At 42.0% G+C, this 57,671-nt stretch carries 47 protein-coding genes, 2 tRNA genes and 1 rRNA gene (1 of these 50 running past the window's edge); 20 read left to right on the top strand and 30 right to left on the bottom strand.

Going from position 1 to position 57,671, the window contains the following annotated elements:
- The 3 genes from G6R09_RS05710 to trmJ form a co-directional block, all read right to left on the bottom strand.
- Positions 1-922, bottom strand: partial view of an IscS subfamily cysteine desulfurase gene (locus G6R09_RS05710; protein WP_163921157.1) — the 5' portion only. The gene continues 293 nt to the left of window position 1, outside the view; only the first 922 of its 1,215 coding nucleotides appear in the window; it begins with the start codon at positions 920-922; the stop codon falls past the left edge of the window.
- Between the two features lie 31 nt (positions 923-953).
- Positions 954-1,469 carry a Fe-S cluster assembly transcriptional regulator IscR gene (gene iscR / locus G6R09_RS05705; protein WP_065167407.1) on the bottom strand — a complete coding sequence of 172 codons (516 nt, stop codon included), beginning with the start codon at positions 1,467-1,469 and terminating at the stop codon, positions 954-956.
- A gap of 109 nt (positions 1,470-1,578) precedes the next feature.
- Complete coding sequence (gene trmJ / locus G6R09_RS05700; RefSeq protein WP_163921154.1) at positions 1,579-2,319, bottom strand: tRNA (cytosine(32)/uridine(32)-2'-O)-methyltransferase TrmJ; 741 nt, start codon at positions 2,317-2,319, stop codon at positions 1,579-1,581.
- Positions 2,320-2,563: 244 nt separating this feature from the next.
- Between trmJ and suhB the strand changes: the two genes are divergently transcribed.
- Positions 2,564-3,364 (top strand): inositol-1-monophosphatase, encoded by an 801-nt coding sequence (suhB, locus tag G6R09_RS05695; protein WP_060998992.1) that lies wholly within the window; start codon positions 2,564-2,566, stop codon positions 3,362-3,364.
- A 137-nt stretch (positions 3,365-3,501) separates the two neighbouring features.
- Here suhB and secF read toward each other — a convergent pair whose 3' ends face one another.
- The 5 genes from secF to queA form a co-directional block, all read right to left on the bottom strand.
- The gene (gene secF, locus G6R09_RS05690; protein ID WP_163921151.1) at positions 3,502-4,449 is read right to left on the bottom strand and encodes a protein translocase subunit SecF; all 948 of its coding nucleotides are present in this window, start codon (positions 4,447-4,449) and stop codon (positions 3,502-3,504) included.
- A 12-nt stretch (positions 4,450-4,461) separates the two neighbouring features.
- The gene (gene secD, locus G6R09_RS05685; RefSeq protein ID WP_065167403.1) at positions 4,462-6,315 is read right to left on the bottom strand and encodes a protein translocase subunit SecD; all 1,854 of its coding nucleotides are present in this window, start codon (positions 6,313-6,315) and stop codon (positions 4,462-4,464) included.
- A 36-nt stretch (positions 6,316-6,351) separates the two neighbouring features.
- Entirely contained in the window at positions 6,352-6,690 is a 339-nt protein-coding gene (gene yajC / locus G6R09_RS05680; RefSeq protein WP_065167402.1) for a preprotein translocase subunit YajC, read from the bottom strand.
- Positions 6,691-6,716: 26 nt separating this feature from the next.
- Positions 6,717-7,886, bottom strand: a complete 1,170-nt coding sequence (gene tgt, locus G6R09_RS05675) for a tRNA guanosine(34) transglycosylase Tgt (protein ID WP_082955685.1) — start codon at positions 7,884-7,886, stop codon at positions 6,717-6,719.
- A gap of 251 nt (positions 7,887-8,137) precedes the next feature.
- Positions 8,138-9,190, bottom strand: coding sequence for a tRNA preQ1(34) S-adenosylmethionine ribosyltransferase-isomerase QueA (gene queA, locus G6R09_RS05670; protein ID WP_065167400.1), 1,053 nt, complete (start codon positions 9,188-9,190; stop codon positions 8,138-8,140).
- Positions 9,191-9,461: 271 nt separating this feature from the next.
- Here queA and G6R09_RS05665 point away from each other — a divergent pair, with 271 nt between their 5' ends.
- Complete coding sequence (locus tag G6R09_RS05665) at positions 9,462-9,959, top strand: CBS domain-containing protein (RefSeq protein ID WP_065176920.1); 498 nt, start codon at positions 9,462-9,464, stop codon at positions 9,957-9,959.
- Positions 9,960-10,022: 63 nt separating this feature from the next.
- Here G6R09_RS05665 and aceA read toward each other — a convergent pair whose 3' ends face one another.
- The 3 genes from aceA to G6R09_RS05650 form a co-directional block, all read right to left on the bottom strand.
- Positions 10,023-11,330, bottom strand: coding sequence for an isocitrate lyase (aceA, locus tag G6R09_RS05660; protein WP_060998979.1), 1,308 nt, complete (start codon positions 11,328-11,330; stop codon positions 10,023-10,025).
- Between the two features lie 38 nt (positions 11,331-11,368).
- Entirely contained in the window at positions 11,369-12,982 is a 1,614-nt protein-coding gene (aceB, locus tag G6R09_RS05655; RefSeq protein ID WP_163921148.1) for a malate synthase A, read from the bottom strand.
- Between the two features lie 678 nt (positions 12,983-13,660).
- On the bottom strand, positions 13,661-14,563 hold the full coding sequence (locus tag G6R09_RS05650) for a hydrogen peroxide-inducible genes activator (protein WP_163921145.1): 903 nt from the start codon (positions 14,561-14,563) through the stop codon (positions 13,661-13,663).
- Between the two features lie 132 nt (positions 14,564-14,695).
- Here G6R09_RS05650 and G6R09_RS05645 point away from each other — a divergent pair, with 132 nt between their 5' ends.
- Together G6R09_RS05645 and G6R09_RS05640 are read left to right on the top strand one after the other, a co-directional pair.
- Positions 14,696-15,307: a peroxiredoxin C gene (locus tag G6R09_RS05645; RefSeq protein ID WP_065167396.1), complete on the top strand. Its 612-nt coding sequence runs from the start codon at positions 14,696-14,698 to the stop codon at positions 15,305-15,307.
- A gap of 233 nt (positions 15,308-15,540) precedes the next feature.
- The gene (locus tag G6R09_RS05640) at positions 15,541-16,281 is read left to right on the top strand and encodes a copper homeostasis protein CutC (protein WP_163921143.1); all 741 of its coding nucleotides are present in this window, start codon (positions 15,541-15,543) and stop codon (positions 16,279-16,281) included.
- A gap of 121 nt (positions 16,282-16,402) precedes the next feature.
- Here the strand turns inward: G6R09_RS05640 and phoU are convergent, their stop codons facing one another.
- From phoU to G6R09_RS05620, 4 genes are read right to left on the bottom strand one after another with little or no spacing between them, the layout of a single operon-like run.
- Positions 16,403-17,110 (bottom strand): phosphate signaling complex protein PhoU, encoded by a 708-nt coding sequence (gene phoU, locus G6R09_RS05635; RefSeq protein ID WP_065167394.1) that lies wholly within the window; start codon positions 17,108-17,110, stop codon positions 16,403-16,405.
- Positions 17,111-17,121: 11 nt separating this feature from the next.
- Positions 17,122-17,958, bottom strand: a complete 837-nt coding sequence (gene pstB / locus G6R09_RS05630; protein ID WP_065167393.1) for a phosphate ABC transporter ATP-binding protein PstB — start codon at positions 17,956-17,958, stop codon at positions 17,122-17,124.
- A 30-nt stretch (positions 17,959-17,988) separates the two neighbouring features.
- Positions 17,989-19,626 (bottom strand): phosphate ABC transporter permease PstA, encoded by a 1,638-nt coding sequence (pstA, locus tag G6R09_RS05625; protein WP_163921141.1) that lies wholly within the window; start codon positions 19,624-19,626, stop codon positions 17,989-17,991.
- A 14-nt stretch (positions 19,627-19,640) separates the two neighbouring features.
- A complete protein-coding gene (locus G6R09_RS05620) occupies positions 19,641-21,869 on the bottom strand; it encodes an ABC transporter permease subunit (RefSeq protein WP_065167391.1) in 2,229 nt (742 codons plus the stop codon).
- Positions 21,870-22,046: 177 nt separating this feature from the next.
- Here G6R09_RS05620 and G6R09_RS05615 point away from each other — a divergent pair, with 177 nt between their 5' ends.
- The 6 genes from G6R09_RS05615 to G6R09_RS05590 all read left to right on the top strand — a co-directional run bounded on the left by G6R09_RS05615 (position 22,047) and on the right by G6R09_RS05590 (position 28,036).
- Positions 22,047-22,553, top strand: a complete 507-nt coding sequence (locus G6R09_RS05615; RefSeq protein ID WP_163921139.1) for a glycine cleavage system protein R — start codon at positions 22,047-22,049, stop codon at positions 22,551-22,553.
- Between the two features lie 115 nt (positions 22,554-22,668).
- Positions 22,669-24,762, top strand: a complete 2,094-nt coding sequence (ppk1, locus tag G6R09_RS05610) for a polyphosphate kinase 1 (protein WP_163921137.1) — start codon at positions 22,669-22,671, stop codon at positions 24,760-24,762.
- Positions 24,752-26,278, top strand: a complete 1,527-nt coding sequence (gene ppx / locus G6R09_RS05605) for an exopolyphosphatase (protein ID WP_163921135.1) — start codon at positions 24,752-24,754, stop codon at positions 26,276-26,278. Before ppk1 ends, ppx begins: the two co-directional genes overlap by 11 nt.
- Before the next feature lie 384 nt (positions 26,279-26,662).
- Positions 26,663-27,172, top strand: coding sequence for a GNAT family N-acetyltransferase (locus tag G6R09_RS05600; RefSeq protein WP_065167387.1), 510 nt, complete (start codon positions 26,663-26,665; stop codon positions 27,170-27,172).
- A 211-nt stretch (positions 27,173-27,383) separates the two neighbouring features.
- The gene (locus G6R09_RS05595; protein WP_065167386.1) at positions 27,384-27,731 is read left to right on the top strand and encodes a type II toxin-antitoxin system RelE/ParE family toxin; all 348 of its coding nucleotides are present in this window, start codon (positions 27,384-27,386) and stop codon (positions 27,729-27,731) included.
- A gap of 2 nt (positions 27,732-27,733) precedes the next feature.
- The gene (locus G6R09_RS05590) at positions 27,734-28,036 is read left to right on the top strand and encodes a helix-turn-helix domain-containing protein (protein WP_163921134.1); all 303 of its coding nucleotides are present in this window, start codon (positions 27,734-27,736) and stop codon (positions 28,034-28,036) included.
- A 187-nt stretch (positions 28,037-28,223) separates the two neighbouring features.
- On the opposite strand, the gene G6R09_RS05585 is transcribed toward G6R09_RS05590, so the two are convergent.
- The 9 genes from G6R09_RS05585 to G6R09_RS05545 all read right to left on the bottom strand — a co-directional run bounded on the left by G6R09_RS05585 (position 28,224) and on the right by G6R09_RS05545 (position 39,401).
- Positions 28,224-28,487, bottom strand: a complete 264-nt coding sequence (locus tag G6R09_RS05585) for a hypothetical protein (protein WP_163921131.1) — start codon at positions 28,485-28,487, stop codon at positions 28,224-28,226.
- Between the two features lie 84 nt (positions 28,488-28,571).
- Positions 28,572-28,964, bottom strand: coding sequence for a hypothetical protein (locus G6R09_RS05580; RefSeq protein ID WP_008987789.1), 393 nt, complete (start codon positions 28,962-28,964; stop codon positions 28,572-28,574).
- 68 nt (positions 28,965-29,032) lie between these two features.
- A complete protein-coding gene (locus G6R09_RS05575) occupies positions 29,033-30,184 on the bottom strand; it encodes an iron-containing alcohol dehydrogenase (protein WP_163921129.1) in 1,152 nt (383 codons plus the stop codon).
- A 247-nt stretch (positions 30,185-30,431) separates the two neighbouring features.
- Positions 30,432-30,674, bottom strand: coding sequence for a hypothetical protein (locus G6R09_RS05570; protein ID WP_087845491.1), 243 nt, complete (start codon positions 30,672-30,674; stop codon positions 30,432-30,434).
- Positions 30,675-30,962: 288 nt separating this feature from the next.
- The gene (locus tag G6R09_RS05565) at positions 30,963-31,979 is read right to left on the bottom strand and encodes a PstS family phosphate ABC transporter substrate-binding protein (protein ID WP_163921127.1); all 1,017 of its coding nucleotides are present in this window, start codon (positions 31,977-31,979) and stop codon (positions 30,963-30,965) included.
- A 21-nt stretch (positions 31,980-32,000) separates the two neighbouring features.
- The gene (gene phoR, locus G6R09_RS05560; RefSeq protein ID WP_065167382.1) at positions 32,001-33,332 is read right to left on the bottom strand and encodes a phosphate regulon sensor histidine kinase PhoR; all 1,332 of its coding nucleotides are present in this window, start codon (positions 33,330-33,332) and stop codon (positions 32,001-32,003) included.
- Positions 33,333-33,485: 153 nt separating this feature from the next.
- Positions 33,486-34,175, bottom strand: a complete 690-nt coding sequence (gene phoB, locus G6R09_RS05555) for a phosphate regulon transcriptional regulator PhoB (protein WP_065167381.1) — start codon at positions 34,173-34,175, stop codon at positions 33,486-33,488.
- A 178-nt stretch (positions 34,176-34,353) separates the two neighbouring features.
- Entirely contained in the window at positions 34,354-38,151 is a 3,798-nt protein-coding gene (locus G6R09_RS05550) for an AAA family ATPase (RefSeq protein WP_163921125.1), read from the bottom strand.
- Between the two features lie 17 nt (positions 38,152-38,168).
- Positions 38,169-39,401: an exonuclease SbcCD subunit D C-terminal domain-containing protein gene (locus G6R09_RS05545; RefSeq protein ID WP_163921122.1), complete on the bottom strand. Its 1,233-nt coding sequence runs from the start codon at positions 39,399-39,401 to the stop codon at positions 38,169-38,171.
- Positions 39,402-39,610: 209 nt separating this feature from the next.
- Here G6R09_RS05545 and G6R09_RS05540 point away from each other — a divergent pair, with 209 nt between their 5' ends.
- From G6R09_RS05540 to rdgC, 3 genes are all read left to right on the top strand, one after another.
- Positions 39,611-40,096: a VOC family protein gene (locus G6R09_RS05540; RefSeq protein WP_163921119.1), complete on the top strand. Its 486-nt coding sequence runs from the start codon at positions 39,611-39,613 to the stop codon at positions 40,094-40,096.
- A gap of 252 nt (positions 40,097-40,348) precedes the next feature.
- Entirely contained in the window at positions 40,349-41,575 is a 1,227-nt protein-coding gene (locus G6R09_RS05535) for an NAD(P)/FAD-dependent oxidoreductase (RefSeq protein WP_163921116.1), read from the top strand.
- 106 nt (positions 41,576-41,681) lie between these two features.
- Positions 41,682-42,593, top strand: a complete 912-nt coding sequence (gene rdgC / locus G6R09_RS05530) for a recombination-associated protein RdgC (RefSeq protein WP_205522992.1) — start codon at positions 41,682-41,684, stop codon at positions 42,591-42,593.
- A 104-nt stretch (positions 42,594-42,697) separates the two neighbouring features.
- On the opposite strand, the gene G6R09_RS05525 is transcribed toward rdgC, so the two are convergent.
- Positions 42,698-43,909 carry a permease gene (locus G6R09_RS05525; protein WP_163921110.1) on the bottom strand — a complete coding sequence of 404 codons (1,212 nt, stop codon included), beginning with the start codon at positions 43,907-43,909 and terminating at the stop codon, positions 42,698-42,700.
- Between the two features lie 310 nt (positions 43,910-44,219).
- Here G6R09_RS05525 and yegQ point away from each other — a divergent pair, with 310 nt between their 5' ends.
- Positions 44,220-45,611, top strand: a complete 1,392-nt coding sequence (gene yegQ / locus G6R09_RS05520; protein ID WP_163921107.1) for a tRNA 5-hydroxyuridine modification protein YegQ — start codon at positions 44,220-44,222, stop codon at positions 45,609-45,611.
- Between the two features lie 5 nt (positions 45,612-45,616).
- Positions 45,617-45,871 carry a YfhL family 4Fe-4S dicluster ferredoxin gene (locus tag G6R09_RS05515; RefSeq protein WP_065167374.1) on the top strand — a complete coding sequence of 85 codons (255 nt, stop codon included), beginning with the start codon at positions 45,617-45,619 and terminating at the stop codon, positions 45,869-45,871.
- A gap of 115 nt (positions 45,872-45,986) precedes the next feature.
- On the opposite strand, the gene mepA is transcribed toward G6R09_RS05515, so the two are convergent.
- The gene (gene mepA / locus G6R09_RS05510; protein ID WP_082955683.1) at positions 45,987-46,823 is read right to left on the bottom strand and encodes a penicillin-insensitive murein endopeptidase; all 837 of its coding nucleotides are present in this window, start codon (positions 46,821-46,823) and stop codon (positions 45,987-45,989) included.
- 928 nt (positions 46,824-47,751) lie between these two features.
- On the opposite strand from mepA, the gene fdnG reads away from it, so the two are divergent.
- The 5 genes from fdnG to selB all read left to right on the top strand — a co-directional run bounded on the left by fdnG (position 47,752) and on the right by selB (position 55,207).
- Complete coding sequence (gene fdnG / locus G6R09_RS05505) at positions 47,752-50,766, top strand: formate dehydrogenase-N subunit alpha (RefSeq protein WP_163921106.1); 3,015 nt, start codon at positions 47,752-47,754, stop codon at positions 50,764-50,766.
- Positions 50,767-50,769: 3 nt separating this feature from the next.
- Positions 50,770-51,645: a formate dehydrogenase subunit beta gene (fdxH, locus tag G6R09_RS05500; RefSeq protein WP_065167370.1), complete on the top strand. Its 876-nt coding sequence runs from the start codon at positions 50,770-50,772 to the stop codon at positions 51,643-51,645.
- Positions 51,642-52,277 carry a formate dehydrogenase subunit gamma gene (locus G6R09_RS05495; RefSeq protein ID WP_163921104.1) on the top strand — a complete coding sequence of 212 codons (636 nt, stop codon included), beginning with the start codon at positions 51,642-51,644 and terminating at the stop codon, positions 52,275-52,277. Before fdxH ends, G6R09_RS05495 begins: the two co-directional genes overlap by 4 nt.
- 102 nt (positions 52,278-52,379) lie before the next feature.
- On the top strand, positions 52,380-53,270 hold the full coding sequence (locus tag G6R09_RS05490) for a formate dehydrogenase accessory protein FdhE (protein WP_163921102.1): 891 nt from the start codon (positions 52,380-52,382) through the stop codon (positions 53,268-53,270).
- 17 nt (positions 53,271-53,287) lie between these two features.
- A complete protein-coding gene (gene selB, locus G6R09_RS05485) occupies positions 53,288-55,207 on the top strand; it encodes a selenocysteine-specific translation elongation factor (RefSeq protein ID WP_163921099.1) in 1,920 nt (639 codons plus the stop codon).
- Between the two features lie 14 nt (positions 55,208-55,221).
- Here the strand turns inward: selB and G6R09_RS05480 are convergent.
- The 4 genes from G6R09_RS05480 to rrf all read right to left on the bottom strand — a co-directional run bounded on the left by G6R09_RS05480 (position 55,222) and on the right by rrf (position 57,498).
- Positions 55,222-55,316, bottom strand: a tRNA-Sec gene (locus G6R09_RS05480).
- 107 nt (positions 55,317-55,423) lie between these two features.
- The gene (locus tag G6R09_RS05475; RefSeq protein WP_065167366.1) at positions 55,424-56,404 is read right to left on the bottom strand and encodes a sugar-binding transcriptional regulator; all 981 of its coding nucleotides are present in this window, start codon (positions 56,402-56,404) and stop codon (positions 55,424-55,426) included.
- 797 nt (positions 56,405-57,201) lie between these two features.
- Positions 57,202-57,278 (bottom strand) — tRNA-Asp (locus G6R09_RS05470).
- Positions 57,279-57,382: 104 nt separating this feature from the next.
- Positions 57,383-57,498, bottom strand: a 5S ribosomal RNA gene (gene rrf, locus G6R09_RS05465).
- Positions 57,499-57,671: the final 173 nt, after the last annotated feature.

Raw genomic sequence — 57,671 nt, 5'->3', positions numbered from 1 at the left:
CAAACGCAAAACTGATGTTAAGGTTGTTGGGAATGCGGTGCTCAATATCACCATTGATAGACATCTCTTCGATACCTTCAAGGCCTTTAAGTAAACGCTCACGCATATCAACTGCATGTTGGTAATCTTGTGCCATTTCTAGCTTAGCAATGCGGAATGCTTCGCCCATACCAACAATTTGATGTGTTGGTAGAGTACCAGAACGGAAACCACGCTCATGGCCGCCACCGTGCATTTGTGCTTCAAGACGAATACGCGGCTTACGGCGTACATATAATGCACCAATACCTTTAGGGCCGTAAATTTTGTGCGCAGAAAATGAGATTAAGTCCACTTTCATTGTTTGAACATCGATCGGCAGTTTACCTGCAGATTGTGCCGCATCAACATGGAAAATTGTCTTGTTTTCACGACAAATTTCACCAATTGCTGCGATATCTTGCACAACACCAATTTCGTTGTTCACATGCATAATAGAAACCAGCACAGTATCTTCACGCATTGCGTCGCGTAGTTTTGCCAAATCAACAAGACCATTTGATTCAGGCTCAAGGTAAGTCACCTCATAACCTTCACGCTCTAATTGACGACATGGGTCAAGAACCGCTTTGTGCTCAGTTTTGCATGTAATAACGTGCTTACCTTTCTTGTTATAGAAGTGGGCAGCACCTTTAATTGCAAGGTTATCAGACTCAGTAGCACCCGAGGTAAACACAATCTCACGGGGATCGGCGTTGATTAGCTCAGCAATATACTCACGAGCAGTATCAACCGCTTCTTCCGCTTGCCAGCCATAACGGTGTGAACGTGACGCTGGGTTACCAAACGTACCATCCATAGTTAAGCACTGAACCATTTTCTCAGCAACACGAGGATCTACCGGGCAAGTTGCAGAGTAATCAAAATATATTGGCAGTTTCATTTTCTTCTCCGAAAACACGAACGTCTGGTCTCTAGGAGCGGACATCGACACCGATAGGGGCGCTGTCGTGTGATTTTTTATTTGCAAATGATGTTTTGTTATTGCTTTGTAGGATTATATCCTGACGATCAGCAATCGTTTGTACATCATTATCCTTCATCAGCTCACCAAGAGTGATGTTATTTAAAAATCCGCTGATACGATCACTAAGATCATGCCATAAGGTATGAGTTAAACAACGCACACCACCTTGGCAGCCACCTTTACCTTGACACTTAGTGGCATCAACTGATTCATCAACTGCTGCGATAACCATACCAACAGCAATATTGGCGGCATCTTCACCGAGGCGGTAACCACCACCAGGACCACGGACACTGGTTACTAAGCCCGCTTTACGAAGACGCGAAAAGAGTTGTTCTAGGTAGGACAGCGAGATCCCTTGACGTTCTGAAATATCAGCCAACGGTACTGGTCCATTATGTGAATGCAATGCTACATCTAACATTGCCGTCACAGCGTATCTTCCTTTTGAAGTCAACTTCATAACATGGCTACCTACTTGAATTTATAGAGGCAGTCTCTCATACCCGACTAATTTGGTCAAGTATTTAACCCACTAAAACAGTAGGTCTTTCGCTGGCTTGCGAAAGCGGTTATTTAGTGTTCTTCTCTAAGGTTTCAATGGTCTTTTCTACTGACGATAGAATACCGCGTAAAATATTTAACTCTTGCTGCTCAGGACGAGCACGGGTAAACATACGACGTAATTTTACCATTACCATGCCAGGATGATTTTTATTAATAAATCGCGTTTGGCTGGTCACTTTTTCAAGATGCTCATAAAACCGTTCAAGTTCATTAGCACGTGGGTATTCATCAACAACCGCTGTCGATTGATGCTTAGTCGCATCAAGGTATGCCATACGAACTTCGTAGGTTACCGTTTGAACTGCCATTGCAAGGTTCAATGAACTATATTCAGGGTTAGCTGGAATATAAACATGGCAATGACATTTTTGTAATTCTTCATTAGTCAGGCCAGTACGCTCACGACCAAATAAAATCGCCACCGGATGCTGTTCAGACTCTGCAATAACTTTAATGCCATTTTCACGTGGGTCTAATTGTGGCCACTCTAACGTGCGAGAACGTGCACTTGAGCCAACAACTAACCCGCAATCAGCAACGGCTTCATCTAATGTTTTTACAATTTTAGCGTTCTGAACCACATCAGCGGCACCGGCTGCTAAAGCAATTGTATGACTATCAATTTCACAGGCAGGATCAACAAGAACAAGGTTAGTTAACCCCATTACTTTCATTGCGCGAGCTGCAGAACCGATATTTCCAGGATGTGACGTGCCAATGAGGACAACGCGAATTTTATCTAACATGATGTCGCTATATTCCAGTCTAATTTAACGCTCAGAGATAGTAGCACAGCCATAACAAAAATGAAGAAAACATGTCTATTTGATGATTGTTATTAGCCATTACCGTCATCAATAAATAAAATACCGTCATTATTTATTTTTTCAGCACTGACTAACGTCGAAAAAATAACCACTTCCTTTTTTTTATAGCTCTGTTATACTCGCCGCCGCTTTTTAGTTCTTTAACATCCGTTGGGAAAATCCTATGCATCCGATGCTTAATATTGCCATTCGCGCTGTGCGAAAGGCTGGTGACCATGTCATTAAATCTCTAGAAAAACCTCAATCTATTGAGGTTGCTAATAAAGGTAATGATGTTGTTACCAATATCGATCATGAAGCAGAAGCTATCATCATCGAGACAATCCTAAAATCTTACCCTGATCACTGCATCATTGCAGCTGAGTCTGGTACGAAAGAAGGACGTGACAAAGAGTGTCAGTGGATTATTGACCCAGTGGATGGCACCAAGAACTTCGTTCGCGGTTACCCTCACTATGCAGTTTCTATTGCACTACGCATGCGTGGTCGTACAGAAGTTGCTGCAGTTTACGACCCAGCTCGTAACGAACTATTCACGGCTACTCGTGGCGCAGGCGCGCAACTTAACAGCCTACGTCTACGTGCATCTCAGCCACGTGATCTAACTGGTACTGTGTTAGCAACAGGTCTTCCTTTTGCTGCTAAACAACACGCTGAAAGTTACCTAAAAATCCAAAATGCTTTATTTGTAGAATGTGATGACATGCGTCAATCAGGTTGTACTGCATTGGATCTTTGTTACCTAGCTGCTGGCCGTGTTGACGGTGTATTCAAGTTAGGCCAAAAGCCTTGGGAACTTGCTGCTGGTGAATTAATCGCGCGTGAAGCTGGTGCTATCTGTGCTGACTTTACGGGTAATACTAACTACCTAACAACTGGCAACATTGTTGCTGGTAACGCACGTGTAGTTAAGCCAATGCTTGCTAAAATCCGTGAATTCGGTAGCGACGCTCTGGCTAAGTAATCATTGATTACAACCCGCTAAATAAAAACGCCCTGCTGATATTAACAGCAGGGCGTTTTTTGTTACCCATAAAAAACGGAGCCCGAAGACTCCGTATAATTAATGATGACTTTACCGATAGTAGCAACTACTTACGGCTATGGCATCGCATCAATTTCTTCACCTTCTTTATCTAATGGTGTCGGCATTAAGTGCTCACGGGTGATACCCAATTTAAGCGCTAACGCTGATGCCACATAGATTGAAGAGTAAGTACCGACAGTAATACCAATCAATAATGCTAATGCAAACCCTTGAATCATTGCGCCGCCTTTTAAGAACAACGCAATAACAACAAACAAGGTGGTACTAGAAGTAATTAATGTTCGGCTCAATGTTTGAGAAAGTGAGCAGTTCATAATTTCTTCAGCAGTTTGCTTACGCATCTTACGGAAATTTTCTCGAATACGGTCAAATACCACGATAGTATCGTTAAGTGAATAACCCACTACTGTTAACAATGCTGCCACAATCGTTAAATCAACTTCGATTTGTAAAATCGAGAAAATACCAACAGTAATAATAATATCGTGCGCCAATGACAACACCGCACCTGCGGCTAAACGCCATTCAAAACGCACAGAGACATAAAGCAGAATACACAGCAATGCAATAAGAATTGCCAAGCCACCCGCTTCGGCGAGTTCATCACCGACATTGGGACCAACAAATTCCACTCGGCGCATTTCAACTTGCTGGCCAGTTCCGGTCTTTAGAGCATCAATGATCTGGTTACCCAGAATTTCGCCTTTAATTCCATCACGAGGTTGCAATCGCACCATCACATCACGCGCAGTACCAAAGTTCTGCACGATGGCATCGCCAAAACCTGATTTTGCTAATGACTCTCGAATTAACGGTAAATCGGCTGGCTCTTTAAAGCTGACTTCAATCAGCGTACCGCCAGTAAAGTCTAAGCCCCAATTCAAGCCTTTGGTTGATATTGTCGCAATAGAAGCTGTAATCATCATTAGCGAGAAAATAAACGCTAATTTTGACCAACGCATAAAATCGGTAACTTTATCGCTATTCAATAACTGTTTCATTTATGCGTCCTCCTAGATTGACAACTTATCTATGCGTTTACCGCCATAGATTAAGTTAACCACAGCACGAGTACCGACTATTGCGGTAAACATCGAGGTTAAAATACCGATCGATAATGTCACTGCAAAACCTTTAATTGCACCTGTACCGACTGCAAACAAAATAATTGCTGTCATTAAGGTGGTGATATTGGCATCGGCAATGGTACTAAACGCATTGGCATAACCTTGTTGTATCGCTTGCTGAGGGCTTCGGCCTTCACGTAATTCTTCACGAATACGCTCAAAGATAAGCACGTTAGCATCAACAGCCATACCGACGGTTAATACAATACCGGCAATACCAGGCAAGGTCATGGTTGCACCTGGGATCATCGACATTACACCAATAATCAATACCAGATTCATCATCAGTGCTAAGTTGGCAATTAAACCAAAGCCACGGTAGTACAATAAGGTAAATAGCATTACAGCTACCATACCCCAGATACATGCCTGAATACCCATATCGATATTTTGTTGACCCATAGATGGACCAATTGTACGTTCTTCAACGATCGAAATAGGCGCAATCAGAGCACCAGCACGTAACAATAGCGCAAGGTTATGTGCTTCCGGCTGAGAATCAATACCTGTAATGCGGAAGTTACGTCCAAGTGCCGTTTGAATGGTCGCTTGGTTGATTACTTCTTCGTGCTTTTCAAGTATGACCTTACCTTCAGGTGTACGATCACCGCTGTCTTTGTACTCAGTAAAGACTGTCGCCATTAATTTGCCGACATTATTACGTGAGAACGCCGTCATTTTACTACCGCCTTCAGTATCTAGCGAAATATTCACCTGTGGACGACCATATTCATCTGCACTTGAAGTCGCATCTGTAATATGAGAACCCGCTAGAATAACGCGTTTTTTCAATACTGCTGGACGACCATCACGGGTCATCTTCACTTCACTGCCCGCAGGTACTCGCCCTGCGGCTGCAGCACCAAGATCAGCATTACTGTCCACTTCACGGAACTCAAGCGTAGCAGTTGCACCTAAAATTTCTTTAGCGCGCGCAGTATCTTGAACACCCGGTAGCTCAACCACAATTCGGTTAGCGCCCTGACGTTGTACTAATGGCTCGGCAACACCTAATTCATTAACACGGTTACGTAAAATAGTAATGTTTTGCTCAACAGCATAGTTACGAATTTCTTGAAGACGTGCTTCAGAAAAACCAGCGGTTAAAACAAAACGTCCTTTGGTATCTGTTTCAGTAAATACCATATCAGGATGAAGTGGCTCTAATACCGCTTTTGCTTGCTCTAATTGAGCAGCATCACGTAAACGTACAGAGACCGTTTGTTTAGTTTTATCGATGGCACGATAGCGAATTTTCTGTTGGCGTAGTTCAGCTCTGAAAGTTTCTTCTTGCTGGCCTAATAGTTTTTCCATCGCCGCATCCATATCCACTTCCATAAGGAAATGAACCCCACCACGCAAATCAAGACCAAGCTTCATTGGTGTAGCACCAATAGCTTCTAGCCAAGACGGTGTTGAAGGTGCGAGATTTAGAGCAACAATATAATTATCACCTAATTCACTATTTAGAATATCGCGAGCGCTGATTTGAGTATCAGTATCGTTGAAGCGGACCAGTATTGAGCCTTTTTCAAACACAACTGACTTATAAGGGATATTGTTCTTTTTTAAATCTTCGGTGACAGTATCCAAAGCGCTCATAGTAACTGAGGCGCCACGCGCCCCAGTTACTTGAATCGCTGGATCTTCACCGTATACGTTGGGAAGTGCATAAAGCAAACCTATAATTAGTGCGAACAACACTAACAAGTTCTTCCACAGAGGGTATCGGTTAAGCACTGCTATGATCCTTCAAAGCGAATATTTTTTAGCGTCTTATAGAGACTTCATGGTGCCTTTTGGCAAAACTGCAGTAATGAAGTCTTTTTTGATAGTTACTTCAGTACTGTCGTTTAGCGCAAGAACGATGTAATCACTTTCAGATGATGACTTAGTAATGCGGCCTAAAAGACCACCGTTAGTCATTACTTCATCGCCTTTACTCATCGAGCTCATTAGCGTTTTGTGTTCTTTAACACGCTTAGCTTGTGGACGGTAAATCATGAAGTAGAAGATAACAGCAAACAGACCCAGCATAATGAATAACTGGTACGGTGAACCACCTTGAGCAGCGCCTTCAGATGCTGCATGTGCTTGAGAGATAAAAAAGCTCATTTATAACGTCCTCGATTTATTATGATTTATACAATTTGTAATGGTGGAACTTCACGGTCACGACGCGCGTAGAATTCTTCTACAAATGCATCGAAACGATCTTCTTCAATCGACTTACGAATACTTGCCATTAAACGTTGGTAGTAACGTAAGTTGTGAATAGTATTTAAGCGTGCACCTAGAATCTCATTACATTTATCTAGGTGATATAAATACGCTTTTGAATAATGACGACAAGTGTAACAGTCACAATCAGGATCTAGTGGTGTTGTATCTGTTTTATGTTTCGCATTACGGATCTTGATCACACCGCCAGTCACAAACAAGTGTGCATTTCGCGCATTTCGCGTTGGCATTACACAGTCAAACATATCGATACCGCGACGCACACCTTCAACTAGGTCTTCAGGCTTACCTACACCCATCAGGTAGCGAGGCTTATCTTCTGGTAGTTGTGGACATGTATGCTCAAGAACACGGTGCATGTCTTCTTTTGGCTCACCCACCGCCAAACCGCCAACTGCATAACCATCAAAACCAATCTTGGTTAGGCCTGCAACTGATACATCACGTAGATCTTCGTATACACCACCTTGAACAATACCAAATAGAGCATTTGGATTTTCAAGCTTATCAAAGTGGTTGCGGCTACGTTGAGCCCAACGAAGAGACATCTCCATCGACTTTTTAGCTTCATCGTGAGTCGCAGGATATGGCGTACATTCGTCAAAGATCATTACGATATCTGAACCAAGGTCTTTTTGAATTTCCATCGACTTTTCAGCATCCATGAAAATCTTGTCACCGTTAACAGGGTTACGGAAATGAACACCTTCTTCAGTGATTTTGCGTAATGCACCAAGGCTAAATACTTGGAAGCCGCCTGAATCGGTTAAGATTGGGCCTTTCCATTGCATAAAGTCATGCAAGTCGCCGTGCATCTTCATCACTTCTTGTCCAGGACGTAACCATAAATGGAACGTATTACCTAGAATAATTTGAGCACCAGTATCTTCCACTTCTTCAGGTGTCATGCCTTTTACAGTACCGTAAGTACCTACAGGCATAAATGCTGGTGTTTCTACTGTTCCACGTTCAAACTGCAAACGACCGCGACGTGCGCGACCTTGAGTTTTATCTAATTCAAATTTCACAAGACCTCCAAAAGCCAGAGAAACAATCTGACAGGTTCCCATTACAGGATTAAGCCCCACAGGCGATTGCCTGATCAGCCACAAAAATAATGGCCGTTAATAACGACCATTGCTACTGACAGCCTCGAATTACTAGCAATGATAGTAACGCTCAACCGCAGCCAAAAGCATTTATTATGTTGTAAATTCTACAGAAATAAATTTATCTCATGTAGCAGAGGCAACAAAGGCTGCAATTGTAACAAAAAGCAGCCTAAATACTTAATTTTTAATAAGTGTTAACGTAATCAATATCACATATTTTTACGGGTAATAAACATCGAATCGCCGTAACTAAAGAAACGATATTGATTAGCAACCGCTTGATGATAAGCATTCATCGTATGCTCATAACCTGCAAATGCACTTACCAACATAATCAGAGTTGATTCTGGTAAGTGGAAATTAGTGATTAATACATCCACTAACTGGAATTGGTAGCCTGGGTAAATAAAGATTTCCGTATCACCAAAAAATGGCTTGAGCTCAGTGCCATTCTTCAGCGCATCTTGCGCCGCACTTTCTAATGAGCGTACAGATGTGGTACCCACAGCAATAATTCGACCGCCATTAGCACGAGTTTGATTAACCGCCGTCACCACTTCTGGTGGCACTTCAACATATTCAGAGTGCATATGATGATCATTAATGTCATCAACACGTACCGGCTGAAAAGTACCCGCGCCAACATGCAGAGTAACAAAAGCAAAATTAACCCCTTTGGCTTTTAAATCCGCCATCAGTTTATCGTCAAAATGCAAACCCGCCGTTGGTGCAGCTACCGCACCTGGTTTAGCGTTATATACCGTTTGGTAACGCTCTTTATCGGCATCTTCATCGGGGCGATCAATATAAGGAGGTAACGGCATATGCCCTACCTGTTCTAAAATTTCCAGCACCGTTTTATCACTGTTAAAACGAATCTCAAACAGCGTATCGTGGCGAGCAACCATTTCGGCAGAAAACTCACCATGCTCACCTAATAATAATTCATTACCAGGCTTTGGCGGTTTAGATGCGCGTACGTGAGCCAAAATAGATTTATCATCTAACATCCGCTCAACCAACACTTCAATTTTACCACCAGACGCTTTATGACCATACATACGCGCAGGAATAACACGGGTATTATTAAAAACTAATAAATCTCCAGCCTCAACCAGATCTAACACATCTTTAAAACCTTTATGTGCTAATTCACCGCTATTGCCCGTCATATGTAGCAAACGACTCGCAGTACGCTCAGGTTGTGGGTAGCGAGCAATCAGCTCGTCTGGTAACTCAAAATCAAAATCAGAAACTTGCATCGTAATACGCCTTAAATAACAGCAGGCGGGCATTATACTTAACTCCACCAAAGATGCGAAACCCCGTGGCAATTAAAGCGGATTTTCGATAATAAAACCGCTGTCAAATAATCGCTGCTGTCTTGATTTACACATAATAGCGAACAGTTAATCATTGGTGACATTTGAAATTTATGACCATGATCATGGGATAGCCACCAATAATTCGCTACATTCAAACCAGTAAATCAGCAAAAAACAATTAGCAATCGTATAAAAACAGGAGGTTTCTATGTTTACTGTTGCCGATATGATGACGCCCAAACCACATACATTATCTCGCAATGATACTTTGCTTGATGCTAAAGAGATGATGCAAACCCTGTCTATTCGCCATATACCGATCACCGATCATAATCACCATCTATTAGGGTTAATTTCTCAACGCGATGTGCTTGCCGCTCAAGACTCTAATTTAAAATCCGTGATTGCCCCCCATAGCCACTCACCACTAGAGGTATTACTGGAACATTGCATGAATCGTGATGTTTTTAGTGTTGATAGCCATGCCGGCCTTAAAGAAGCGGCACTGTATATGCAAAAACATCAGATTGGTTGTTTACCAGTGGTTGATAATCAGCAACTGGTTGGCATTATTACCAACAGTGATTTTGTCGCTATCGCTGTGACATTGCTTGAAATGCAAGATGAAATCGATCCGCTAGAGCAAGAACAAGATCGGCTTGATGATCTGAGTGATATTGGTGATATCGACATCGAACGTGACTAATAACCACGATCAAAAAGGGAGCATAATGCTCCCCTCGATAGATGAATCATTTATTAACTATGATTACTTAAACTGTTCTTCTTCGGTTGATCCTGTCAGTGCGGTTACTGACGAGTTGCCACCTTGAATAGTATTGGTCATGGTATCAAAATAGCCCGTTCCCACTTCCTGCTGATGAGCAACAAAAGTATAGCCTTTATTCGCCGCTTCAAACTCAGGACGCTGTACTTTTTCAACATAATGGCGCATACCTTCGCCTTGCGCGTAAGCATGTGCTAACTCAAACATGTTGAACCACATATTATGAATACCCGCTAGCGTAATAAACTGGTACTTATAACCCATGTCGGCTAATTCTTGTTGGAATTTAGCGATAGTTTCAGCGTCTAAATTCTTTTCCCAGTTAAACGAAGGTGAACAGTTATACGCTAATAACTGATCTGGGTATTGCTCATGAATCGCTTCTGCGAATTTACGCGCTTCTTCTAAACAGGGCTTTGCCGTTTCACACCAAATTAAATCAGCATACGGTGCATAAGCTAAACCACGCGCAATGGCTTGATCAATGCCTGCACGCACACGATAAAAACCTTCGGCAGAGCGATCGCCGATAATAAAGTCTTTATCATACGGATCGCAATCAGATGTTAGCAAATCAGCTGCATTGGCATCGGTTCGTGCAATCACTAAGGTTGTGGTGCCAGCCACATCCGCCGCTAAACGTGCGGCAACTAATTTTTGTACTGCTTCTTGAGTCGGCACTAAAACCTTGCCGCCCATATGACCACATTTTTTCACCGATGCTAATTGATCTTCAAAGTGCACTCCAGCCGCACCTGCTTCAATCATATTACGCATCAATTCATACGCATTGAGTACGCCACCAAAACCCGCCTCGGCATCAGCAACAATCGGCAAGAAATAATCGACACCGTCTGCTGGCGAGCCACCGTTAGACCATTGGATCTGATCGGCACGACGGAAAGAGTTATTAATACGCTTCACCACCGCAGGTACTGAGTCAACCGGATATAACGATTGATCAGGGTACATGGCAGAAGCGGTATTATTATCAGCAGCAACTTGCCAGCCTGATAAATAAATCGCTTCAATGCCAGCTTTAGCTTGTTGAACAGCTTGGCCGCCAGTTAGCGCGCCTAAACAGTTCACATAACCTTTTTTCGCACTGCCATTGACCAATTCCCATAATTTATCAGCACCACGTTGAGCGATAGTATTTTCAGGAATAAATGAACCACGAAGATTAACAACCTCTTCAGCAGTGTAAGTACGCTTTACGTGTTTCCAGCGTGGATTTTCAGCCCAATCTTGTTCTAGGGCAGCAATTTGTTGTTGGCGAGTTAATGTCATAATAATATCCCTCTAGTCAATATGGCGCTAATCCGTTATTACACTAAATAGTCATAACCTTTTAAGGTTAAGAAGTTATCTAACTCATCACTGGTCGCTAAGTGCGACATCAAATACGTCGCCTCTTCAAAACGACCATTCTCAATACGTTCTTGGCCTAACTCTTGCTGTAATACTTGCATTTCTTCAGTCAACATTTGTGCAAATAATGCCTTAGTCACCACTTGACCATTAGATAGCGTTTTACCGTGTTTAATCCACTGCCAAATTGACGCTCGTGCTATTTCAGCGGTAGCAGCATCTTCCATTAAGCCGTAAATAGGCACACAACCATTACCCGAGATCCATGCTTCAATATATTGCACAGCCACACGAATATTGTGCCGCATACCCGCTTCTGTACGTTCCCCATCACAAGGGGCTAATAATTCTGCCGCAGTAATAGGCGCATCTTGCTCACGGCTGACATCCAATTGGTTAATACGTTGATCGAGTACATCATCAAAAATGGCGCGAGCGGTATCAGCTAACCCAGGATGCGCGACCCAAGTACCATCGTGACCATTATTGGCTTCAAGGGCTTTGTCGGTTTGAATCTTATTTAATACCCATGCTTGTTGCTGAGGCTCTTTCGCTGGAATAAAAGCCGCCATGCCTCCCATTGCTAATGCACCACGACGATGACAAGTACGAACAAGTAACCGTGAATAGGCATTTAGAAAAGGTTTCTCCATGGTTACCACTTGGCGATCAGGCAAAATACGTTCAGGGAAATTACGTAAGGTTTTTATATAACTGAAAATGTAATCCCAACGACCACAGTTTAATCCGACGATATGTTCTTTGAGATTAAATAATATTTCATCCATCTCAAATGCAGCTGGTAAGGTTTCAATCAATACCGTTGCCTTGATGGTGCCACGGGTTAATCCAAATTCATCTTCGGTATAACTAAAGACATCACTCCACCAAGCAGCCTCTCGATATGCTTGTAGCTTTGGTAAATAAAAATAAGGACCGCTGCCTTTAGCTAATAGTGCTTGATGATTGAGATAAAAATACAACGCGAAATCAACTAATGCGCCAGGAATCGGCTGGCCATTCCAAAGGATATTTTTTTCAACTAAATGCAGACCACGCACACGGCAAATCAATACCGCGGGATCACCCTCAAGCTGATAGTGTTTACCAGTTTGAGGATGGGTATAGCTAATGGTGCCATTGACCGCATCGCGTAAATTTTGATGGCCATCAATAATGGCATTCCACGATGGTGAAAAGGAATCTTCAAAGTCAGCCATAAATACTTTTACGTTAGCATTTAGAGCATTTATCACCATTTTACGATCAACAGGGCCAGTAATTTCTACACGGCGATCTTGTAAATCATGAGGAATATTTTGTATTTTCCACTCAGACTCTCTGATAGCACGCGTGTCTGGTAAGAAATCAGGTAGTTGGCCGCGATCAATCGCTAATTGCTGCTGTTCACGCGCCTCTAACAATAATGGAATTCGATCAGCGAAGCGCTCAACTAACCGCTCAATAAATGCTAATGCATCAGCGGTGATAATCTGTTGTTGCTGCTCCGTCAGAGGTTGCTGCAGTAATAACTGAGTATGATCATTTGCTTGAATGGCTGTTTCTATCATATGCGCCTCCAGCATGTAACTTAATCACCACTTTTATCAATAACAAAAGCAATGACTCCCTGTTAAACAATTTAAAGCATATATTTACGTTGCCGTAACAATAGTCGGAATGCAAATAAATAACTGCTTTTTAAAACCAGACACAAAACACAAACAGATAAATATCAATAAGTTAAAAATAAAACCCAAATATGTAAAATACCAAATTCACAAAAATCTTAGCTATTTACTCGGAATTTAAATTTATATTGAAATAATGGTTTTTTGTATGTGGTTACGTAATTTAATTACATTAACAGCGATAATAATATTTATTCAAAATCGCGTTTAAAACAGGAAGTAATTTTTAAAATACACATAAGCACATGATAGATAATACAATTACTTATAAAAAAACAATGAAATGAAACAGGTTGCATCTAGGGTTTAACGAGAGGAATAGGATTAGTTTGCAAGATGAAACAGATTTATTCAACAAAACAGCAACTTATAGATAGAACGCTCGATAATACAATCTTTTAGTCATTCGTAAAAAAACAGTTTATTGCTCTAAAAACTACCAATAATAACCATAGCCAATATACTGCCGACAAAAAAGCCCAAATAATCATAATAACTACCGCTGTGATTATTATAATTAGTTCAGGCTATTGTCATACTACTTACAATTAAACCGCTTTACAGGAGGTCTTTAACTATCTCACCCAGCTTTTCAAATACAGCAGTGCGGCTTGATGTTGGTCGCCAAACTAAACCAATATCACGGTATGCATCTTGACCTGGTGGCTCAATAACGACTAAGTTTTGATTTTCTAAAATGCCATGTTTAATTGCCATTTCAGGAATGAATGTGGTTCCCAAACCATTGGCAACCATTTGTACTAATGTATGTAAACTTGTTGCTGTAAAAGGGTTTATTTTTTCTTTTGAAGTCAATTTACACGCAGAAACGGCATGCTCAGTTAAACAATGTTCTTTCTCTAATAAGAAAACCGATTTATCCGGTAAATCAGCATAATGTAATGGCATGGTTACTGAAGATGCTTGGTTTTTACTGATCACCATCTTAAATGCATCACGGCCAACGACCTTGCTCGACATGCCATGAATATCAACCGGTAGCGCTAAAATTAGCACATCCATTTCACCATGCTGAAGTGCTTCCAATAAATTAACTGTCGTATCTTCCCGCAAGAGTAAATTAAGCTTGGGGTATAAAATATTGACTTGCTGCACTAAACCACACAATAAAAAGGGCGCAATAGTGGGAATACAACCTACTCGCAATGGGCCTTCCATCACATCACCGCTGCAACGAGAAAGCTCGACTAAATCACGACTACACGCTAATAGCTCACGTGCCCTATCGACAACTTGTTCACCCATAGAAGTAAAGACTAAGGTTTTTGCCTTGGTGTCACGTTCTACTAAATGACAATCAAGTAACTCCTCAAGATTCTGAATACCAGAACTTAATGTCGACTGGCTCACAAAACACCGTTTAGCTGCTTCGCCAAAATGATGGGTTTCCGATAGAGTGACTAAATAATGGAGTTGTTTTAGTGATGGGAATTTATTCATCGTATTTTTCGATTACTTCAATCTATTTATTCTGCTTTTTTCAATTTAACAGTTTAGCTATAGTTTGTCTCGTCCAAGTATGGCGTCAGCCCCAAAAGGTTGACAATAACCAAATATTTAAGGAGCACCAAAATGGTACTAGTAGGTCGTCAAGCACCAGATTTTACTGCTGCAGCTGTTCTAGGTAATGGCGAAATCGTTGATTCATTCAACTTTGCAGAATTTACTAAAGGTAAGAAAGCTGTTGTTTTCTTCTACCCACTAGACTTCACTTTCGTATGCCCATCAGAGTTAATTGCTTTTGATAAGCGCTTTGAAGATTTCCAAGCGAAAGGTGTTGAAGTGATTGGTGTTTCAATTGATTCACAGTTCTCGCACAACGCATGGCGTAACACTGCTGTTGAAGACGGCGGTATCGGTCAAGTTAAATACCCTCTAGTTGCTGATATTAAGCACGAAATCTGCAAGGCTTACGATGTTGAGCATCCAGAAGCGGGTGTTGCTTTCCGTGGTTCTTTCCTTATCGATGAAGACGGCTTAGTTCGTCACCAAGTAGTTAACGATCTACCACTAGGTCGTAACATCGATGAAATGCTACGCATGGTTGATGCATTGAACTTCCACCAGAAGCACGGCGAAGTATGTCCTGCACAGTGGGAAGAAGGTAAAGCAGGTATGGATGCATCACCAAAAGGTGTAGCAGACTACCTATCTGAGCACACTGCAGACCTAGGTAAGAAATAATTACCTCTAACACCATGCTCACGGTGTTATAAATCGCAGTAATGCTACATAGAGCCAAAGTCAGCTCAAATAAAAATAGAATGAGGCTCGGAATATACCGAGCCCTTTTTTTATCTATTTTTAACCAACCTTTTCGTTTTCAACCTAGCGCACATTATTCACTGCCACCATTCGCCCCTACTGCATTTATCTTCTACACTGAAACCCCTTTTTTACAATACCGTTAATTATCAATGACTATTCAAGTTGAAGTTTGTATCGATAATCTTGAATCACTCCATTATGCCGAGCAAGGTGGAGCGACTCGAATTGAATTGTGCTCATCGTTAGCACTGGGCGGACTCACTCCTAGCGCTGGGTTTATGCAGGCCGCAGCTAAATATGCCACTATTCCAGTTTATGCAATGATTCGCCCTCGCCAAGGTGACTTTCTGTTTAGCAGTGACGATGTTGAAATCATGCTCGCGGATATTTACGCGGCTAAGCAGGCTCGACTGCAAGGGGTGGTGGTGGGCGTATTAACCCCACAGAGCTTGGTTGATAGCGATATTTTAAATAGCCTTGTTAAACAAGCTCAAGGAATGGGAGTTACTTTTCACCGCGCGATTGATCAATGTGTTGAGCCAATGGCGGCACTGGATGCGATTATGGCAGCGGGCTGTGAACGAATTCTCACCTCGGGTTTACAAGCTAATGCCTATGACGGTATTAGTATGATTAACCAAATGCATCAATATTGCGGTGAGCGGTTAAAGATTATGGCAGGTGCTGGGGTTAATAGTCATAATGTACGTGAAATTATTGCTCGCACAGGTATCAATGAAGTCCACCTATCAGGCAAAACCACCCGTCCAACGCATATGATGACAGTTGCGAAACAAGCGCATATGGGGAGCGCTGATATTGATGATTTTGAAATTCCAATTACAGGCGTAGAAAATATTGCCGCAGTGGTTGCTCAACTTAAATTGTGATAACAATAACCACCAGCGGTTAACTCGGGACGTATTATCTAGTAATAGATCATCACGTCCCTTTTTATTTTTATGATGTAGCTTCATTTTAGCACTGCCACAGCATAAGCAATATTTGTTGCTAAAGCATATTTTTAATATCTTCTGGATTAGTGTGGCGAATATCTTTGCCTTGCACAAAATAGATAATATATTCGCAGATATTTTGACAGCGATCGCCAACTCGCTCAATGGAACGTGCCGCCCACATCACCTTCATCACATTGGGAATCGAATTAGGCTCTTCCATCATATAAGTCATTAATTGGCGTATGATCGCTTCATATTCACGATCAATACGATCATCTTCTTGATAGACTTCAATCGCAGCTTTAACATCCATTCTCGCAAAAGCATCAAGTGTTTCATGCAGCATTCGTACTGCATGTTGGCCTAACGATTCCAATGACACTAATAAGTTATATTGTTTATTAGTGAAACTCTCCGATGCTACTTTGGCAATACTTTCAGCGACATCACCAATTCGCTCTAAATCAGTAATGGTTTTAATGATCGCAATTACCAGTCGTAAATCACTGGCCGTTGGCTGGCGCTTAGCAATAATACGCGTGCAAGCTTCATCAATCGCAACTTCCATTGCATTAACTTTATGATCATCTCTAATCACGCGCTTGGCTAATTCTTCATCTTGCTTATGCAGCGCTTTTAAACTATCAGCCAATTGTTGCTCAACCAAGCCTCCCATGGCCAATACATGGGTACGAATACTTTCTAATTCATGGTTAAACTGGCCTGAAATATGACGGCCAAGGCTAATTGTATTTAACATCATGTCGTTCCTTAACCATAACGCCCAGTAATATAATCTTCAGTGCGTTTTTCTTTGGGAGTCGTAAATATATCATTGGTACTGGTATATTCCACCAGCTCCCCCATATGCATAAAAGCCGTTTGATCTGAAACTCGCGCCGCTTGTTGCATGTTATGTGTCACGATAATAACGGTATATTTAGCCTTAAGATCATTAATCAATTCTTCAATGGTTAAGGTTGAAATTGGATCCAATGCTGATGTGGGCTCATCTAATAACAGAATTTCAGGTTCAATCGCAATCGCACGCGCGATCACTAATCGTTGTTGCTGACCGCCAGAAAGACCAAATGCATTTTCATGCAAACGTCCTTTTACTTCGTCCCATAATGCTGCTGAGCGCAGTGAATTTTCCACCGCATCATCAAGTACGCGTCGATCGCTAACCCCTTGTAAGCGCAATCCATAAACCACATTTTCATAGATTGACTTTGGGAACGGATTAGGGCGTTGAAATACCATTCCGACTTGACGCCTAAGTGCTGCTACATCGACATTTTTATCATACACATTCTGGCCATGAAGCATGACCTTACCGTCAATATGGCAACCATCAATCAGGTCATTCATACGGTTAATGCAGCTTAACAACGTCGACTTACCACAGCCTGAAGGGCCGATAAAGGCTGTCACCTGTCCTTTTGCTATGCGCATATTAATATCAAACAAGGCTTGAGTCTGACCATAATGGAGATTTAAACCTTCAATCGATAGTGCTGTTTTTTCATCAGGCAATAACGATAAATCCAACGGCGCAAAAAGCCCTGATGGCGACGTATCGGTAAAGAGTGAATGATCGTTATACATAGTTAAATCTCGTGTTATAAATACTCACCATTACTGCTCTAAGGCGCGAAATTTTTCTCGTAGATGATTTCGAATAGCAATAGCGGTTAAGTTTAAACTGATAATAACCGTCACCAATAAAAATGAGGTAGCGTAGACTAATGGCCGCGCCGCTTCAACATTTGGGCTTTGAAATGCAACATCATAGACATGGTAGCCTAAGTGCATGAATTTTCTATCTAAGTGAACATAAGGAAAATGCATATCAAGCGGTAATGTTGGCGCCATTTTTACCACCCCCACCAGCATCAATGGCGCAACTTCACCTGCCGCACGCGCCACCGCTAAAATAAGTCCCGTCATGATGGCAGGACTTGCCATCGGCAATACAATCCGCCATAAGGTTTCAGCTTGGGTTGCGCCAAGTGCTAATGAGCCATTACGGACTGAACTTGGAATGCGCGCTAAGCCTTCTTCTGTTGACACAATCACTACCGGTAAGGTCATAATCGCGAGGGTTAATGCTGACCATAAAATGCCCGGCGTACCAAACGTAGGGGTTGGCAATTGAGCCGAGAAAAATACATCATCAATGGTGCCACCCACCATATACACAAAGAAACCTAATCCAAAAACGCCATACACTATCGATGGCACACCGGCGAGGTTAATCACTGCAATCCGAATCAGTTTAGTTAACCGATTATTGCTTGCGTACTCATGTAAATAAACCGCAGCCAACACCCCTAATGGCGTTACCATCACGCTCATTAATAACACCATAAATACCGTACCAAAAATGGCAGGAAACACCCCGCCTTCAGTATTAGCTTCACGTGGTGCGTCGGTTAAAAACTTATAAACCTGATGACCCCAGTGCTGTACTTTTTCAAACCACGATAAATTATTAGGCCGCCACATATCCAACACTTGCATCATTGGAATAGTCACATCGGTGCCATTTTGATCGCGTAATACCAAAGCATCGTTATCGAGTTGCCGTTGCAGCGTAAATAACCGATTCTCAATGTTCTTATAAATCGTATTGTAATTGGCTTGCTCACGATCAATGCGTAAGCCATCTGCAGCGGTGAGTTTACCGCTTAATTCTAGCCGCCGTTTTTCAATTCTTAAGCGTTCTAAATGCCAGTTAATGTTGGCAATCTCATTACTTTGCAATGAGCGTAATTCAGATCGCACTTTATCTGCTTGTGCTAATGCATCAGGTAACTGTGATAACGGCTGCGGCTCACCCGCTTCAATCACATGAAGCGGATAACCATAAAACTTACCATTACTTTCACGATCGACCACGGCAATATTATTGGCAATTTTTTGATCAACAATTTGAGTGCTTAATACGGTTAAGAAATCTAATGCGCCCTGACCTCGATTACCGGTTTTAATCAAATAACGCGGCACGCTATCTTGAGTAAACTGACTGACATCGATTCCAGCATCAGCGAGTTGATCGACTGGTACCATAGTTCGCTGATAAAGCTCACCAATCACCACCTGATGCTTACCATTAAGGTTAACATCAAACTGATACACTGGCGCTGGCCAAAAATAACTTAAGCCTTTGTAGCCAATCAATAATAATAAGCCAAGCACCGCCACCAAGCTTAAACTGACTGCGCCTGCTGTTAACCAAATCCATGGTGAACCGGATTTAAACCATTTAATCATTGCTGTATCACTTATTATAACGAACTGTATTTTTCGCGTAATCGTTGGCGAACGACTTCAGCAATCGTATTAAATACAAAGGTAAACACAAACAGCACAAATGCCGCTAAGAACAGCACGCGATAATGTGAACTTCCCACTTCTGATTCGGGCATTTCAATCGCGATGGTTGCCGCTAAAGTACGCAGCCCTTCAAGTAAATTCCAATCCATCACTGGCGTATTACCCGTGGCCATTAACACGATCATGGTCTCACCCACTGCTCGTCCTAAGCCCATCATAATGGCTGAGAATATACCGGGGCTGGCGGTCAAGAGTACCACCTTAGTTAAGGTTTGCCATTGGGTTGCACCTAAGGCTAACGAGCCTTTAGTAAGATGTACCGGCACCGAGAAAATAGCATCTTCAGCAATGGTAAAAATAGTTGGAATAACAGCAAACCCCATCGCAATACCGACAATCAACGCATTGCGCTGATCATAACCGACTCCGAGATGATGATTAAGATACCCTTGTAAATCACCATTAAAAAACTGAGTCTCAAGCCACGGACTTAAACCAAAGCAGCCATAAGTAACAGCAACAATCACCGGAATCAGTAGCGCAATATGAAAACCATTAGGGATCCGTGACCGCCACTGCCCCGGTAGCATCGACCAGCTCCAACCGACCACAATAATACTGAGCGGTAAAAAAACCATTCCAAGCGCAATCCCTGCGAGATATTGTTCAACAATCGGCGCCAGCCATACACCTGCAAGAAAACCCAAAATAACCGTCGGCAGCGCTTCCATAAGCTCAACCGTAGGTTTAATCACTTTTCTGACCTTATTTGACATAAAGTAAGCGGTATAAATCGCGCCAGCAAGGGCTAATGGAATCGCAAAAAACATCGAATAAAGGGCAGCTTTGAGTGTACCAAATACAATCGGTACTAAGCTTAATTTAGGCTCAAATTCATCACTGGCAGAGGTTGATTGCCACACATAATCAGGCTCGGCATAGCCTTCGTACCATACTTTTTGTAACAGTGATGATAGCCCAATATCAGGATGAGCATTTTTAACTTGGTAGCTCTGCCAGTGGTCATCATTTAACGTCACCAGCAAGTTTGCCTTGGGTGATATAGCGATGTCAGTCGGTACCTTATTAAAGACTTTTTCTTTATAGATCACCTTGCGCTCAGCCGTGTAATAAGCCGACGTGGTGCCATCTTTTTGAATCGCAAAAAAACCTTTACGGTAATATTCGGGCACGATCTTAACTAACGGGCTGGCAGAAAAGTGAAATGTTCTGACGTTAATTAACTGGCGTTGGCCTTGCTTAACTGCCTCAAACCACTGCGAAATAGTATTATTAGAGTTGGTAATGAGTAATGAGTTGGCACCTGATAACAACGTAATCGCCACAGGTTTGCTGCTGCCAGTAGCAATATTTTCAATTTTACGCAAAAAAGCCGTTTCAGCCGTCAGTTTATATAAATATAAATTTGAGCCACTCAATACATACAGCGTTTTGCCATCAGGGGTTAACTGTAAATCATCGATTTTAGCTGGCGCATTATTAATCTTAAACTGATGCTGCTGCCAGCCTTGCGCGCGTTGAACCACATTTTCAGGCAATAACAAACTCAAACCATAAAGCTGATTATTGGCCGTTTTAGCCACGACTATCGCTCGATCATCACGGCCAGAAATCGCCAATTGAGTGATAGCCTTCGCGGTAGGTACAACGGCTAATGGCTTGTTACCAAAAGGAAACTCAATTTTTGGTTGTAACTGTTTATGTGCCGCGGCAAAGGTAGGGGCAAAATCTGCTTTAACCACCACCACTTTGCCCGCTGAAGAGCCATAAGCAACCATGCCATCACGAGGCAAACTCACGCCATAAGCGCTTGGATTCGCCATAATAGTCTGCTGCTTAACGACCTCTGCAGGTTGGGATTGAGTCGGTAAATTAACGAACGTTACCTTACCATCATCACTGAATCGGTAAGCAATACTATTACTGTCATCTACCCCTAATAATACGGTGTTATTCGTCGTAGCTAATGAGAACTGTTGTTGTGGCGTTACAGAAACAGAAGAAAAAATAGGCACAATCACATACAGCAAATAAAAGAAAATCAGCATCAAGGTGATCAATACAAAAATGCCACCAGCAGTTACCCCTACGCGTGCTAATTTATCTTTAGCGCGGCGAAAGCGATTTTGTTTGCTTAATAATGTGCTGGCGTTTGCCATTATGACCTCTAACCTATTTATACGCTTAAAAGTGTATTGCTATTTTATGACAGATTTATGACAACGATATTGGTGATGATTATTTGAGTTGGCTAAATCACGTTTTGCAGCCATGCTTAAAAAACAACCATTTTATTTACGTGCCATCATAGTGTTACAACGACAAGGATTGATGCGATGAAACAACTGATTATAACAATCATAGGTAAAGATAAACCTGGACTTGTAGAACAGTTATCTGACACCGTCTACCTTAATCATGCTAATTGGGTCAGCAGCTCACTGAGTCAGCTTGGTGGTCAGTTTGCTGGCATCATACAAATCGAGGTGGTAGCACAACACGTAGCAACACTGCGTCAAGCCTTAACAGCAATTGAAGATCTACACATTCATATCGTCGATGATCATACTCAAGCTGCCGTGCCTTATATTGCTCAGCAACTGACGGTTACTGGTAATGATCGCCGTGGTATCGTTAAAGAAGTTACTCAGCATTTAACCCTACTTGGGGTCAATATTGCCAAACTAAAAACCGATACTCGCAGCGCACCTAATTGGGGTTACCCGATTTTTGTGGCTGAGTTTCAATTGCACACTCCACCAGAAATAAATACCGATATGATTCAGCAACAACTGGAACAGTTAGCAGATGATTTAACTATAGATATTGAAACGGTTAGCTAAATCAATCAGATGGCATACACTAAGGCAATGTAACGCGAATCATCATGCTTTACCATGCCATTTATTTCAAGATTCGGTGTTGATGGCTGTGAAGTAATAGGGATATTGACATCAAATGACTATCAACCATCGTTATCTTGATAAAGAACTCAGCTGGCTTTCATTTAATCAACGAGTATTACAACAAGCAGCAGACAAATCAGTGCCGCTGCTTGAGCGCGTACGTTTTATTGGTATCTATGCCAATAATATTGATGAGTTCTACAAAGTGCGGGTAGCAAAAATTAAGCGCCAACTATTACACCACAACGGCAACCATCAACCAGCACAACAATTATTAGATCGCATTCAACATCAAAGCTTACAAGCCCAACAACATTTTGATGCGACTTATAACGCCCTACTAAGTGAGATGGCGCAACGTCATATTTATCTGGTTAATGATCTTCAACCACTGGCTGATGCTCAACAGCAGTGGCTACAACACTATTTCCACCATTCCATTTTGCCGCAGTTAACGCTTATTCCTTTAACCGACACTGTCGACTTAATTAAGCGCTTACATCATCATTGTTCCTACTTAGCCGTTATGATCACTCGTGCAGCAAGCATTGATTATGTGCTGGTTGAAATCCCCACCGACACTTTACCGCGGTGGCTACAGCTGCCATCAACTCATCATCAATATTCACTGATGTTGGTTGAGAATATTATTCGTGCCTATATTGATGACGTTATTGATACCGATGCTCAAACCACTTATGAGCAGCTAAGCGTGTATGGCATCAAAATCACGCGCGATGCCGATTATGCGCTCAAACCCAACAACCATGATGTATTACACCAATTATCACATCACTTACAGCAACGGTTAACGGCCAAGCCATTGCGGTTAGTGTATCAACACACCATGCCAGCGCCACTGCTGCAATTATTAACCAATAGGCTCAGACTGTCTGATTTCGATACGTTGATCGCGAGCGAGCATTGCCAACACCTTAATGATTTAAGCGCGTTTCCTACTAGCGCTAATAAATACCTTCATTATGCGCCCTTACCACCCATTAACAGTACCGCCTTTAATCTGGCGAGTAATGTGTTTGCCGCCATAACCGCGCAAGATATTTTATTGTATTACCCCTATCACAGCTTTGAGCATATGCTAGATTTTGTTGCTCAAGCAGCACGCGATCCAGCAGTGCGCCACATTAGTATCAATATTTATCGCGTCGCGAAACAATCACGAATAATTGATAGCCTAATAATAGCAGCCAATAATGGTAAGCAAGTCACGGTGGTGGTCGAGTTACAGGCGCGGTTTGATGAACAGGCAAATATTGATTGGGCACAGCAATTAACCGCAGCAGGGATCACGGTGTTATTTGGCGTTACTGAAGTAAAAATTCATGCCAAATTATGTTTAATTACTCGTCAAGAACAGCAACAGCTGATCGACTATGTTCATATTGGCACAGGTAACTTTAACGAACAAACTGCGCGCATCTATACTGATTTTTCACTGTTTACCCGTCAACGTGCCATCACCCAAGAAGTACGACAATTATTTGCTTACCTCGCTAATCCAAAGGCCAAAGTCAGTTTTAACCACTTAATCGTATCGCCAATGAATGCGCGCACGCGTCTATATGCCTTGATTGACACTGAAATTTATCACGCTCAACACCAGCGTGCGGCTGGCATTACACTCAAGCTCAATAACTTAATTGATAACGGCTTAATCGATAAACTTTATCAAGCCAGTCAGCATGGGGTTAAAATCCAATTGATCATTCGCGGCATGTGCAGCCTGATTGCTGGTATACCCCATCGCAGTGAAAATATCACCATCGTGAGTATTGTTGATCGCTTTCTTGAACATTCGCGAGTGTATATTTTTACTAACAATGGCAACCCTAAAGTGTTTATCTCCTCCGCCGATTGGATGCAGCGTAATATTGATCGCCGTATTGAAGTCGGTTGCCCTATTTTATCGCCAGCGCTTAAACAACGTATTATCGCTATCACCAAACTCCAATTAGCCGATAACGTGCAAGCACGGGTGCTAGATCCTGCCATGAGCAACCGTTATGTCAGCCGTGGTAAACGGCCTAAGATCCGTTCTCAAACTGCCATATATAACTATTTAAGTCATGTAGAAGTACAATCGCAACGGCTCGCGCATAAGGAGCATCAGCACCATGCAAAATGATAATCATCCCACTCAGGCTTTCGATGCGCCACAGCCACGACACATTGCAGCGCTTGATCTTGGCTCAAACAGTTTTCATTTAGTAATTGCGCGAGTTATCGGCCAGCGACTGCAAATTATTGGCCGCTATAAACAACGATTACAGCTAGCATCAGGGCTTGATAGCCAACACAACCTTAGCCAAGCTGCGATTGAACGAGGTTTAGCCTGTTTAACCATGTTCGCTGAACGGCTGCATGGTTTTGCCCCTGAAAATGTTCGTATCGCCGCGACTTATACTCTGCGTCAAGCACGTAATGCCGATATCTTTATTCGTCGAGCAGAGGCGATTATGCCCTACCCAATTGAAATCATTGCCGGAACCGAAGAAGCGCGGTTAATTTATTTAGGTGTGGCCCATACTGAGCCTGAACACGACAAAAGGCTGGTAATTGATGTCGGTGGCGGTAGCACCGAGTTAGTGATTGGTTCAGGGTTTGAAACTGATATCGTTGCCAGCAAACACATCGGCTGTGTGAGCTACCATCAAACCTTTTTCAGTGATGGCAAACTCAATCATGCTAATTTTGCCGCAGCACAATTAGCCGCGCGCCAAAAACTTGAAACCATTGCTAATCAATACAAACAACTTGGTTGGCAACAAGTATTAGGCACATCAGGCACCATTAAAGCCATTCGCGCTGTATTCATTGCTCAAGGTCATCACGATGGCGTGATCACGCAACCACGATTACAACAATTAATCACCACGATGATTGGTTATAAGCATCAACAACAATTAGTGTTAGCCGGATTGCCCCCAGAGCGCCAGCCTGTTTTTGCTGCTGGAGTCGCGATTGTGAGTGCGATTTTTTCAGCGCTGGATATTACCGCGATCCATTTTTCCAATGCGGCCTTACGGGAGGGATTACTGTATGACATGGAACAACGTTTTCGTCATTGTGATATTCGCAGCCAAACAGCCACAGCCATGGCGCAGCAATATAATATCGATATGCTCCAAGCCCAACGGGTAAAAAACACCGCCTTAGCACTGTATGCACAACTGCCACAGCCAGCAACAGATAAAGACCCAAACCTAACCACGCTATTGGCATGGGGAGCATTATTGCATGAGGTTGGGCTCAGCATCAGTTACCCTGGTTTTCATCGTCACTCAGCCTATATATTGCGTTATAGTGCCATGCCGGGGTTCAGTGTTGATCAACAAACACTGCTCGCAACCTTAGCCCGTTTTCAACGCAAGCGCTTAAAGCTAGATGAAATGCCCCCCTTAACGATTTATAAACGTAAGCAAGTCTATCCTTTAATTCGCGCATTACGGTTGGCGGCGACACTCAATGGCCAACGCAGTACTGCTCCTCAACCAACCATCGGTGTCAGTGTCAATAATGAACACTGGCAGTTAGTTTTTCCGGCTAACTGGTTAGCCGCCAATACTCTCCTTGCCGCCGATCTCGCCACCGAGCAGCAATATTGGCATAAGGCTGGCTGGAAATTGACGATTGAGGAGTGAGTGGCGAGTGGCGAGTGGCGAGTGGCGAGTGGCGAGTGGCGAGTGGCGATAAATTAAAGCAGGATTGTGATAGCTAAACAGCCACTTTTGCGGGTTTTTAAATGATATCTGTGTGACGGCTCTATTTTTAAAATTAATAACATCGTTAACAACATCATCATGCTGTATTTTGGCGGTTATTGGCGGTCTAAACATCTTAAAACGAACCTTATCTGCTTGGTTTTAAGCGACATTTGATCGCGTAGTGCGGGATAGATGGATACTGTTAAATAGGGTGTCTATCTGGCAATTTAACATTCTTATTTGACATAAGGTATATCCAAAACATTATGACACTTATTAATCAAGTATTGTATAAAAGTTATTTCATGGATGAAGATATAATTGAATATCCGCATACTTGATACCCAAGAAATATATACTTACGAGGCAAAGCTTAATGTGCATTTGCAGTTAATTTTTGACCAGTATTCTTGTGTTGAAATCAATGATGAACTTGTTTGTTCTATAGTTATTGAGATGCAGAAAAAGATAGTTGCTTGTGGTTTTGCATATAGTAGAGAGATGACTCAAGGGAGTAAATTCCGTGCTGGAATAATAGGAGGTATAGCTGTTCATCCTAATTTTCGTGGGCTAGGGTTAAGTAAAGTAATAATGAAACATCTTGATGAACGCTTAATCGCTGAAGGAGTTAATCATTCATTTCTATTCGCTTATGAACCAAAAGTTTATGTATCATCTGGTTATAACGAATTAAAATCTCAAATTCATTATTATGATATTCAACATAAAAAATGGGAACGGTTTGTATATCGTGGTGGAATGATAAAGTCGTATACTTCACTTATATTAAATGAGTATTTACCAATAGAATTCAATGGGCGCATATACTAACAAATAAATTTTATGTTCAATAACATTGTACATAATTAATAAATTGCTCATTTGAATGGTTTTAATGGGTCATTTCGGCGATCTTTGTTGTATCTGAACGATCAGTACGCATAAATAGATTTACAGTTAAATGACCGTCCATTGAGGCGGTTTTTATTTATCCGTGATACCATTAATATAAACTACAATCTATAATAGGTGTTGCAGATTAATGTGGACAGTCATTACGACAAATTTTTTTGATGAATGGTTTGATGCTCAATCTGACGATACGCAAGAAAAAGTATTAGCTGGTTTAGTTGCATTACAAACAGGAGGGCCAACAATCGGTCGCCCTCTTGTTGATACAGTAAATGCATCGAAATATAACAATATGAAAGAACTTAGAGTCCAACACCGAGGGGATCCTATAAGAGCTTTCTTTGCATTCGATCCTTTACGTCAGGCAATTGTACTTTGTGCCGGTAACAAAGGTGGAAATGAAAAACGTTTTTACAAACAAATGATCCCTATTGCTGATTTTGAGTTTGCTAAACATCTTGAAGAATTGGAGAAATAATTATGGCTAGAAATTTAAATGATATGTTGGCTTCTCGTTCTCAAGATAGCCAGCATCGAATTGCTGAAATGGCGGACGAAATGTTACTCGAAGTTAAGTTCCAAGCTATTCGTGAAGAACTAGAACTAACTCAAGCTGAATTGGCTAGAAATATGGGGATTAGTCAGCCGTCTGTTGTTGCGATAGAGCAGCGTGGTAATGATTTAAAGCTATCAACGATTAAGCGTTATATTGAGGCTATGGGCGGTAAAATGAGTATCAATATTGAATTACCAACAGGTAAACATGTTGGGTTTAACGTCTAAAGTTTTAAAACTTAATTAAAGGCCGCTGAAGAGACACACCCAAATAGATCAACTGTTAAATACCGTCCGGTTTTGGGCGGTATTTTTGTTTGTGAGGTCGCTTTAAAATAAGTCTCTTTGGTTATTGTTTAGATTTATTTTAAAGCGACCTCTGATAGTGAAAAAGCCCATCGACGGATGGCCGTTTTTACCTTGCATAACAATTCATGCGAATGGTTGCACCTGAAGCAATGAACTCCAGTAAGGCTTTACACTTATCAATAAGTAGCTGATTGTTGCTGTTATTTTCAATATTCGTTAAAGATTGAACCAGACCAACTGATTCATATTGTTCTAATGAAATGTTGACGGCACTTGGGAGTTTTTTCTTTTCATTACAATAGGCTTTTATTGTGACTTTTTTGGGTGAATTTCTGTCGTTACTCACCTCAACGACGATATTCTCTGGCATGGTTTATTCTCCAACTTGCATTGTGTCGATAAAAAAAAGCCTTAAACAAGGTTCAAGGCTTTAAGGATTCATTTGGCAATGAAATTATTTTGCAGGTGCAAAATCTTCAGCTGCTTGGCGGTGCGCAGTGTAGATTGCTTCACCGTCACTTTCTGCATCAAAGATAACTTTAACGTCAGCAGAGAACAGAATAACGTCGCCTACTTCAGCAACGTATTTGTTGCCTTCCATATCGCGCATTACGATCTTGCCTTTCGTTACTACTTTGTACTCTACTGAATCGTAGAAGTATTCAAACTCTACGCCCGGAGACATAGTGAAGTGACCAATCGTCAATGGCGCACTGTTGTTAGTAACAGCAACTTCAGCCATGTCGCTTTTTAGGCCTTCAACTTCTAGCAGTTTGCTTAGGTCGTTTAGCTTAAAAGTACCAGCTTTGATCAGCGAAATACCTGGCTTTTCAGTTAATGTAGTCATTGGATTTGTCCTTCTTTTTATAATAATGGCTGGGAATTTTCCCCAGCCTTTTTGTAGGGTGGTACGTATTACATACGTGCTTTGAAGATCGCTACGATTTCTTCTAGGCTCGCTTTGCGTGGGTTCGTTAGAGAACACGCATCGTTTAGAGCGTTTTGCGCCATGAACGCTAGCTTGTCTTCAGTGACACCCAAATCAGCTAGGCGTTGCTTAGTACCCACTTTTTCAGAGAGTGCATCAATCGCTTCAAGGGCTGCATTTACTGCTTGCTCTTGGGTCATTGCTGCGGTGTCGATACCCATTGCTTTGGCAATATCAACAAAACGCTCTGGTACTTGTTTAGCGTTAAAGCGTGAAACTTCTGCCAATAGAATCGCGTTACATAGGCCGTGAGCCAGGTCGTAAACCCCACCTAATTGGTGCGCCATTGAGTGAACGTAACCTAAAGATGCATTTGAGAATGCCATTCCAGCAAGGTACTCGCCGTACTGCATTGCATCACGTGCTGCGCGATTTTGACCGTCGTTCACAGCTGTTTCTAGGTTGTTTACAATCAGCTCAATGGCTTTAATCGCTGATGCATCAGTGATTGGTGTTGCAGCTGTTGAAACATAGGCTTCAACCGCGTGAGTTAATGCATCCATACCGGTTGCAGCAGTTAGGAACTTAGGCATTGCTACCATTAGCTCTGAATCGTTCACTGCAATAATTGGCGTAAAGTGCTTATCAACYACTGGGTATTTGGTTTCATCTTCTTGGTTAGTGATGATGGCAAATACTGTCATTTCTGAAGCAGTACCYGCTGTTGTGTTCACAGTTACCAATGGMAGTTGTGGTTTTTTCGATAAGTGAACACCTTTAGAGTAATCACGAATATGACCACCGTTCGCTGCCACTAATGCGATACCTTTTGCAGTATCGTGAGAWGAACCACCACCAAATGAAATCACAAAATCAGCATTGCTTTGTGCAAGMAGCGCAAGGCCATCTTCAATGTTTTTCTCAGTTGGGTTTGGYTGYACACCATCGTAAATAGTGTAYTCAAGGCCGTGAGCAGTTAACTCATCAGTTAGCTTGCTAACCAGACCCACTTCAACTAATACACTGTCTGTGACGATTAGGGCTTTTTTCAGCTCTTTTGACGCAAGTTCAGCACCTAGAGATTGAATAGCGTTAGGACCCATTAGTGTTACAGGTGGCATGTAGAATACATTGCTCATAATGAAGCTCCGTTAATATTTATGAATTTATGTTGGCTTACCGCATGTGCCATAAGCCGGAATTTTTTATAGAGATTGAAATAAAAGTGAGTGTTACCGACATCACATCTTTATTGTTATTGGTGGTGTTGATGTCGATGTAGTCATCTTCTCATTTACTGAAACATAAACAATAGACTTAAAAAACAAATAACTATTACACTTGAGTAATAATCATATTGAGCGCATTGGCTACTGCTGTCTGTGGTTATTTATCTGCCGCTGATAGCAATTTTTCAGCAAAGCTTAAGTGCGCTTTAGGTTGGGTAAATACCACACCTGAGTGTGAACGCTCTGCGGTACCTTGCTTTTGGTAGTGTCCAGCATTTAGGCTATTAACGGCTGCTTTTTCAAACTGTACATTACCAGTGAAGGCACCATCTTTTGCTGATGCGTTGTAAGACATAGCGATAATAGCGGTGGCGATGGCTGCTTTAATAACTGTTTTCATGAGTAATAAAACCTTGTGTATTGATATTTGTGAACGCCTTGTGCGTTTCGATGAGGCTATTATCAATAATTACACCAAAAACAACAATACCATTAAAATGCAAAAGATTGTTACGATATGGGAATAATTAGCAGAGGCGAGATTACGAGAGTTCGAGGGTCGAGGGTCGAGGGTCGAGGGTCGAGGGTCGAGGGTCGAGGGTCGAGGGTCGAGATTACTTCCATTTTGATATATTCAAATAAAAGGCTGCGTTATTGCAGCCTTTTTTATACCTACTTAATACTCAGTTCAATCTTTCAGCCCCAACTTGACCATGTTTTCTTTGACGATCGCGACCGGTAATGGAATATAGCCATCTTTTTGCACAATATTTTGCCCATCACTCGATAGAATAAAGCGCAAAAACTCTTGCTCCATCGGCGCTAAAGCTTTGTTAGGATGTTTGTTAATGTACAAATACAAATAACGCGATAATGGGTAGTTGCCATTGATCGAATTCTCAACGGTTGCCTCAATATAATCAGTACCTTCACGGGCAACGGGAATGGCACGGATACCGGTGGTTTTATAGCCAATTCCAGAATAGCCAATTGCATTTAATGAGGTTGAAACAGACTGTACCACTGAGGCAGAACCCGGTTGTTCATTAACGTTATTACGAAAATCACCACGGCATAAAGCGCGCTTTTTAAAGTCGCCATAAGTGCCTGAGACTGAATTACGACCAAATAATTGAATATCACGCTGCTGCCAACTATTGGGCAAACCTAATTGCCCCCACTGAGTGATCGGCACTAAAGCGCCACAGCGTAGAGTGCGTGAATATATTGCATCTAGCTGCTCGAAATTAATCCCTTTAAGCGGATTATCTTCATGAACAAACACTGCCAATGCATCAACTGCGACTTTAATCGCAGTCGGTTTATAGCCGTATTCTTTTTCAAACGCTTCAATTTCTTTGGTTTTCATTTGACGACTCATCGGCCCTAATTGTGCCGTTGCTTCCACCAGCGCAGTCGGTGCAGTTGATGAGCCTGAAGTTTGAATTTGAATATTAACGTTCGGGTATTGGCGTTTAAATGCCTCGGTCCAATAGGTCATTAAGTTAGCTAAGGTATCAGAACCAACTGACGATAAATTGCCTGAAATACCACTGACTTTATGGTACGGCTGTAATTGGGTATCCACAGCAGTCGCTGCAGCGGTATTGGTTGCCGCAGCCGCAGGTTCAGCGGCAAATAGCCCCAATAACCATACGCCAGTGATAGCACGAGTAATAGTTTTTGTTAGCGCTGAGATTAACATAAGGCATCCTTACCCAAGTGATTACTCATTATGAGCCACAGTATCAAGTTGAGCACTATCAGCGGCTAACCGACTTGGTAATGTGAATGAAAAGGTACTGCCTTTATTCAGTTCACTATCAATTTCTAAGTGTGAATCATGATGGCTAAGCGCATGTTTAACAATTGCTAGCCCTAACCCACTACCACCAGTTTCACGCGAGCGAGCTTTATCAACACGATAAAAACGTTCAGTTAAACGATGAATATGTTGCGCTGCAATACCTTCACCACTGTCAGTCACTTCTAATCTTGGCCCCATTGATGAGCGATACCAACGCACATGGATTGCAGCATCATTAGGGGTATGTTTAACCGCGTTATAAACCAAGTTTGAAATCGCACTGCGGAGTTGATCATCATCACCCAATACTTTTAAGCTGCTATCAACATCAAACGTAATCGATTGATTTTTATTACCACTAAGGGAAATGGCTTCTTTTTCTAAAATATCGAGCATTGCTGGCACATCAACAATTTCTTCTAGTTCAATCGTCGGTGCTGCTTCAATTTTAGATAATGTCAGTAATTGCTCAACCAATGCATTCATGCGCGCCAATTGCTCGGTCATCACGCCATGGGCACGATCCCACATCGGCCCCATCAGCATTTCAGGATCTTGTGCCATTTCAAGATAGCCTTGTAAAACGGTCATTGGCGTGCGTAATTCATGCGACACATTGGCGAAAAAGTTACGTCGCATGCCTTCGAGTTGTTTTAGCTGCGATACATCACGCACAGCCATTAGATATTCACCCTCAGTATAACGCATGATCCGCAGCTCTAAAGTACGGTCATAGTTCATCGGCGAGGTGATTTCTAATGGAGTATCAAATGCTTGACGAGAAAGGTAGCGTACAAAATCTGGGCTACGTAATAAATTACTGATCGGTTGACCGCTATCATCAGGCCAACGTAAACCTAATAATTGTTGGGCTAATTTATTGCACCACACAATGTTACCTTCACTGCGAAACACCACCACCGCATCGGGCAGCGATTCAGCACCATTACGGAAACGGCGAATCAAGGTCGTTAATTCTTTTCGGCGGCGACGATTACGTTGTTGTAACCGGTAGATACCATTAAACAGCGGTTCCCAACTGCCAGAACCTGAAGGTGGAGTTAAGCTGCGATCTTTCCATAACCAATTCGACATCTTAAGTTGATTATGAAAATGCCAGCCGAGTTGAATCCAAGTGGCAATTAATAAAAACCACGGTAGATAGCCAAAAATAATGCCAAGCACGAGCCAAGGCAGATAAAATAATATCAGCTCCCCAACCAGCCTTTTCCATGTCAACCTTTCCACCATGTGTTACTCCTAGCAATAACGGAGGAGTAGTGTGGTTCCGTTATGCTATTTTTCTATTCGATAAAACCAACACAACCTTCATTGTTATCATAGCCACACGATAACAATGAAGGTTAATAGTTTGCCACTGCTAAGGCGTGCAAAAACTGAGACTTACATTCGAGTTGAGAAACGGTATCCCGCCCCGCGCACCGTTTGAATCATCTTATCGTGGCCGTCATTTTCAAGCGCTTTACGCAAGCGACGAATATGCACATCAACGGTACGATCTTCAACATAGACATTGGTGCCCCACACATTGTTGAGCAATTGTTCGCGACTATAAACACGCTCTTGGTGAGTCATAAAAAAGTGCAGCATCTTAAACTCAGTCGGCCCCATATCAAGTGGCTCATCGGCTGAAGTTACGCGATGTGAAACTGGGTCTAATTTCAAACCTTGAACGTCAATTATATCATCTAAAGACGTTGGCGAAGCACGGCGCATCACGGCTTTTAAACGTGCCATAAGCTCTTTAGGTGAGAATGGTTTAGTGATGTAATCATCCGCGCCCACTTCTAACCCACGCACCTTATCTTCTTCTTCACCACGAGCGGTTAACATCACCACTGGAATTTGGCGAGTCAACTCATCACGCTTTAAATGTTTGATTAAATTGATACCTGAACCACCAGGTAACATCCAATCCATTAAAATCAACTCTGGATACGGTTCGCTCATTTTCTCTAATGCGCTGTCGTAATCTTCAGCTTCAATCGCCTGATATCCATTTTGCTCTAGTACAAAGCACAGCATTTCACGAATCGGTGCTTCGTCCTCTACTACAAGAATCCGTCTTACCATAATCAAATATACCTAGTCGGTTGCTTTCTCTGACATGCGTCATTATGTGTGTAAATTATGACACTTTTGTGACTTTTGCAGAGAAAGCTGGTTTTAATAGAATCAATAACAACAGCAAAAAGTAAGCTTATTATTTGATATTACAACAAAATTAGCCAAACTCTTGCTGTAAATCTTATTACCCTTTAATGACAATTTGACTACGACCGCCCCCCATCGCCTCCACTGCAACTTGCACTCCAATCCGCTCGACTAATGTGCCCACATGCGAGATCACGCCAATCTGACGTCCATCTGCTTGCAGCGCATCTAAACAAGCTAATGCCATTTCTAAACTTTCAGGATCGAGAGTACCAAATCCTTCATCAATAAATAGCGATCCTAATTGGCGAGTATCTGCCGCCAGCGAAGCTAATGCCAGTGCTAATGACAATGACACCAAGAAACTTTCGCCACCGGAGAGTGATTCGACACTGCGCACTTCATCGCCCATATCATGATCGATAACTTGCAAGGCTAATGGACTTCCCGGTACTGGTTGCAGCGCATAACGCGGCGCTAAGTCTTGCAGGTGTTCGTTGGCAGCGAGCACTAATTGTTGCAGGGTTAAGCCTTGCGCCAAGGTTCTAAATTTATTCCCCGTAGCCGAGCCAATTAACTCATTCATTTGCAGCCACAGCTCAGTTTGAGTTTGTTGAGCGGCTAAAGCATTGCGAAGATCGCCCGCTTGTTGCTGTGCTTGCTCGCCTTGCTCTAAACGTTGGCGTAATTGGAACACCTGATCATCTAGTTGAAGTTTTTCAGCCTGCCATTGCGTTAACATTTGTTGTTGCATTACAACGTCATCGCTCATCTCATGGCCGCTAAACCACAGCTGAGCTAATTCAACGCTTGGCTCAAAATCGACTTGAGCTTGGTGGCGTTCTTTAACAATGGTCTCACCTTGAGCTACCGCTTGTTCTAGTTGTTTTAACTCACTGCGCAGGTGTTGCAACCATGTTTCATCGTGACTTAACAACGCGGTTAATTCAGCATCAGTTAACGCCAGTTTTTGTAGCCATGCTTGCCACTGTTGTTGCAACTGTTGCTGTGCCGTTTCAAATTCGGCTAGCTGCTGGGTCGCATGATGCTGTTTAGCAACGTCAGCTGCGATCACTTCGGCCAATTGGTTTAATTGGGTTTGTAGTTGTTGGCATTGTTGTTGCTGCGCTTCAACATCGACTTTGGCTGCACGTTCAATGGTTGCTAACGGCGCTTCACCAATGAGTGCAATTCGCTGTTGCCAACATCCTTGCTGCTCTTCAACCAGACGCGTGACTTTCGCACCAATATCAGTGGCTTGTTGATCTCCATGTTGAACGCTATTGGTCAAGGTTGCTAACACTGGAGCCAACTCAATCAGTTGTTTTTCAAGCTGTTGTTGTTGCTCAATATTGGTTTGATAATGCTCAATTTGGCGTTCTAAATCGGCAATAAAGCCCGCTTTACCTTGCTGTGCTAACCCTGTAAGCCAACTGTCATTGCCATAAATTGCCATTAACGCCTGTTGTCTTTCGTCGACCACATATTGCAGGCTGCTAACTTGCGCACTAAAGGCATTAAGCTGTTCTTGCGCTTGCGTTTGCTGTTGGGTTAACAGATGAGATTGATCTTTAAGCTCAGCTTGTTGTTGGCTTAATTGCTGCAACTGATGCTGCTGTTGCTTAACATTTTCAATCAACAATTTGCGCTGTTCACCTTCGGTTTTAATGTGCTGCATTTGGGCTGCCGCATTTTCTAATGCTTGTGACCAGCTCGCTTGATAATGTGCTAATTGGGCGACATCGCTGTCAGTGGCTAACACAATCTCTGCCAAGCTAATGCTATTAAGATCGGTCGCCATTAAATCTGTCCACTGGCATTGTTGCTGCTTAACTAGCGTTTCAATACTGTTGTTAAAGCCTACAATATCTTGCTCAAGCTCAGTTTGACGTTGCTTATCTTGAGCAACAGATTGAGTTAACTGTCGCTGTTCCGCGTGAGCATCTTGCAGTTGTTGCGCTAATTGTTGTAGTCGCTGTTGCTGCTGACTAATAATGGTTTCAACTTGCGGGTTATGCTGCTGATAAGGATGCTGTTCCGAACCACATAATGGACACGGTTCGCCGTCAATTAACTGCGCACGATAATCAGTTAAATTCATTACTGCTCGGCTTTGGTTAAGCTGTAACTCAACTTCTTTGTGCTGCGCATTCAATTGCAATAATTGAGGCGTTAATGCCGTTAAGCGTTGCTCACAACTGGCAATATGAGAGACTAATCCTTGCAGTTGCAGCTGGAATTTATCCCGCTGTTGTAGTACTCCATGCCATTTATCAAGCCCAAATAAACTCTCTTTGAGTAAGCCACTTAATTGCTGATAAGCGCCATAGTGTTGGCGCTGTTGATCTTGGCATTGCTCTAATACCGTTAGATCGTGGGCTGCGGTTTGCTGGGTTAATTGCTGCTGACGCTGATCCAAAGCAGAGAGCTGTTGATCAAGCTTCGTCTGCTGCTGAGTAATGGTCGCTAATGCGGTTTGACGCTGCTTAATCTCTGTCTGCAACTGCTCAATTTGGCTTTGTGCGTGTTGAAACTGGTTTAGGTTATCTTTGATCGCATTTTGCTGTTCTGCTAACGCTTTTACTGCTTGGGTTTGCGCCAATGCCGCCTGCACTTGTTGTTGCTGAGATTGAGCGAGCTGTTGCTGTTGCTGCTGACTCGCCAATTGCTGCCGTTGCGCCGTTAACTGGTTATTTAACTCTGCTAATTGCTGTTGCAACTCAACACTTTGCTGCTGTAGACCTGCGCGTTGTTGTTCAATACTTGCCGCTTGCTTTAGTTTTGGCTCAAGCTCGGTTAACGCTTGCTGTTTTTGCGTCAATTGCTGTTGGCCTTGCTGAACATTATCTTGCAATACGACCTGCTGGTGCTGCTTAGCCGTTAGCTCTGTGATTGTCGCTTGCAGCGTTTGTTGCCATTTGTTCACTTGCTGTTTAGCTTGTGCTAATAACGTGAAATCACCACGTGCAGGCAATGCTTGTTCATATTTTTGAAGTTGTACATAACGCGGCTCAGCCAACTGTTGCGCCTGCTTAGCTTGCGATAACTGCTGCTCACTTTCAGCACTGCGTTGAGTAAGTTTGGCTGCATTAACGATCACATCTTGATGGTATTTTAATTGCTCTAGCTGTTGTTGTTGACGATTAACTTGCTCACGTGTCGTCGCCAATTGGTTAGTTAACAATTGCTGCTCTTCATCGGTTAACAATGCAATGTCACCTAACTTAGCTTGTAACTGAGTCAGTTTTAATTTTTCATCTTTGGCACGTTCATGGGCAGCAATCGATAATCGACCGTAGATCTCACCGCCAGTCATGCGCTCTAATAAAGTTGCACGCTCATCGGCACCCGCTTTTAAAAAGGCAGCAAATTCACCTTGAGGTAACATCACAGCACGTCGAAACTGATCAAAACTAAGCCCAATTAAGCGTTCAATTTCAGCTTGTAACTCTTGCTTTTTACCTGCAAAACGCTGCCCTGTTTCTAGGTTTTCAAGCCATTGCTCTGCCGCTTGCATTTTGCCTTCCGCACGACCACGCGCACGACGCACTTGCCAATGGCTACGCCACTGCGAGCCATCATTAGCAATAAAATCGACTTCGGCAAAACCATCGGCTTTACCGCGCGATAATATACTGCGAACATCATTGGCTTTAATGCGATTCTCATCGCTATCGCGTCCAATTTCGGCATCATTTTTTTTATTTGATTGCAGCCGTGGAATACGATCATATAACGCTAAACAAATCGCATCGAGTAAGGTTGATTTACCCGCGCCAGTTTTACCTGTGATCGCAAATAAGCCCGCATCCGCTAAGCGGCCACCAGCAAAATCAATCTCAAATTTGGTTTGTAGACTGGCTAAATTTTCACCGCGCAGTGCAAGAATTCTCATGGTATTACTCCCTATTATTATTGTTGTTCTTCAACTTGCGCTAATAAACTTTCAAAGGCGGCGCTCATTTCAGCGTCAGGCTCACCGGCGTATTTTTTAGCCCAACTAAGGGAAAATACTTGCTGTGGTGACACCTCTGATAAACGTTGATGCTGCAAACTGTGTTGCTGTTCATCATGCTTATAATGGGGAGTAATTTTGGCTAACCGTACTGATTTTCCTTCTAAGGCTTGCAACACTTTTTCACGCAGCAAAGCTTGTGGTTTATCAAGTAAGACGTGGACTTCCAAAAACGGTTGTTGCTCACGTGGCAATTCATCATCAGCCAAAGCTTTAAGTGCCACTAACACCTCATCTAATGGGGCTGCTTTAGCGGGAACTTTTAGCATATCAACACTGCGCGGAATGGTGACTGACTCTATCTTGGTAACTTCAGTGCCGTCTAATTCAACCACTACGATTTGATGGCTGTAATTACGCTCTGCCATTGATAACGGAATCGGGGAGCCGCAATAACGCACATGTTCTTGCTTGGCAACTTTCTGAGCTAAATGCAAATGACCAAGGGCAACATAGCTGACATCATCGGCAAAAATAGTCGCAGGTAATGCATGTTGATTACCGCCTAACACTCGTCGTTCTGACATTTCAGATATCTGCCCTGACGCCATATACGCATGACCCATGCCGATTAACGCTTGCTGCGGCTGTTTACGTTCACGGGCTGCGGCTGTCATTTCGGCATATAACACTTCAACCCCTTTAATCAATCGATCATCGGTTTCAGTTAAGTTTTCAGTGCGTAAATCAGCGCTACGTAAAAATGGTACCGCCAACACCCATGCTGCTTGTTCTCCTGCAGCATTGGTTAATGGCACTAACATCCTATCGCAATCTAACTCGCCATTAGCTAAGCGATGAATACCGCCAACTAAGTGCAAATCAAAGGCTTTCAATAATGCTTGCGGCGCATCGAGCTTGCTTGGTGAATCGTGGTTACCACCGATCATTACCACATCAAGGTTAGGCAAGGTTTTAGCTAGTCGGGCTAAGAATCGATATAACATTTCCCATGCACTGGCGGCAGGATTGGCAGTATCAAAAATATCACCCGCCACTAATAAAGCATCCGCTTGTTGCTGCTCAAGTGTATCAGCAAGCCAGTCTAAAAATGCTTGATGTTCAGTTGCACGACTATAGCCATGTAATTGATGACCAAGATGCCAATCAGATGTATGGATAATTTTCATAATAGGAATAACACTACCAAGCCAGAAATAATCATCAGATTGTACCGTGTCAACCAGTAACTACACAGAGATTTGATGGTTAACTTCCTGTAATCATAACAAAACGTTATTATTTTAATAAAAATTGATAATTTTATATTATTTAAAATGTCGCATAGTATTACTCCAACGAAACATAACTACTGACTAATCAGCATCAAAGGTAAATTATGAAAATGAATCACGTAGGCATCATGGTTGGCGATATGGATACCGCAGTTGAGTTTTATACCAAAGCGCTTGGTCTTGATGTGGTTATGGGTAATACCAAAGTGACAGAAGAGCGTGAAACCGCAATTGGTAGAATGTGTATTGCTGTCTTTGGTGAAGGCTTTGAAGGTTTCAATATTGCCCATTTATTAACTCAAGATGGTATCGGTTTTGAATTGTTTGAAATGAAAAACCGTCAACAGCGTCATGAGGTTGATTTCTCTCGCATTGGTATTTTCCACTTCTGTCTTCAAACTGATGATTTTCATGGCGTTATTGCTCGAACTGAACAATATGGTGGTAAAGTTCGTATGGATATCATGCGTTACCATCCTGAAGATGAAAACAACACCTCACAAATGGTTTATTTAGAAGACCCATTTGGTAACTTATTTGAGCTTTACTCACATACTTATCAAGAAACTTATTCTACAAAGTATGAATAATCCTTTTAAGCGCAAGGATTGGTGCCCGCCAATCCTTGTAAATTAATAACTTCCCCTAAAAACGTAATAACCACCAATAAAAATCCCCACATAATATTAAAATTCAACCTAGACTGAATAATAATTTTAAATTTATCATTTCATGTCTCTGCTAAATTAATTTCAATCTAAATACCACTTTTACTTTATTGAGATATCGATAGTGATAACTAATCCATTATGAACGGACTCATAATAACTTGAGGTGTTTATATGTCACGGATCGTTATTGTTGGGGGTGGGGCTGCAGGTATTGAGCTATCTACATTACTAAATAAAACAACAACAAAAGAAGATAGTATCATTTTAGTTGAACCAGAAACTCACCACTTCTGGAAGCCACGCTTACATGAGATAGCAGCAGGCACTTTTGATAGTGATCTTGATACTGTGTGTTATTTCACTCACGGCGCGCGCCATGGATACCAGCACTACCAAGCATCTATGACTGATATCAATCGCAATAATAAAACCATTTCTGTCTGTGGTAGTGCCGATAACATTAACTATGAACTCGATTATGATTATTTAATTATCGCCATTGGTGCTGTAAGTAATGACTTTAATACTCCAGGCGCTCAAGATCATTGCATCTTTTTAGATTCAGCCAATCAAGCGCGCCAAGCATGGCATCAAATGAGTTTTGTCCTACGAGCTGGCGATGCTCGCACTGTTAATATTGTCGGAGCAGGTGCTACGGGAGTTGAACTAGCAGCAGAACTTGAAAGAGTCAGTAGAAAACTTCAACGTTATAATGGTACACAGCTAACAATTAATTTAATTGAAGCCGCTGATCGCGTATTACCCAATAGCCCTGAAAAAATGTCGCGTAAAGTGCAACAAGAGCTCGAGAAAAATAACATTAATGTATTACTTCAAACACGCATTAGCGAAGTCACCGCTAAAGGCATGATCACCAGTGATGATCGTACTCTTGATGCCGATGTGCAATTTTGGGCCGCTGGTATTAAAGCCCCTGATTGGCTCAATGGTATTGGCGGCTTGGCTTATAACCGTATCAATCAAATTGAAGTGAATATGGATTTAACCACAACCGTTGATGACTGTATTTTTGCCCTTGGTGATTGCGCCGCTATTCCACAACCCGATGGCAGTTTTGTTCCCCCTAAAGCACAGGCGGCGAACCGAGCGGCAGAGCATTTAGCCAAAAGTTTAGGTGGTTTTTTGCATGGTAAACCGCTCACTGATTTTATCTTTAAAGATGGCGGAATGGTGGTTGCAGTTGGGCACTATTTTGCGGTTGGATCTTTTGCTCCCGGTTCAAAAATGGAGAGCCAATTTGTATTACATGGTCTGCTAATTCGCCGCGTTTACGATACTATTTTCCGTTTACACCAAAAAACCATCAGTGGCATGTTTACTGTTTCTCGATTAATGATCTCTAAGCGGCTTAAATCGATATTTAAACCAAATATCTAGTAATTACGCTATCTGCTACCTCAATCACAAACGTCACTTAGTAATTTGCAATGGTTAGGTTAAGATACTCCCCCAACTGTTTACCCTAGGAAGCGTGACTAGCATGATGTGGTTTAAAAATATACTGACTTACCGTTTTACGCGTGAGATTGACTTAAATGCAGACCAAATAGAAAAACAGCTGGAAGAATTCCGCTTTACTCCGTGTGGTAGCCAAGACATTCAAAAGTTTGGTTGGGCACACGCACTGGGTAAGCATGGCGATATGTTTACCCATGTTTCAGGTGACAACATTTTAATTTGCGCTCGCAAAGAAGAAAAAATGCTGCCAGCGTCAGTGATCAAAGAATCATTGAACAACAAAGTTGAAATGCAGGAAAAAGATCTTGGTCGTAAACTGAAAAAGACTGAGAAAGACACCTTAAAAGATGAAATCGTGATGGATTTATTACCTCGCGCGTTCAGTCGTCAGCATCAAACTTACGCATTAATCATGCCTAAATTAGGCTACATTGTTGTTGATGCTGGGAGCTACAAAAAAGCTGAAGATGTATTAGCATTATTACGTAAATCTATCGGCAGTCTACCTGTCGTGCCTGTGGTATCTGAAAAACCATTGGCATTAACTCTGACTGAATGGGTACGTAGCAATCAATCACCACAAGGTTTTACCATTGGTGAAGAAGCTGAGTTTAAAGCTGTTGAAGAAGACGGTGGCGTGATCCGTTGTAAGCAGCAAGATTTAAACTGTGATGAAATTTTAGCTCACATTGAAGCTAATAAAGTTGTTACTAAACTGGCGCTTAATTGGCAAGATCGTATCGATTTCATTCTGGCAGACGACTTGAGTGTTAAGCGTCTTAAATTCTCAGATGAAATCAAAGATCAAAATGAAGATATCGATCGTGAAGATATGGCTCAGCGTATTGATGCAGATCTATCGCTAATGGGTGGTGAGTTCTCTGCCTTGTTACCAAACCTGTTTGATGTTATCGGTGGTTTAGAAAATAAAGGCTAATCCCTTTTATTTAAACAATATCGAGTACTCACAATAAAAGCCGTGATGCACTCTCGTTTTAACGACAAAGCGCTGCACGGCTTTTTATTTACTTGCTGATTTTTTTACATGCTCATCCCCATGCCAGCATTGGCTTTTTTACCAAGGTAGTAATACCAAATAGAAGCAGGAATAAAGATCAAGTTCATCACTGTGGTCATATTAAAGCCAAAACCTGATTGATTTAATGCACGTACGGTTTGATCGCTGGTTACCCAACCAAAGCCATTGAAGATTGCATCAACACATAAACCTGTAAATAAAATCGCTACAAATAACAATCCAACCATCCATTTAGCAGGACGCTTACCGTAGTATTTCTGATAAACACGGATCATCGGAATGGTTAAAACATCCGATAGAATAAAGCCAATTACACCACCAAATGAAATTCCACCATGCCATAACGCTGCGGCTAAAATAAGATTACCGACAGAACATACATAAGCAATCATTGCTACAAAAATACCAATAATCACATCTAAAAACGAATGTAACCACACAGGTAAGCCGGCATCATTGCTGATAAATAATGCACGCCATCCCTCTTGCGGCATTAACGCGATTAAAATTGAAGAAACCACTACCCCAATTAGAATTTCTTTACCAATCATGGCAATGTCCATTTGGAAGAAACCTGCAGATTTAGTGATTTTTTCCATCAGTGGCGATTGAGGCTTAGCTGCCATATCCATCTTCATCGCAGAGTGATCGTCAGACTTCATCTTTGACATGTCCATGCCGCAGTCACTGTCGTTAGACTTCATCTTAGACATGTCCATGCCGCAACTTGCTTTTTGTGGCTGCGCATCCTCTAAGTGCTGACGCAACTCTTGTTCAACATCTTTTGGAAAAAAGCGACTAAATAAAAATCCAACCGTAGCAATTAAAATCAAACCACCAATCACTTCACCCCATAAAAATGTCCAGCCCATTAATGCAACTAAAACAATGAACATTTCAACAATCAAGTTGGTGCTTGAAACCAAAAATGCCATTGCATTAGCAACAGTGGATTTTTTTACTAAGAGAGTATGAGATAACGACGCCGCAGCATAAGAACACGATGACGACACCATCCCTAAAAAAGTCGTGAAACCAAGGCTTACAGGGGTTGTTTTACCAAGGTGTTTAACCACACTTGAAACCGGTATTAAGTTGCGGATCCATGATGATAATATTAAGCCAAACGCCAACGGCCAAAATATTTGCCAGATCATATTCCCAAAGGTTGAAAACACGTGGATCACTAACCCACTAATATCATGACCAATCATAACTACCTTCTTAATGTGTACTGCCACTTGTTAGCGACAATATTGTGCCTATAAACGCTATAGTGCCCTAAAATATAAACCCTGTATTAAATGCATAATAAGTATGTATTTTAATGCACCTATATCTAACTCAACTGAATTGCGCCAATTGAATATATACCCTCATTTGCAATAATGCTGATTTTTCATTAGTGATAATTTTTAAGAAAATTGGCAATGTGAGAATGAAAAACGTAGAATCTCGCCTCCTCCCTATAGCACTAGGTGTTATAGGCTGATTTGGAATCAGACATCTAAAGAGAACTGAACAATGTTTAAACCAGAATTACTATCTCCAGCCGGTAGCCTTAAAAACATGCGTTACGCCTTTGCCTATGGTGCTGATGCTGTCTATGCAGGCCAACCTCGTTACAGCCTTCGTGTTCGTAACAATGAATTCAATCTTGATAACCTGAAAATTGGTATCGATGAAGCGCACGCACAAGGTAAAAAGCTGTATGTGGTTTGTAATATTCAACCGCATAACTCAAAGCTTAAAACTTTTATTCGTGATTTAAAGCCAATTGTTGATATGGGCCCTGACGCACTTATCATGTCAGATCCTGGTTTAATCATGATGGTTCGTGAAGCATTTCCTGAAGTAGTAATTCACCTTTCAGTACAAGCTAACGCAGTTAACTGGGCAACCGTTAAATTCTGGGCTAGCCAAGGCGTTGAGCGTGTAATTCTGTCTCGTGAGCTATCACTAGAAGAAATTGAAGAAATTCGTGAGCATTGCCCTGATACTGAACTAGAAATCTTTGTTCACGGCGCACTTTGCATGGCATATTCTGGCCGTTGTTTGTTATCTGGCTACATCAACAAACGCGATCCAAACCAAGGTACATGCACTAACTCATGTCGCTGGGAATACAAAGTAGAAAAAGCGGTTGAGAACGACGCTGGTCAAATCGTTGAAACACAAGATGCGATTCAAATTCAAGAAATTGAACAGCGCCCAGAAAATACACTTGGTCTTGGTAAGCCAATTGATGATGTGGTATTGCTAAGTGAATCTCACCGCCCAGAAGAAAAAATGGCAGCGTTTGAAGATGAGCATGGTACTTACATCATGAACTCTAAAGATCTTCGTGCAGTACAGCATGTTGAGCGCTTAACTAAAATGGGTGTGCATTCATTAAAAATTGAAGGTCGTACTAAGTCATTCTATTACTGTGCACGTACTGCGCAAGTTTACCGTAAAGCGATTGATGATGCGGTTGCGGGCAAGCCATTTGATGATTCATTACTGGGTACATTAGAAAGCTTAGCGCACCGTGGCTATACTGAAGGTTTCCTTCGTCGCCACACTCATGATGCTTACCAGAATTATGACTACGGTTACTCAATTTCAGATACGCAGCAATTTGTAGGTGAATTCACAGGCGTACGCCGTGGTGATCTTGCTGAAGTTGAAGTAAAAAACAAGTTCATTGTTGGCGATAGCCTTGAAGTAATGACACCGCAAGGTAACGTTATTTTCAAACTTGAAACGATGGAAAACCGTAAATCAGAAGTGATTGATGATGCAAAAGGTAATGGCCACTTTGTGTTTATTCCTATGCCATCAGATATGGATCTCGATTTTGGTCTATTAATGCGTAATTTAAGTAACGGTGAAGATACTCGTAACCCACACGCACCTAAAAAAGACGGTAAATAAGCACTATGGCACTGCTCATTACAACTAAATGCATTAACTGTGATATGTGTGATCCTGAATGCCCCAATGAGGCAATCACCATGGGCGATGAATTTTACGAAATCGACCCTGAACGCTGCACAGAATGTAAAGGGCACTATGATAAGCCAACCTGCCAGTCAGTTTGTCCTATTACCAATTGCATTATTACTGATCCTGAGCGAATTGAATCAGATGATGAACTGCTTGAAAAGTTTGTCACTCTGCAAGGCCTAGCTTAGTTATTCAATAATAAACCGTATAAAAAAAGCGCCGCTCAGTTAACTGGGCGGCGCTTTTTTGTTTTATTTATCAACCAGTAGCACCTAGCACCTAGCACCTAGCACCTAGCAAAGATTAGCTTTTCAATACGATATTACACATCGGCGGCAATACTTTTTTCGGTTTAGGTTTCGGCTTTACATTGGTAATCGGTTTAGTGGTTACCGGTGCTTTATACGTTGGCGACCATGAAGCAAGCTCTTTACCACAACCATCACCTGCTGGCGGTGGTGTTTGCGGCTCACAAGTAGTACTTCCCTCAGGGCAATGTAAACGAACGTGAAAATGGTAATAATGACCAAACCAAGGTCGCACTTTACTCAACCAGTCACGCTGTTTCCATTCGGTTTTACATAGCTGTTGTTTAATCACTGGATGCACAAAGATTCGTGCGACTCGATCATCACTAGCAGCTAATTGAATTAATTGTGCTTGCTTACTGCTCCAGTTCTTTTCAATGATCTGGTAATTTTTCACATCAACCATTGGCAGCGCAGACACCGTTTTTAACGCTTGCTGTGATAATGGTTTTTCAGGGATACGTAACCAAATATCGGCATCTAATCCTGTTTGGTGGCTCGCATGGCCTGACGAGAAACGTCCACCACGTGGCATTGCAATATCACCCACCAGCACATTACCAATTTTTAATTGCTGTGATTGCTTCATCAATTGCTGTAAAAAAACAATCATTTCACTGTGGCCAAAATAACGACCACGTTCAGAGCGTATCACTTGGTAACCATCACCTTGTAACGGTAAGTTTTCACCACCGGCAAGACAACCATTAGCATATGAGCCAATTGAGCTTGAATCGCCACTCGTAGGTTGTTTCACTTTTTCCCACGGCGTCGCTACCGCAGTTTGACTCATGCACACAAGCATTAAGCCAGTAACTATCTTCCTTAACACTTTATTCTTCCTTTTTATCATTGGTAGCGTTAATAGTAACGCAACCGTTTGACGATGCAAAATTAAGCTTTCAAAAAATATCATTAAGTGTTGTAATTATCAGTTAAAATACTATGTGTTCATTTTTTTAATAACAATTTACATGGTTGATGTTTTTAAATAATGATAAAAAACACCAACCCAAAAAATATCAATATCAGTTATTAGCTTATTTATTTAATGGTAAAATTTTACTTTTTAAAATTAACATTAGCATTATTTTATAAAACTCGTTAATGTTGGGAAATAAACATGCTTAATATCGGCTATTTAATAATCACCAACAATTCCAAATATGACACCTAAGATTTCAGTAAATTATAATATTTTGCAGGCATTGGAGTCTACTTTATCGTCTAACACCAAGATTGAGTTATCATTTTAGTTTCAACTTAAATTTACTCTATTATCAAACAAAAAACAAAAACAAAACGTAACCCATTGAAAAAGTTAGTAACAATATATTTTAGTTACATATCAAGGTCGTCATTTACTTACTTCAACTTGTTCAATAAGATCAAAGAATCCATTTATATTTATGGCTTAGTTTTTCATTGCCATTAAAATAAATGCTCTCAGTAGATTATATAAATATATTTTCCATTAAAAACAGAACATGAACAAATGAAATAAAACAACAATTAATATAAGTAGTAATGATTATTACTACATCATAATAAATCCTATTTTTGATTTGAGTCATTATCCTACCATCATTAATCTTCATTATTTATTAATTATATATAAATAGTTATTTACATTGTTTAATTTATTACCTTGTTTGATATCGTTTGTTACTTAATAGCAAAATTTGACGACTTTATATTCACCCATATAATAATCCCGTGAATTTCACCCTCTTCTTTATTTCTAATAAGGTCTTTTGAGATTGAATATAAGTAGACGTCAATTATTTAAATTGTGCGCGGGAGCTGTAGCTACAACTACAATTGCTTCGCTTGCCACAATTCCGCAAAAAGCGTGGGCACAAGCTCGTGACTTCAAATTAACCGCAGCAAAAGAAACACGTAATACCTGTTCTTATTGTTCAGTTGGCTGTGGCACATTACTGTATAGCACAGGTGCTACAGGCGGAAATATTAAACAAAAAGTATTCCACGTTGAGGGTGATCCTGATCATCCAGTAAGCCGTGGTGCATTATGTCCTAAAGGTGCGGGCCTAGCTGGTTTTGTTAACAGCGAACAACGTTTGAAATACCCAGAATACCGCGCTCCAGGTTCAGATAAATGGCAACGTCTAACATGGGACGAAGCATTTAGCCGTATTGCTAAACTAATGAAACAAGACCGTGATGCTAACTTGGTAAAAACCAATGATGAAGGCACCACCGTTAACCGCTGGCTAACAACAGGCATGCTTTGTGCCTCAGCGGAAAGTAATGAAAATGGTTGGTTAACTCAGAAATTTGCCCGCGGTTTGGGTATGGTTCCTGTAGACACTCAAGCGCGTATTTGACACGGCCCAACGGTAGCAAGTCTTGCTCCAACATTTGGCCGCGGCGCGATGACCAACAACTGGGTCGACATTAAAAATGCCGACTTGATCCTCGTTATGGGCGGAAACGCAGCAGAAGCACACCCTGTAGGTTTCCGCTGGGCGATTGAAGCTCAAAAAACTCGAAACGCTGAAATCATTGTGGTTGATCCACGTTTCACGCGTACAGCAGCTGTTGCTGATCACTATGCACCGATCCGTTCTGGTGCTGATATTGCTTTCTTACTAGGTGCTATTCGCTACCTAATCGCAAGCAGTCAAGTCAATCACGAATATGTCAAAGCGTATACTAACGCGAGCTTTATCGTACGTGATGATTACGCGTTCCACGATGGTCTGTTCTCTGGCTATGACGCTGATAAACGTCAATATGATCGTAGCTCTTGGTTCTATCAACTGGATGACCAAGGTTATGCGCTAAAAGATGAATCACTGCAGCATCCTCGTTGTGTATGGAATCTACTTAAAGATCACGTATCTCGCTATACACCTGACGTTGTTGCTAATATCACCGGTACGCCGATTGATATGTTTGAACGTGTTTGTAAAGCACTAGGTAGCACTGCTGCGAATAACCGTGTTGCGACTATTTTGTACGCGACTGGCTGGACTCAGCACTCTAAAGGCGCTGAAAATATTCGTTGTATGGCAATGATCCAGTTACTACTTGGTAATATGGGTATGGCTGGCGGCGGTGTTAACGCTCTACGTGGCCACTCTAACATTCAAGGTATTACTGACCTTGGCTTGCTAGCACAAAGTTTACCAGGTTACCTAAAACTGCCATCTGATAAAGATGTCGATTTAGCTGCTCACCTTAAGCACCACACACCAGTGGCACTTGAAGCAGATCAAACTAACTACTGGCAGCATTATCCAGCATTCTTCGTGTCATTACTGAAGTCTTTCTACGGCAAAAATGCCACAGCTGAGAATAACTTTGGCTACGACATGATGCCGAAATGGGATCAAGGCTACGACATGTTGCGCGTGTTTGAAATGATGAACAAAGGCGAAATGAATGGCTATATTTGCCAAGGTTTCAACCCTGTTGCTTCAATGTCAAACAAGCAAAAAACCTTAGATGCTTTATCTAAACTGAAATACTTAGTGGTTGTTGATCCACTGGCAACAGAAACTTCGACGTTCTGGCAAAATAAACCTAACGTCAATGAAGTTGATACTGCAAGTATTGATACTGAAGTATTCCGTTTACCTTGTGCCTGTTTTGCTGAAGAAGATGGCACCATTGTAAGTTCAGCGCGCTGGCTACAATGGCACTGGAAAGCAGCAGATATGCCAGGAGAAGCCAAAGGTGATGCTGAGATTCTAGCGGGTATCTTCTTGAAGATGCGCGAAATGTACCAACAAAATGGCGGTACATACCCAGATCCTATCTTAGCGCTTGATTGGAACTACGCGATCCCTGCTGAGCCAAACACCAAAGAATTAGCACAAGAGCTAAACGGCAAAGACGCTAACGGCCACCAACTATCAAGCTTTAGCCAACTAAAAGCCGATGGTTCAACCAATGCCGCGTGTTGGTTATACGCAGGTAGTTGGACTGAAGCGGGTAACCAAACTGCTCGTCGTGATAACAGCGATCCTTCTGGTCTAGGTTTAGCGCCAAACTGGGCATGGTCTTGGCCTGCAAACCGTCGTGTTTTGTACAACCGTGCATCAACGCATCCTGACGGTAGCCCATGGGATAAAACACGTACTTTAGTTGAATGGAATGGTAACAAGTGGGTTGGTCCTGATGTACCTGACTTTAATGCTACATTGCCGCCATCTAGCAATGCCGGTCCATTTATCATGCAACCTGAAGGCGTAGGTCGTCTGTTTGCACTTGATAAAATGGCTGAGGGTCCGTTCCCTGAACACTACGAACCATTTGAAACACCGATTGGTACTAACCCATTACATAAAAATGTGGTTTCTAATCCAGCGGCACGTTTGTTCAAAGATGATGCAGCGCAACTAGGCACTAAAGAGAATTTCCCATTCGTGGGTACCACTTACCGCCTAACAGAGCACTTCCATACCTGGACAAGTCACTCTCATTTCAACGCGGTATTACAACCTGAACAATTTGTAGAAATTGGCGAAGGTTTAGCGAAAGAGCGTGGCATCAACAATGCTGACATGGTGCGTGTAACCTCTAAGCGTGGCTCTATTGAAGCTAAAGCTTATGTGTCTAAGCGTATTACGCCACTGCATGTTAACGGTCAAGCGGTTCACACTGTTGGTATTCCTATTCACTGGGGCTACGAAGGCGATACTAAGCCGGGTTACCTTGCGAATACGTTATCGCCATGTGTCGGTGACGCTAACTCACAAACGCCTGAATATAAGGCATTTTTGGTTAACGTAGAGAAGGTGAAGTAAGCCATGGGTATGGAATCACAGAATATTATTCGTAGTTCTGCTACATCGTCGATTACTCCATCTCCTGATGCGCGTGAGCGTCAAATTCAGGTAACAAAGTTAATTGATGTCACCTGCTGTACGGGCTGTAAAGGCTGTATGGATGCGTGTAGTGAGTGGAATAACTTACGCGGTAAAGTAGGCACCTTTGAAGGTTCTTACCAAAATCCGCCTAATACGACCGCTGAAACTTGGACCACTATCCACTTCAAAGAAATTGAAGAAGATAATAAATTCAAGTGGCTATTTAGCAAACATAGCTGCATGCACTGTTCTGATCCTGGCTGCTTAAAAGCCTGCCCAGAACCTGATGCTATCGTGCAATATGAAAACGGTGTAGTCGATTTCAACTCGGAAAAATGTGTTGGCTGCGGTTACTGTATCGCGGGCTGTCCATTTGATATTCCGCGTATGAACCCAGTCGATAACCGTGTTTATAAGTGTACGTTGTGTCTTGATCGCCTTCAGGCAGGTCAAGTGCCGTCATGTGCTAAAACCTGTCCAACAGGTGCACTACGCTTTGGTTCTCGTGAAGAAATTCTTGAGTATGCCAATCAACGTGTTGCTGCACTGCAAGCAAAAGGCCATAAAAAAGCCGGCATCTATAACCCACAAGGCGTTGGTGGTACACACGTCATTTACGTACTGCACGATATTACTGATCCTGAGCGTTATGATCTGCCTAAAGATCCTAAAATCAGCGCAACCGTGAAGCTATGGAAAGATGATCTCAAACCACTCGCCGCAGCAGGTTTAGTGGGTACGTTAGCCCTTGCTGCTATTCACCGCGTAACGGTTGGCCGTAGTCGCGTGGCTGAAGATGAAGGAGATGAAAAATGAGTTTAAACAAAACGATTTTACGTCATAAGCCTTTAGATCGCGTAGTGCATTGGACTGTGGCATTAACAGGTATCTGGACATTATTGTCTGGTCTATCTTTTATGTTTGCACCGCTGCACTTCCTTAGCTATGTCTATGGCACGCCACAACTTGCGCGTATTTTGCATCCATTTGGTGCGATTGTGATGACAGTTGGGCTGTTTTTCTTAGTGATCCGTTACTGGAGCCATAACCATTTTGAAAAAGGTGATCTCCAGTGGATGTTAAAAGTTAAAGATGTTTTAACTGAGAACGAAGAAAACGTACCAGAGGCTGGTCAATACAATGCTGGTCAGAAAATGATCTTACGTCAGTTTATTGCCGGTGGTGTATTGCTACTGGTAACAGGTCTGATTGCATGGCGCGCTTACTTTTCAGCCTACTTCAGCATTGATGTGGTTCGTATTGCATTAATTGTACACTCAATTACTGCGCTAGTTTTTGCCTTAAGCTTAATTATCCATGCCTATATGGCGTATTGGGTAAAAGGCTCAATTGATGGCATGTTAGAAGGTAAGGTTTCTCCTGCGTGGGCCAAGAAACATCACCCTCGCTGGTTCCGTTCGCTATCAAGCAACAAAGACCAACACTAATAACACAGCTCAAGAACCAATAAACCTTGCTATTTATTGGTTCTTTATTTCTATACCAATCTCGGTTTACTGGGGTTGGTATTCTTATAATTGGATACCTACATGAGCGTTAACATTTTAGATAAAGACACCATTATTAAACAAAAAAGTGACGGCTTTCGTCCGCTAATTATTGGTGATCCTGCCACCATTTTTCATGCCCGCGCAGCACGTTTACGTCAGTTGGCACCAGATTCTTTTATGGCAGATTACCTGTTATTAGCCGGACAGATCGTCCAACAACAATTGCATTTAGTTGACACCTTTAATGGTGCTGTACAGCAACAGTTAGCAGCCCAAACATTAACATGGCCGCTTGAAATTGATGGTAGCTGGCAAGCTATTTTAGATCCAATGTTAACCCAATTAACCTCGGCGCTACGGCCTGTTGTTAGTGATGATATCGTCAACGTTATCGACAATATTAGCCAGATTAATCAGCAAACCTTGCAACATTATTTTCATGCTCTGCAGCAAAACCAAGCTGAACGTGTACCTGCTGATATTGCGATTATCCTTTGGAGCTGTATCAATACCTTAATGAGCTTAATTGTGACTAACACTCAGTTAGAGTGGCAACCTGAAGCCAATGCAAAGCAATCACATTGTCCTCTTTGTGGCGGTGCACCTGCGGCAAGTTTAATTCAAGGTAGTGGTCATCGTTACTTACATTGCAGCCAATGTGAAGCACAATGGCATCGCCTACGCGCTGAATGTACTCAATGTGGCGATGGTGAAAATATTCAACTTCAAAGTGAAACACTAGAAGATAGTGTTCGCGCTGAAACCTGTAGTCATTGTCAAAGTTATTTAAAGATGTTGGTACTAGAAAAGAACCCACAGTTAGATCCGATTGCAGATGATTTAGCCACCATAGTGCTAGATCAGAAACTGGGGGAAATGGAATTTTATCGCAGTGGTTTCAACCCTTTCTTACTGCCTCTGGCTCAATAACGCTTTAGAGTAACCCTATGATTATTGCTACAGCTGGCCATGTCGATCATGGTAAAACCAAACTGTTACACGCCCTGACTGGGATCAATGCCGATCGACTGCCAGAAGAGCAACAACGCGGGCTTACAATTGATTTAGGCTATGCGTTTATGGCTTATCAATCAATAACATCTAATCAGCAACAAACATTAGGTTTTATTGATGTTCCAGGCCATGAAAAATTTCTCTCCAACATGCTCGCAGGCGTAGGCACCGCTCATCATGCAATGCTGATTGTGGCAGGCGATGAAGGCATGATGCCGCAAAGCCATGAACATTTGACGATTCTGCGCTTATTAGCCATGGATAGCCTAACGGTGGTGATCACTAAATCCGATCTCACTACCACTGAGCAACAACAGCAACTTGAAACTAAAATAAGCCAGTTATTGCTTCAATATGGCTTTACCCACAGCACTATTTTTCATTGTTCAGCCATCACCCATCAAGGTATTGACGAACTCAAGCAACACCTCATTGAGCTGGCTAATAGCGAGCAACATCACGATGATCGCCTTAATTTTAAACTAGCGATTGACCGCGCTTTTCACGTTAAAGGCTCTGGCTTAGTGGTAACGGGAACCGCTATCAACGGTCAGATTAATGTTGGTGATAGCTTGTGTTTAGTCAGTCATAGCAACCTTAAAAAAGGCCATTGCCAGCCTCAGGTTGTACGTATAAAAACCATTCATGCGCAGGGGAAATCCGCAGAATGTGCAACAGCCAATCAACGAGTAGCGCTTAATATTAGCGGTGATATTGATAAGGCAAGTTTAACCCGTGGTGATTGGTTATTACAGACAGCACCAACAACTATAATCAAACGGATCACGGTTAAATTAACCGCCAACCAACTGATTAAACATTGGCAAAATGTGCAGGTTTTCCATGCAGCTACCCATACCACAGGTCGTATTGCATTATTAGAAGATCAGCAATTAATCGCAACTGGCAGCGCTCTGGCTGAAATCAGCCTTGATACACCATTGTGTTTAACCGAACAAGATCGCTTATTAGTCCGCGATCCTGCTCAAAAAGTCAATCTTGGCAGCGCAATTGTAATTGATCTACTGCCACCAAATCGTGGCAAACGCAAACCACAGCGGCTTGAGTACCTTCATCAACGTGCTCATCTCAATACGCTCAATGAGATCATTCAATTTAAGCTGCAACATGCACCACAATCACGCCAACAATTAATTGAACAGCACCAGTGTAATACTGCTGTTATTAGTCAATTATTAGCAGCAAATGAAGCCATCAATCAATATGGTGATTTCCTTTGCTATAACAGCTATCAACAGGCATTACAGCAACAGATTATCACCACGCTAGAACACTATCATCAGCAAGCGCAAGATAACCTTGGCGTCGGTAAAGAGCGATTATATCGAATGGCAGCATTGAATCAGCCAGCCGAGATCTTTAACGCTGTTATCAACCAATTGCTTAATCAACAGCGATTAGCTAATACTCGTGGTTGGTTACACTTAGCTGAGCATACATTACAGCTAACGCCAACTGAGCAACAATACTGGCAGCAAATAGAACAACTGATGGTTACTAACCCTCAACCTTGGTGGATACGTGATCTTGCGGCTGAAATTAGCGCGGATGAAAACGACATTCGTAAATTAAGCTATAAATTGGCGCAATTAAGCTACGTTGCCGCGATTGTTAAAGATCGTTATGTTAGCCATGATTATCTAGTGCAAATGGCCACACAAGTGCGTCAACATATTGCCCAAGAGCAAAAATTAGAAACGGCTGAATTTAGAAATATTAGTCAACTCGGGCGTAAAGTTGCAATTCAATTATTAGAATATTTTGACAAGATTGGTTTTACTAAACGTAAGTTTAATTATCGTGAGTTAAAAGATCAGGATTTATTGCAGTAACAAAAATAAAGAAGTGGCGGAAGAACATAGGAGTCGAACCTACCCAGGACTGCTGGCAGCCCTACCCGGATTTGAAATCCGGACGCATCACCGGATACGACGTTCTTCCTTTATTTTGAAGCTGTATTTTATTCGCTTAAGGTATGTTCTGCAACCGCTATCTAACCAATACCAAGATAGCGGTTTCTTTTATAGAACAAGTGCCTAAATAACCCTCTATTTCATCTGTTGATCAAGATTTAAAATCGTTAATGCATTACTAACACTGGTTGCCAACACATCAACCACCCCAGATCGAAGTGCGCCTAATAAGGCTAATGCTTTACTGTTTTCGGCCGCCGTCACCACCACTGTCGGAATATGACGCAGTTCATTCATGGTTAGACCGATAACACGATCGCTCATCATGGTATCTGCTTGCTTGCCCTGACTATCAAAAAAATCATAGCCCGCAATATCACCCACCACTCCTTTACGAATTCGAGCTTCAACAATTTCTTGCGGCGTGAACCAACCCAGTTTAACCATATGACTATTTTCATTCATATCGCCAACACCGACTAATGCCACATCAGCACGACGCGCACGATCTAAGGTTTCTTTCACAGTGCCATTTTTCATGAATGCTTCTTTCACAATGATGTCTTCAACATATGCAGGCGCATAAAGTGTCTCACTAATACCGTCATATTTTTTGGCCAGCTGGCGGCAAATATGATCAGCATTAATCGCATTACCTGAACGGTGAGTACCACCAATACCACACACAAAACGACAGTTACGCTGTGGCACTACGCCAACATGATTGGCAATTGAGGCAATATTACGCCCTTGACCAACCGCAACCACCATATCATCTGATAATGTTGCAGCCAGATAGCTTGAAACAAGGCTCGCCACTTGTTGACGTTGAGATTCATCATCTGGCTGATCTAACGCAATCAAGGCCCGTTTTAGATTAAAGCGTTCAATTAACTGTTGTTCTAATTTTTCACTGAATACGGGGTGATATTTAACTGTGATTTCAACCACACCTTCATCGCGGGCGCGGCGAAGTAAACGACCGATTTTGGCACGAGACATGCCAAACCGTTGTGATATTTCTTCCTGAGTTGCACCTTCTTGATAATAAGCAATAGCAATTTCAGTTAACTGATCACTTTCAGCATGATTATTATCATTATTCAAACTGCTCATTACTTATCCTTTATATACTAGCGGTTAGATCAAAAACTTATTCTAGCACTGTGATATCAAAACCGAGAGGTTATTCCACAGCTCACAACAATAAATAACGTACAGCTTTTTTATTAATAATCACCAAAAAACACACCACCTTTTTTAGTTATCATTGGTACAACCATAGGCAATGTTTATCTTATTGATAATAAAGAAATGTTTAGTTTGTACAGCTTTTGGACTATATAAACTCAAAAGCTATTTTATTTAGACTGTCATTTTAATTTCTTGCTTAGTTGCTCATCTTTCGATTCTAGTATCTTCAATAATATGAAGTGGATGGGACTTGCCATAGCTAACATTACAACCAGAGCATCGCGCGTCCATTTTCCATCAAACAATAGTCGTGACAGGCCGCTAAGCTTCCCAATAAAAAGTGATCTCCATCGATGGAGATAATGCCAAATAATGTCGGGAACATTATTGGTCAGCTGAACTACCACTCCGCAGTGTCTATTCAGCATCATCTTACTTTTATAACAACGAAAAAAAACCTGAATCTTTCGATTCAGGTTTCTTAAATGAATGTGAAGCGGACGGGACTCGCAATACCGAACATCAGCGCGCCCCCCTGCGTGTCAGGCCGCTAGCTTCCTAATAAAAAGTGATCTCCATGGATGGAGAAAATGCCAAATAATGTCGGGAACATTATTGGTCAACTGAACTACCACTCCGCAGTGTCTATTCAGCATCATCTTACTTTTATAACAACGAAAAAAAAACCTGAATCTTTCGATTCAGGTTTCTTAAATGAATGGCGGAGCGGACGGGACTCGAACCCGCGACCCCCGGCGTGACAGGCCGGTATTCTAACCAACTGAACTACCGCTCCACACGGAGATAAAACTTTCGTTTTATCCGATATTCGTAGTTCAAAACGAATATCTAATTTTTTTGCTTTCATCTTTTTCTTAAAAAGATGAAAACGAATTTGAAGCCTGGCGATGTCCTACTCTCACATGGGGAGACCCCACACTACCATCGGCGCTATTACGTTTCACTACTGAGTTCGGCAAGGGATCAGGTGGGTCCATAACGCTATGGTCGCCAAGCAAATTCGGTTTATTTATCGCCTTATGGCAATAAATAGCAATCTGGGAAAATCTAACTAGTTGTTCTCACACTCATTCAAGCGTTTGTAGAGTCCGTCTCTTCTCTTTTGAGAAGAAAAACCCCTTGGGTGTTGTATGGTTAAGCCTCACGGGCAATTAGTATCAGTTAGCTC

Origin of the sequence: Photobacterium sp. Alg240-V54 (assembly GCF_900537155.1) — a bacterium.
Classification (GTDB): domain Bacteria; phylum Pseudomonadota; class Gammaproteobacteria; order Enterobacterales; family Vibrionaceae; genus Photobacterium.
The sequence above is the reverse complement of the archived record's forward strand: the minus strand, read 5'-3'. Positions and strand labels throughout refer to the sequence as shown.

Coding starts and splice junctions, on each gene's coding strand:
- iscR (WP_065167407.1), bottom strand. CDS start 1,469: ATGAAGTTGACTTCAAAAGGAAGATACGCTGTGACGGCAATGTTAGAT.
- trmJ (WP_163921154.1), bottom strand. CDS start 2,319: ATGTTAGATAAAATTCGCGTTGTCCTCATTGGCACGTCACATCCTGGA.
- suhB (WP_060998992.1), top strand. CDS start 2,564: ATGCATCCGATGCTTAATATTGCCATTCGCGCTGTGCGAAAGGCTGGT.
- secF (WP_163921151.1), bottom strand. CDS start 4,449: ATGAAACAGTTATTGAATAGCGATAAAGTTACCGATTTTATGCGTTGG.
- yajC (WP_065167402.1), bottom strand. CDS start 6,690: ATGAGCTTTTTTATCTCTCAAGCACATGCAGCATCTGAAGGCGCTGCT.
- tgt (WP_082955685.1), bottom strand. CDS start 7,886: ATGGGAACCTGTCAGATTGTTTCTCTGGCTTTTGGAGGTCTTGTGAAA.
- queA (WP_065167400.1), bottom strand. CDS start 9,190: ATGCAAGTTTCTGATTTTGATTTTGAGTTACCAGACGAGCTGATTGCT.
- G6R09_RS05665 (WP_065176920.1), top strand. CDS start 9,462: ATGTTTACTGTTGCCGATATGATGACGCCCAAACCACATACATTATCT.
- aceA (WP_060998979.1), bottom strand. CDS start 11,330: ATGACATTAACTCGCCAACAACAAATTGCTGCCCTAGAACAAGATTGG.
- aceB (WP_163921148.1), bottom strand. CDS start 12,982: ATGATAGAAACAGCCATTCAAGCAAATGATCATACTCAGTTATTACTG.
- G6R09_RS05650 (WP_163921145.1), bottom strand. CDS start 14,563: ATGAATAAATTCCCATCACTAAAACAACTCCATTATTTAGTCACTCTA.
- G6R09_RS05645 (WP_065167396.1), top strand. CDS start 14,696: ATGGTACTAGTAGGTCGTCAAGCACCAGATTTTACTGCTGCAGCTGTT.
- G6R09_RS05640 (WP_163921143.1), top strand. CDS start 15,541: ATGACTATTCAAGTTGAAGTTTGTATCGATAATCTTGAATCACTCCAT.
- phoU (WP_065167394.1), bottom strand. CDS start 17,110: ATGTTAAATACAATTAGCCTTGGCCGTCATATTTCAGGCCAGTTTAAC.
- pstB (WP_065167393.1), bottom strand. CDS start 17,958: ATGTATAACGATCATTCACTCTTTACCGATACGTCGCCATCAGGGCTT.
- pstA (WP_163921141.1), bottom strand. CDS start 19,626: ATGATTAAATGGTTTAAATCCGGTTCACCATGGATTTGGTTAACAGCA.
- G6R09_RS05620 (WP_065167391.1), bottom strand. CDS start 21,869: ATGGCAAACGCCAGCACATTATTAAGCAAACAAAATCGCTTTCGCCGC.
- G6R09_RS05615 (WP_163921139.1), top strand. CDS start 22,047: ATGAAACAACTGATTATAACAATCATAGGTAAAGATAAACCTGGACTT.
- ppk1 (WP_163921137.1), top strand. CDS start 22,669: ATGACTATCAACCATCGTTATCTTGATAAAGAACTCAGCTGGCTTTCA.
- ppx (WP_163921135.1), top strand. CDS start 24,752: ATGCAAAATGATAATCATCCCACTCAGGCTTTCGATGCGCCACAGCCA.
- G6R09_RS05595 (WP_065167386.1), top strand. CDS start 27,384: ATGTGGACAGTCATTACGACAAATTTTTTTGATGAATGGTTTGATGCT.
- G6R09_RS05590 (WP_163921134.1), top strand. CDS start 27,734: ATGGCTAGAAATTTAAATGATATGTTGGCTTCTCGTTCTCAAGATAGC.
- G6R09_RS05585 (WP_163921131.1), bottom strand. CDS start 28,487: ATGCCAGAGAATATCGTCGTTGAGGTGAGTAACGACAGAAATTCACCC.
- G6R09_RS05580 (WP_008987789.1), bottom strand. CDS start 28,964: ATGACTACATTAACTGAAAAGCCAGGTATTTCGCTGATCAAAGCTGGT.
- G6R09_RS05570 (WP_087845491.1), bottom strand. CDS start 30,674: ATGAAAACAGTTATTAAAGCAGCCATCGCCACCGCTATTATCGCTATG.
- G6R09_RS05565 (WP_163921127.1), bottom strand. CDS start 31,979: ATGTTAATCTCAGCGCTAACAAAAACTATTACTCGTGCTATCACTGGC.
- phoR (WP_065167382.1), bottom strand. CDS start 33,332: ATGGTGGAAAGGTTGACATGGAAAAGGCTGGTTGGGGAGCTGATATTA.
- phoB (WP_065167381.1), bottom strand. CDS start 34,175: ATGGTAAGACGGATTCTTGTAGTAGAGGACGAAGCACCGATTCGTGAA.
- G6R09_RS05550 (WP_163921125.1), bottom strand. CDS start 38,151: ATGAGAATTCTTGCACTGCGCGGTGAAAATTTAGCCAGTCTACAAACC.
- G6R09_RS05545 (WP_163921122.1), bottom strand. CDS start 39,401: ATGAAAATTATCCATACATCTGATTGGCATCTTGGTCATCAATTACAT.
- G6R09_RS05540 (WP_163921119.1), top strand. CDS start 39,611: ATGAAAATGAATCACGTAGGCATCATGGTTGGCGATATGGATACCGCA.
- G6R09_RS05535 (WP_163921116.1), top strand. CDS start 40,349: ATGTCACGGATCGTTATTGTTGGGGGTGGGGCTGCAGGTATTGAGCTA.
- rdgC (WP_205522992.1), top strand. CDS start 41,682: ATGTGGTTTAAAAATATACTGACTTACCGTTTTACGCGTGAGATTGAC.
- G6R09_RS05525 (WP_163921110.1), bottom strand. CDS start 43,909: ATGATTGGTCATGATATTAGTGGGTTAGTGATCCACGTGTTTTCAACC.
- yegQ (WP_163921107.1), top strand. CDS start 44,220: ATGTTTAAACCAGAATTACTATCTCCAGCCGGTAGCCTTAAAAACATG.
- G6R09_RS05515 (WP_065167374.1), top strand. CDS start 45,617: ATGGCACTGCTCATTACAACTAAATGCATTAACTGTGATATGTGTGAT.
- fdxH (WP_065167370.1), top strand. CDS start 50,770: ATGGGTATGGAATCACAGAATATTATTCGTAGTTCTGCTACATCGTCG.
- G6R09_RS05495 (WP_163921104.1), top strand. CDS start 51,642: ATGAGTTTAAACAAAACGATTTTACGTCATAAGCCTTTAGATCGCGTA.
- G6R09_RS05490 (WP_163921102.1), top strand. CDS start 52,380: ATGAGCGTTAACATTTTAGATAAAGACACCATTATTAAACAAAAAAGT.
- selB (WP_163921099.1), top strand. CDS start 53,288: ATGATTATTGCTACAGCTGGCCATGTCGATCATGGTAAAACCAAACTG.
- G6R09_RS05475 (WP_065167366.1), bottom strand. CDS start 56,404: ATGAGCAGTTTGAATAATGATAATAATCATGCTGAAAGTGATCAGTTA.